Consider the following 56720-nt stretch of genomic DNA (forward strand, 5'->3'; position numbering starts at 1 on the left):
GGGCCGTCCAAATGGACGCCCATTTTGCCGTCTACTTCCAAAATCCAAACCCTCCGTCACGCGCATGCGCACAGAATGGCTGGATCAAGTCAGAAATGGCAGGAGGGGATCGGCGTCGCGCTTACCTTTCAACGGAATTATACTGAATTCGCAATTGCGCCCATCGTCGTCGCTATAATAGCCAGTGTAAAGCCAAATTGACGGGAACGGCGTCATATCAATCTCTACCTTTACTGCTTCAAGTGCATCAAAAAAATCGTCTGGCGATGCGTGGGTTGTTAAGTTGTCCAGAACCAGCACCGTTTCATCTTTAGCACGATGTTTTTTAGATGTTTTCTTTTGGATGGCTGAAACTAACGCTTCTTTCAAATCAATTCTTGGATTCATTGGCGGGCGCAAAAACATCTTCGGACCCATGTCCTCAGCTCCAATATGATAGTGTCGTCTTTTTCCTCTTTCCATCTTAACAGCATCAGCAATATCTTTTGGAATGGTGCCGGGAAAATGCTTCTCGATTTTATTGACCTCAAAGCCCCTCAACACACTCTTCCGCAGTAAAATCATACAGTCGTTTTCTGCTTTAATTGCTTTCAATAAGGCCCGGTCCGCTATGCGGCAGATCTCTAAGTTAAACGTATTACCATCATGCAAAACGTAATGCATATCCCAAGGATCGTCGCGCCTAACGACATAGAACTGCGGCTGCTCATCGCTATCTGCGTAGTAGATTTGCGCGTATTGTTGGCAAAAGTGAAAACCAATAATGTCTTCTCGTGCACGGTCATCCAATACGTTCAGCCTAACTACTTCATGCACTGAGCCGTCGGGTTCAATGAACACATGACGAGTGTAGTTATGTTTATCTTGCAGATCTTTCCTTGGCTCGAATTTGTACCCTGATCCCTGAAGAACATCTGGCTCATACATCCAACTCCTCCACAAATCTAGCATTCTCCGAGATATACTGGAACCGCAGTTCCGGCTTCTTGCCCATCAGCCGTTCCACCAGATCACCCGTCTGGCCCGGTTCATCCTCGTCTATCGTCACGCGGATGAGTTTGCGAGAGGCGGGGTCCATCGTGGTCTCTTTCAAATCCTTGGCGTCCATTTCGCCCAGGCCCTTGAAGCGCGAGACGTCGATCTTGCCCTTTCCGCCAAGGCCCTTTTCCAGCCACAGATCGCGCTCGGCCTCATCCAGGCAATAGACCCGTTTCGCGCCCTGCGTCAGCCGATACAAAGGCGGGCAGGCGAGGTAGAGATGGCCCGCATCGATCATCGGGCGCATTTGCGTGAAAAAGAACGTCATCAGAAGCGCCGCGATATGCGCGCCATCGACATCGGCGTCGGTCATGATGATGATCTTGTCGTACCGCAGGTCGTCGAGGTTGAACTTCGTCCCCAGCCCCACGCCAAGCGCCTGCGACAGATCGTTGATCTCCTGGTTGCTGCCGAGCTTCGATGACGCCGCGCCCAGCACATTCAGGATCTTGCCCCGAAGCGGCAAAAGCGCCTGCGTGCGCCGGTCTCGCGCCATCTTGGCCGAACCGCCCGCCGAATCGCCCTCGACGATGAAAAGCTCTGTCCCCTCGCGTGACGAGGCCGTGCAATCCACCAGCTTGCCGGGCAGGCGCAGTTTTTTCGTCGCGGTCTTGCGCGCGGTCTCTTTCTCCTGCCGCCGCCGCAGGCGTTCCTCGGCGCGCAGCACCAGGAAATCGAGGATCGCGCCCGCCGATCTGGTGTCCGCCGCCAGCCAGTTGTCGAAATGGTCGCGCACAGCGCCCTCGACCATACGCGCGGCCTCGGTCGTGGCCAGCCGGTCCTTGGTCTGACCGACGAATTCGGGCTCGCGGATAAAGCAGGAGACCAGCGCGCAGCCGCCCGAAATCAGGTCCTCGCGGGTGATCTGCGCAGCCTTGCGGTTATTGGCCAACTCGCCATAGGCCTTGATCCCCTTGAGGATCGCCGCCCAGAACCCGGCCTCGTGGGTGCCGCCTTCGGGCGTGGGCACGGTGTTGCAATAGGACTGGAGAAAGCCGTCGCGCGAGGGCGTCCAGTTGATCGCCCATTCCACCTTGCCCGGCACGCCGAATTTCTCGCGGAACTCCACCGTGCCGGTGAAGGGGCGTTCGGCATAGGTGGTGGCGCCGCCAAGCGTCTCGTTCAGGTAATCGGCAAGGCCGCCGGGGAATTTGAACACCCCCTCAAGCGGCGTCTCGCCATCCGCGATATCGGTTTTCCAGCGGATTTCCACGCCCGAAAACAGATAGGCCTTGGAGCGCGCCATCTTGAAAAGGCGCGCGGGCTTGAGCCGGAGCGAGCCGAATATCTCGGGGTCGGGGTGAAAGGTGACGGAGGTGCCGCGCCGGTTGGGCGCGCTGCCCACCCGCTCCAGCGGGCCTTGCGGCACGCCGCGCGAGAAATTCATGCGGTAAAGCTCTCGACCCCGCGCCACCTCCACGCTGAGGTGATCCGACAGCGCATTGACCACCGAGGAGCCGACGCCGTGCAGACCGCCCGAGGTCTGATAGCTGTCGCCGGAGAACTTTCCGCCCGCGTTGAGCGTGCAGAAGATGATTTCCAGCGCGCTCTTGTCAGGGCTTTTCGGATGCGGATCGACCGGGATGCCGCGCCCGTTGTCGCGCACGCTGACATGGCCGTTCTCGTGCAGTTCCACCTCGATCCATGTGGCGTGGCCCGCCACGGCCTCGTCCATCGAGTTGTCGATGATCTCGGCCACCATGTGATGCAGCGCCCGGTCATCCTTGCCGCCGATATACATGCCGGGGCGCAGGCGGACATGCTCCATGTCCTCGAGCACCTGAATGGCAGAGGCGTCATAGACGGAGGCTGTGGAAGGGCTAAGGAGATCATTCATGCCGCTGCTCTTTGCTTTTATGGGTTGGGGCACAGTATGTCAGAGCGGAGGGGTCGGGGGAAGTGGCCGGGCGCGCGCGCCTCAGTAACGCGCGCTCGTCCAGCCGATTACCAGCGCCACCGTGACCACCGCCGCCACGGTGGAAATAAGGATGGCCGAAGACACCCGGCGCGGCGCGACGCCATAGCTTTGCGCGATGATGAACACATTGCCTGCCACCGGCAGCGCCGCTGCCGCGATCACCACCGCCGCCGTGTAGGGCGGCACGTCGAAGAGCCAGAGCACCGAGACCGCCACCGCCGCCGGGTGCAGCACCAGTTTGCAGAGCGAAAGCCACGCAGCCACATGCGGCCGCTCGGCCGATTTGGCCGCCAGCGACGCGCCGATGGCAAAGAGTGCGCCGGGCGTCGCCGCACCGCCAAGAATGGCCAGAAAGGCGTTCATCGTTTCGGGAATCGGCAGGCGCAGCGCCGACCACGCGAACCCCGCCACAATCGCCACGATCATGGGATTGCGCAAGAGACCCATGCCGATACTGCCCAGAATGCGCACCGACATGCGGCCGTCGCGGGCCCCGGTAATGAGGATCACCACCAACGATCCGAAGACCAGCAGATCGACCGCCAGCACCAGCATCACCGGGCCGATGGCCGCCTCCCCCATCAGCATGGCCAACATCGGCACGCCGAGAAAACCGACATTGCCGATCACCGCGCATTGCGCTTCGATTGCCGCCTCCTCGATCCGCAGCCGCCGCAGATACGCCACCCCGGTCGCCAGCGCATAGACCACCGAGGTCGCCGCGAGATAGGCCAGCACCACCTGCCAGTCGAGCACCTCGCCCAGAGTGAGGTTGGCCGAGAACCGGAACAGCATGGCCGAAAGCGCAAAGTAGAACACGAATTTCGTCAGCCACGCCGTGCCTTCCTGCGAAAAGAACCCGGTCCGCCCGGCCCCGTATCCAAGGCCGATGATCAGAAAGAATGGCAGGGTTTGCAGGAACACGCTGAGCATGGTGCTTGGTAGCAGCCAATTCCTTCGCGTCAATCACCTCCTGTGCGGGTCTGCAACAGCATTTTCTGCCATGGATTGAATTTTCAGGTCACGGTTCCCCCTCCGGCAGAATATGCTATCGAAGGTGCAAGGCAGGGGTTATGCCCGCGGCCTTGACGCGGCACCGCAATCCGGTGTCGTAGGATCAATAACACGCTGGATCACGGGCCAGGACAGAGAAGCAAGAGCACATGAAACGGGCACTTATCACGGGCATCACGGGGCAGGACGGCAGCTATCTGGCGGAATTCCTGCTGGAAAAGGGCTATGAGGTTCATGGCATCAAGCGACGCGCCTCGCTGTTCAACACCCAGCGGATCGACCACATCTATCAGGATCCACATTCCAACCATCAGCGGCTCAAGCTGCATTACGGCGATCTCACCGACAGTTCGAACCTGACCCGCATCCTGAGCGAGGTACGCCCCGACGAGGTCTATAACCTCGGCGCACAAAGCCATGTGGCAGTCAGTTTCGAGGCCCCCGAATACACCGCCGATGTGGATGCCATCGGCACCCTGCGCCTGCTCGAGGCGATACGCTTTCTCGGGTTGGAGAAGGTCACGCGTTTCTACCAGGCCTCCACATCAGAGCTTTACGGGCTGGTGCAGGAAATCCCACAGCGCGAAACGACACCATTCCACCCACGCTCGCCCTATGCCGTGGCCAAGCTTTATGCCTACTGGATCTGCATCAATTACCGCGAGGCCTATGGGATCTATGCCTGCAACGGCATCCTCTTCAACCACGAGAGCCCGCGCCGCGGCGAGACGTTTGTGACCCGCAAGATCACCCGCGGGCTGGCCAATATCGCGCAGGGGCTGGAGCCGTGCCTTTATATGGGCAATATCGACAGCTTGCGCGACTGGGGCCATGCCAAGGATTATGTGCGCATGCAGTGGATGATGCTGCAACAGGACGCGCCACAGGATTATGTGATCGCCACCGGCCAGCAATATTCGGTGCGTGAGTTCATCCGCTGGACCGCCGAAGAACTGGGGATCAAGCTGGAATTCTCTGGCGCGGGCGTCGATGAGGTCGCCACCGTCGCCGCCGTCAGCGGCGACAAGGCCCCGGCGGTCCGCACGGGCGATATCATTATGCGCATAGACCCGCGCTATTTCCGCCCCGCCGAGGTCGAGACGCTTTTGGGCGATCCGTCGAAGGCCAAGGCCGAACTGGGCTGGGAGCCAGAGATCACCGCGCGGCAGATGTGCGCCGAGATGGTGGTCGAAGACCTGCGCACCGCGCGGCGCCACGCGCTGCTGAAGGAGCATGGCATGGACATGCCGGTAAGCTTCGAGGGATAAGCGCAATGAAAATATATGTGGCCGGTCATCGCGGCATGGTGGGAGGGGCGATCCTTCGGCGGCTGCGCGCACGGGGGGACGGCGCGACCCTGCTCACGCGCAGCCATGCAGAGCTTGACCTGACCGATCAGGCCGCTGTGCGCGGCTTCATGCAGGCCGAGCGTCCCGACGTGGTGATCCTTGCCGCCGCCAAGGTGGGCGGCATCCATGCCAACAACACCTATCCGGCCGACTTCATCTATGAAAACCTGATGATCGAATGCAACGTGATCCATCAGGCCCATGCGGCGGGGGTGCGGAGACTGTTGCAACTTGGCTCAAGCTGTATCTACCCGCGCGAGGCGGTGCAGCCGATGCGCGAGGACGCGCTCCTGACCGGCCCGCTGGAACCCACGAACGAACCCTATGCCATTGCCAAGATCGCCGGGATCAAGCTCTGCGAAAGCTACAACCGGCAGCATGGGACCGATTACCGCTCGGTCATGCCGACCAATCTCTACGGACCGGGTGACAATTTCCACCCCGAGAATTCCCATGTCCTGCCCGCGCTCATCCGCCGCTTTCACGAGGCGCGCGCGCAAACGCAGGACGAGGTGGTGATCTGGGGCACCGGGCGGCCAATGCGAGAGTTCCTGCATGTGGATGACATGGCCGAGGCCTCGCTTTTCGTGTTGGGTCTCGACCGCGCCACCTACGAGGCCAACACCGCCCCCATGCTGAGCCATATCAACGTGGGCACCGGTCAGGACGTGACGATACTGGATCTGGCGCAGATGGTGGCGCGCGTCACGGGCTTTGACGGGCGGATCACCACCGACCCGACCAAGCCCGACGGCACCCCGCGCAAGCTGATGGATGTCAGCCGCCTGGCAGAGATGGGCTGGCGCGCGCGGATCGGGCTGGAACAAGGGATCGCGGAGACCTATCGCTGGTTTCTGGAACACAGGGACACGTTTCGCGGCTGAGGCAGACAAGGAAGCGGCACATGGCAAAAGATATTCACCCGGTTCTGCTCTGTGGCGGATCGGGCACGCGGCTCTGGCCCTTGTCGCGCAAGAGCTATCCCAAGCAGTTCACACAACTGACCGGCAAGGAAAGCCTGTTCCAGGCATCGGCGCGGCGGCTGTCCGGTCCGGGTTTTGCCGCGCCCGCGGTCATCACGGCTTCGGATTATCGCTTTGTCGTGACCGAACAACTGGCTGCGGTCGAAATCGCCGCCGCCGCCACGTTGATCGAGCCGGACGGGCGCAACACCGCGCCCGCGATCCTTGCGGCGGCGCTGGAACTGGAGTCGCGCGCGCCCGGAGCGCTGATGCTGGTCGCCCCCTCCGATCACGTCATTCCCGACGCGGAGATGTTCCGCGCGGCGGTCAGGGCGGCGATACCGGCGGCGGAGACGGGCCAGCTTGTGACCTTCGGTATCCGCCCGGACCGGCCCGAGACCGGCTATGGCTGGCTGGCTCTGAGCTCGGCGCCGGAGGCAGGCTTTGCCCCGGTGCCTCAGTCCCTCCGGGGTTTTGTGGAAAAACCCGACGCGGCCACGGCAGCGCGGCTTCTGGACGGGGGGATGCATCTTTGGAACGCGGGGATTTTCCTGTTCTCCACCGTCACCATTCTTGAAGCGTTCAAGACCCATCAGCCCGCGCTCTTGGCCGCGGTCGCACGCGCGTTCACCGAGGCCGAGCGCGATCTGCATTTCCTGCGCCTTGCTGCCGGTCCCTGGGCCGATTGCGACGCGATTTCCATCGACTATGCGGTGATGGAAAAGGCCGACAACCTGTCCGTTGTTCCATATGGTGGCGCATGGTCAGACCTTGGTGGTTGGGATGCGGTCTGGCGCGAGAGCGGGCCGGATGAGGCTGGCGTCGTCACCTCCGGGCCTGCCACGGCCATCGACTGCACCGGTAGCCTGCTGCGGGCCGAGGAGGGGCAACAGGTGCTGGTGGCTATTGGCCTGAGCGATGTGATCGCCGTGGCCATGCCCGACGCCGTTCTGGTCGCCCACAAGGACCGCGCGCAGGATGTAAAACTGGCGGTGGCCGCGCTCCGGGCAGCGGGCGCATCGCAGGCCGAGACCCTACCTCGCGACTATCGCCCCTGGGGCTGGTTCGAGAGCCTTGCCACCGGCGGCCGGTTTCAGGTCAAGCGCATCCATGTGAACCCCGGCGCGGCGCTCAGCCTTCAGAGCCACCACCACCGCTCGGAACACTGGATCGTGGTCGAGGGCACAGCCACGGTCACCATCGACGACAAGGTGCAACTCGTGACCGAGAACCAGTCGGTCTATATCCCCCTGGGTGCGGTGCACCGGATGGAGAACCCCGGCAAGGTGCCGATGGTCCTGATCGAGGTCCAGACCGGCCCCTATCTGGGTGAGGATGACATCATACGATACCAGGATGTCTATGCGCGCAAGCAGGGCGCCAAGGGATAAGACCGCCGTAGACCGCTCTCAACCCTTGGCGCGGATGGCGGCGAACTTGCTCAACAGGTGCATCTTCATCAGGCTGCCCGCCCGGTTCGCATCGCGCGCCCGCAAGGCAGCGGCGATCGCCTCGTGTTCCTCGACCGCCGCGCGCCAGCGTGCGGATGTCAGATTTGCCTGATAGCGCGCGCGTTGCACGCGAAAGGCCAGCAATTCGTGCGACCGCAAAAGCGTATCGCTGCCCGTTGCCGCCAGAATCGCCTTGTGGATCGCCTGATTGATACGGAAATAGGTCGGCCTGTCCGATTTGTCGAAGCTCGTGCGCAGATCGCGGGTCAGTGCCTCGATCTCGTCCAGCGCCTCATCATCCGCGTTCTCGGTCGCCAGTTCCCCCGCCAGCCCCTCGAGCGCCGCGAGCACCCGGAACACCTCGGCCAGTTCCGCCTCGCTTTGGCGAGTGATCACAGCGCCGCGATGCGGGATAAGGTCCAGCAACCCCTCGGCGGCCAGCACCTTGAGCGCCTCCCGGAGTGGCGTACGCGAGACGCCGAACTGCTCGGTCAGCGCCTTTTCGTTGATCTTCTCGCCGGGCTGCAACAGGCCTTCCAGGATCATCTGGCGAAGGCGGTTCGTGATTTCGACGGCCAGCGCGGTGCGGCCGATGGGTTCAGATCTCAACTCGTTCATCGGGGCCTCGTTACCGGAACTGTCCATCTGTGCGCCCCTCCCTTACAGCATTTTCCGACGCCCTGTCGAAGATTTCCGCGATATGCAGCGCGCGGCGATCGGTGCCATCGGCGATCTGGTGGCGGCAAGAGGTGCCATTGGCGATCAAGAGATCATCGGGCGCGGCGGCACGCACCGCAGGCAACAGCGATAACTCCCCCATCTTGAGCGAGACATCAATGGTTTCCGCCTGATAGCCAAAGACCCCGGCCATGCCGCAACAACTGCTCTCGATGGTCCTGGGGTCAAGACCGGGGATCAGCGCCATAGCCGCGCCCATATCGCCCATCACCCCCGCCGCCTTTTGGTGGCAATGGCCGTGGACATGGGCGGTCTGCCCCAGATCGGCCAGCGGCAAATCAAGCCGTCCGGCGCGCGCCTCTCGGGCGATGAATTCCTCGAAGAGAAAGGCGTTTTCCGACAAGAGCCGCGCGTCGTCCCCCGGCAAGAGCGTGAGAAACTCATCCCGCAGGGTCAAAAGGCATGAAGGCTCCAGCCCCACCACCGGCACGCCCGCGCGCACATGCGGCAAGAGCGCCGCCAGCGTGCGCCGCGCCTCGGCGCGCGCCTGCTCGATCATGCCCGCCGCCAGATAGGTGCGCCCACAGCAGAGCGGGCGACCGGGCGCCTGGGCGGTGATCACCTCATATCCGGCGCGCGCCAACACGCGCAGCGCGGCGCGCGGGATCTCCGGCTCCATCCAGCGATTGAACGTGTCGGTAAAGAGAATGACCTTGCCCGCCTTGCGCGAAGTCCGGGCGCGTCTGATCTCTGAATCCCTGAAATAATCCCCCCGAAACAGCGGCAGCGACCGCCCCCGCGCCAGCCCGGTCAGCCGTTCGCTCAGCGCCGCCAGCATCGGCACCCGGTTGCGCAACGCGATGAGGGCGCGCAGCGCCACGGCCACGCGCGCATAGCGCGGCATCTCGGCAATGAGCCGCGCGCGCAGGCCGAAACCCAGCTTTTGCCCGCGCTGATACAGCACCTCGGTCTTCATCCGGGCCATATCGACGCCGGTCGGGCATTCGCGCTTGCAGGCCTTGCAGCCCACGCAAAGCCTCAAAGTCTCGGCCATTTCGTCGGAGAAAAGCGCGTCCTTGCCCAACCGCCCCGACAGCACCAACCGCAGCGTGTTGGCGCGGCCTCGCGTCACATCGCGCTCATTGCGGGTCACGCGGTAGCTGGGGCACATCGCCCCGCCCGAGAGCTTGCGGCACGCGCCGTTGTTGTTGCACATCTCGACCGCGCCCTGAAATCCAGCGCCCTTGCCGGTCCAGGCGGACCAGTCATGGCCGGTTTTCAGATCGGCGAAATCATAGCCCGGCGGATAGCGCATCAGGGTCCGGTCATCCATTTTCGGCGCATGGACGATCTTGCCGGGGTTGAGGCGGGCGTCGGGATCGAACGCCGCCTTGACCTCCTCAAAAGCCTTTAGGATGCGCGGCCCGAACATCGCGCCATGAAACTCCGAGCGCACGATGCCATCGCCATGCTCGCCGGAATGAGAGCCTTTGTATTCGCGCACCATCTCGAACGCGGCTTCCGCGATCTCGCGCATCTTGCGCACGTCCTGCTCCAGCCTGAGGTTGAGGACGGGCCGCACATGCAGGCACCCCTCCGAGGCATGGGCATACCATGTGCCGGTGGTGCCGTGGCTATGAAACACCTCTGTCAGCCGGTCGGTATAATCCGCCAGATGATCCAGCGGCACGGCACAATCCTCGACGAAGGACACAGGTTTGCCCGCGTCCTTCATCGACATCATGATATTCAGCCCTGCCTTGCGCAACTCGCCGATCTCGGCGGCAAGGGTCATGTCCCAGACCTCGACCACGCCGCCCTCATGCGCGCCGCCCGTGCCGAACCCATAGCCGAGGTCCGACATCGTGTCGGCCAGGCGCACCATGTTTTCCGCGTTCTCTGGCGGGGTATCGGCGAATTCCACCAACAGCATTGCCGCCGGTTGTCCGCGCACGAATTGCTCCAGCGTTCTGGCATAGATCGGGATGGCGCGGGCGAGGTCGATCATGGTGCTGTCCACCAGTTCGACCGAGGTGGGGCCAAGCGCCACAAGCGGTTTCGCGGCCTCCATCGCGGCGCGGAAGGTGGGGAAATGGCAGACCCCCAGCACGCGGGTTTTGGAGGGCAGCGGCGAGAGTTTGATCTCGATGGCGGTGGAAGTGGCCAGCGTCCCCTCGGACCCGATCAGCAGATGGGCAAGGTTGACGGGCGCGGCACCGGGCACCAGCGCGTCGATATTGTAGCCCCCCACGCGGCGCTGCACCTTGGGAAACCGCGCGGCGATCTCGCGCGCCTCGCGCGCGCCCAGATCCAGCATTTGGCGCAGGAGGGGTTCCGGCACGCGGCTGCCGGTGCCAGGGCCGAAATCGAACGGCGTGCCATCGGCAAGATAGCCCTTGATCCGCTCAACATTGTCGCGCGTCGTGCCATAGCGCAACGACCGCGAGCCGCAGGAATTGTTGCCCACCATGCCGCCGATCGTGGCGCGCGAGGCGGTCGAGACATCGACCGGAAACCACAGGCCATGCGGTTTCAATGCGCGGTTCAGATCGTCCAGAACGATCCCCGGCTCTACCACCGCGCGCCGCCCCGCGACATCCAGCTCCAGAATACGGGTGAGGTATTTCGAGCAATCGACGATCAGCCCCGAATTCACCGTCTGCCCGCATTGCGAGGTGCCGCCGCCGCGCATCGTCAGCGGCAGCCCCGCCCCGCGCGCCGCGTCCAGCGCCACGGCGATATCCCCGGCCACACGCGGCACGATCACGCCTGCGGGCATGATCTGATAGATCGAGGCATCGGTGGCATAGCGCCCGCGTGTGAAGGGATCGAACAGTGTCTCGCCCTGCACCTCGCGGCGAAGGTGGTCTTGAATGGTGCTGTCGAGCATGGTCCCCGCATCCGGTGAAGGGTTGAGATATGTCTTGACAGAATATTGAATGCATAATTCAATTCAACATAAATCGCCCCCAAGCCGAGTCTGTCGCACTCGGCGCCTTGCGGGGGGCGATGTCGTGGCATGGGGGGGACGATAATGGGTGCTGGCCGCCATTTTCTGCAAATTCCGGGGCCGTCCAACGTGCCTGACCGCATCCTGCGGGCGATGGATTATCCGACGATGGATCACCGTGGACCCGCCTTTGCCGAGGTCGGGCGCAAGGCGCTGGAAGGGATGAAGCGCATCTTCAGAACCGAGGCGCGTGTGGTGATCTACCCGTCCTCGGGCACCGGCGCCTGGGAGGCGGCGCTGGTCAACACGCTCTCGCCCGGTGACACGGTGCTGATGTATGAGACCGGCCATTTCGCGATGCTGTGGCAAAAGCTGGCGGGAAAACTGGGGCTGAACCCGGTTTTCATCGAAGGCGACTGGCGCAGCGGGGCCGATGCGGGCGCCATCGAGACGCGCTTGCGCGAGGATAGCGGCCACGAGATCAAGGCCGTCTGTGTCGTGCACAATGAGACCTCGACCGGCTCTGTTACCGACGTGGCCGCCGTGCGCCGCGCGATGGATGCCGCCAATCACCCCGCGCTCTTGATGGTGGATACGATTTCCTCGCTCGCCTCGATCGACTATCGCCATGACGACTGGGGCGTCGATGTCACCGTCTCCGGCTCGCAGAAGGGGCTGATGCTGCCGCCGGGCCTGTCGTTCAACGCGGTCAGCGACAAGGCGATGCAGGCGTCCGAAAGCGCCGGGCTGAAACGCTCCTACTGGAGCTGGGCGGAAATGGCCGGCCCGAACGACACCGGCTATTTCCCCTACACCCCCGCGACCAACCTGCTCTATGGCCTGAACGAGGCCATCGACATGCTGGAGGAGGAGGGGCTGGAGGCCGTTTTCGCCCGCCACCGGCGGCACGGGGCAGCGGCACGCGCGGCGGTTGATGCCTGGGGGCTTGACGTGCTCTGCAAGAACGCATCCGACCGCTCGCCGGTGCTGACCGCCGTTCTGATGCCCGAGGGGCATTCCGCCGACAATTTCCGTGCCGTCACCTTGCGCAACTATGACATGTCGCTTGGCAATGGCCTCTCGAAAGTGGCGGACCGGGTGTTCCGCATCGGGCATCTGGGCGATTTCAACGATCTGATGCTGATCGGCACCCTCGCAGGCGTGGAAATGGGCCTGCGCGATGCGGGCGTGCCGCACCGGGCGGGCGGGGTTCAGGCCGCAATGGCGGTTCTGGGCGAGAAGTTCTCACAGGATCGCGCCGCCGCCTGAAACGTCATGAAAACCGGTCGCGGGCAGGAAGGAGGAGCCTGCCCACAACCCAGGAAGAAGGACAAGACCACCGCGCGGCTCATGACTGCGCCATGTGACAACCAAGGGAGGAAGACAATGAAAAAGACAATCATCGCCGCGGTCGTGGCATCCTTTGCCGCGCTGCCCGTCACCGCCGCCGAGACCACGCTTCGGTTTGGCCATGTTGGCGCGCCCGGTTCGCTGTTCGAGGCGACCGTCAACCATTACGCCGCCTGCGTGGCCGAGAAATCCGGTGGCAAGGTCGAGGTGCAGACATTCGGCTCGTCGCAGCTTGGAACCGACAAGGAGCTTTTGCAGAAGCTCAAGCTGGGGCAGGTGGATTTCGCGCTGCCCTCTTCGATCATGTCCTCGGTCAGCGGCATATTCGGCGTGTTCGAAATGCCCTATATCATCAAGGATCGCGACCACATGCGCCGGGTGCAGGACGCGATGATGGACAAATTCCAAAGCGCGGCGCAGGGCAACGGCTATCACATCGTCGGGCTGGCCGAGAACGGCTTTCGCCACATCACCAACAACACACGGCCGATCAACACGCCCGAGGATCTCAAGGGTATCAAGCTGCGCACGCCCAATGGCGAATGGCGGGTGAAGATGTTCCAGCAATACGGGGCAAACCCGACGCCGATGGCCTTTTCCGATGTGTTCACTGCGCTCCAGACAGGGGTGATCGACGGGCAGGAGAACCCCTATGCCCAGATCGCCTCGGCCAAGTTCCAGGAGGTTCAGAAATACCTCTCGGTCACCGGGCATGTCTATACGCCGGCGTATATTCTCGCATCGAAGAAACAGTTCGACAGGCATCCCTCCGAGGTGCAGGCGGCCTTGGGCGCTTGCGCGGGTGAAACCCAGACCTTCACCTACGAGACGGCCGCGCAGATGGAAACCGATCTGCTCGACGTGATCAAGGCGGCGGGCGTTGCCGTGAACGAGGCGGACAAGGACGCCTTCATCGCTGCGTCCAAGCCGGTCTATGACGCCTTCGCCGCCGAAGTCGAGGGCGGCAAGGAACTGATCGACGCGGTCCTTGCGCTCGGACAATCCAGTTGAGCCATCGCCCGGCGACCCCGCATCCGGGTCGCCGGGCCCATCTCGAAACGATCCCCGACCGGCGCGGCACAACCCGCGCCCCGGCGCAATGACGCGGAACGCGGACCCAAATGAACGCTTTACTCCAACGCACCAACCGGATTGCCAGCCGCCTGCTGGAATGGCTCACGGTGTTCCTGATGATCGTGCTGACCTCGGTCGTTGTCGTCGCGGTGATCGCGCGGCTCGGGGGGCGCAGCTTTTCGTGGTATGACGAGGTGGCTGCGATCCTGCTGGCCTGGATCACCTATTATGGCGCGGCTCTGGCGGCGCTGCACCGGCGGCATATCGGCTTTGACACGGTGCTTCTGGCGTTGCCGCCACGCACGCGCATGGTGGCAGTGGTGGTGGGCGAGGCGCTGGTGCTGACCTTCTTCGTGCTGATGGCGCGGGCAGGGTTTCAGGTGCTTGAGGTTCTCGAGGGCGACCGGCTCGTGTCGCTCACCTGGGTGCCCGTGCAGTTCACCCAATCGGTGATTCCGGTCGGAGCAGTCCTGTTCGTGATCTGCCAACTCCTGAGTCTGCCGGATTACTGGGCCAAGACCGCGCGCGGCATCTCGCTCGAACATGCCGAGATCGAGGAAGAGGTCGAAACCGAGATGCAAAAGAACAAGGACCGCAGCTGATGCTGATGCTGGCAATTTTCCTGGCCCTTCTGGCGATGATCTGCATCAACGTGCCGATTGCCGTGGCGCTGGCCCTGGCCGGAGTGCTCGGGCTTCTGGTGACCGAGGGCGCGGGCAGTCTCGTGACCATCGCGCTCGACATGTATGGCGGATCGACCAAGTTCTCGCTCATTGCCATTCCGATGTTCGTGCTTGCGGGCGCGATCATGAACGCAGGCGGCATCACCGACCGGCTGATCAACTTCGTCTCGGCGCTGATCGGTTTCATTCGCGGCGGGCTTGCCATGGTCAATATCGGCGTGTCGCTGTTTTTCGCCGAAATCTCGGGCTCCGCGGTGGCGGATGTGGCGGCGATGGGATCGATTCTCATTCCGCAGATGAAGAAGCGCGGCTATTCCAAGGAACTCTCGGCCGCCGTCACCTCGTCCTCGGCCTCGCTGGCGATCATCATTCCGCCGTCGATCCCGATGATCCTCTATGCGGCATCGGCCAATACCTCGGTGGAGCAACTTTTCGTCGCGGGCGTGGTGCCGGGGTTACTGGGAGCGTCGGGGCTGATGCTGGTGGCCTATATTTTCGCGCGCCGCTACAACCTGCCCACGGAAGAGGCGTTCAACATCCCCCGCCTGCGCGAGACCTTCATGGACGCGTTGCCCGCTTTCGCCCTGCCGGTGATCATCCTCGGCGGCATCTTCGGCGGCTTTGTCACCGCGACCGAGGCGGCGGGGCTGGCCGTGCTGGCCGCAATCGCGGTGTCAGTCTGGTATCGCCAGATCGACCTCAAGCATCTGCGCCGCGCCATGCTCGATGGCGGGATGCAGACGGCGGTGGTCATGCTTCTGGTGGCGGCCTCGGTGCTCATGGGCGGGTTTCTCACCCGCGCGCAGATCCCGCAGCACCTGGCACAGGGCATTCTCAACATCACCGATCAGCAATGGATGATCCTGCTGATCCTCAACTTCTTCTTCCTGATCATCGGCTTTTTCCTGCATTCGGCTGCGGCGATCATCCTCGTGGTGCCCATCGTGATCCCGCTGATCACGGCGGCAGGAATCGACCCGGTGCATTTCGGCCTCGTGGTGACGCTGAACCTTGCCATCGGCCAACAGACCCCGCCGGTGGCCTCGGTGCTGATCACCGCCTGCGCGGTGGCGCGCGCGAATATCTGGGAAGTGTCCAAGGTCAATGTCTGGTTCATCCTCGTGTTGCTTCTGGTGCTGATCATTTGCACCTATGTGCCTGCGGTGCCATTGTTCCTCGTCGAATATTTCTACCGCTGAGGGGACCCATGAGCGAAATCCTGTCCGAAGTCCGGGGGCACACCCTCTGGATCACCTTCAACCGCCCCGAAGCGCGAAACGCGCTGACCTTCGGCATGTATGAGGGGCTGGCAAGCCTCTGCCGCGAGGTGCCCACCGATGGCAGCATCCGCGCCGTGGTGATCCATGGCGCGGGCGGCAAGTCGTTTGCCGCCGGCACCGACATGACACAGTTCCGCGCCTTTTCCTGCCCACAGGACGCGCTTGACTACGAAGAGCGGATGGAGCGGATCCTTGAGACGGTCGAACGTTGCCCCTTGCCCACGGTGGCCGCGATCACCGGCGCTTGCACCGGTGGCGGCGCGGCGATTGCCGGAGTCTGCGACATCCGCATCGCGACGGCCAACCTCAGGTTCGGCTTTCCCATCGCGCGGACACTGGGCAACTGCCTGTCGGCGGCCAATCTCGCGCGACTGGCCGCGCTCATGGGCACGGGCCGCGTGCGCGAAATGATCTTTGCCGCCCGTCTGATCGGTGCAGAGGAGGCGCAGGGCTGTGGCCTCATTTCCGAAGTGCTCGCGGATGAGGCGGCGTTGATGGCCCGTGCTGCGGAACTGGCAGAGACCCTTGGCGAGATGGCCCCCCTGACCCTGCGCGCCACCAAGGAAGCGATGCGCCGCGTCGGCGCCGCCACCCGCGTCGAGGACACCGACCTGATCGAGATGTGTTACATGAGCCGCGATTTCCGCGAGGGGATGGAAGCATTCCTCGCCAAGCGGCCCCCGGAATGGAGCGGCGAATGACGGCAACCGGCCCCCTCGCGGGAATGAAGGTGATCGAACTGGCCCATATCATGGCCGGGCCGGTCTGTGGTCTCATGCTGGCCGATATGGGCGCGGATGTGATCAAGGTGGAAAAGCCCGAGGGCGATGACAGCCGCCGCTTTGTCCCACCCGCGATCAAGGGCGAATCCGCGGCCTACATGATGATGAACCGCAACAAGCGGGGGCTGGCGCTCGACCTCAAGAATCCAGAAGCCGTGACCGTGCTGCACCGCCTGCTGGAAGAGGCCGATGTGGTGATCGAGAATTACCGCATGGGCACGATGGAAAGGCTGGGACTGGGGTATGACGAGTTGCGCGCGATCAACCCGCGCCTGATCTATTGCGAAATCTCCGGCTTTGGCCGCACCGGACCTTATGCCGAACGCGGCGGCTTTGACCTGATCGCGCAGGGCATGTCGGGCCTGATGTCGATCACCGGCGAGGGGCCGGGGCGTCCGCCGGTCAAGACCGGCGCGCCGGTCTCGGACATCACCGCCGGGATCGTCGCGGCGATGGGGGTTTCTGCCGCTTATGCCCGCATGCTGCAAACCGGACAGGGGCAGAAGGTCGATACCTCGCTGTTCGAGGCGGCGATCACGCAGACCTACTGGCAATCGGCGATCGCCTTTGCCACCGGCGTGGCCCCCGGACCGATGGGGTCCGCGCATCCGCTCAATGGCCCCTATCAGGCGTTCCAGACCGCCGATGGCTGGATCAATGTGGGTGCCGCCAACCAGCGCAACTGGCTGCGGTTTCTCGACGTGATCGGCGCACCCGCGTTGAACGACGACCCGCGCTTTGCCACCAACCACGACCGCATGCAGCATCTCAAGGCGTTAGAGGAAATCCTCAACGATTATCTGCGCCACGAAACTTCGGGGGTTTGGCTTGCGCGGATGGAACACGCCGGTTTACCCGCCGGTCCCGTGCTCGATATCCTGCAAATGCAGGCTGATCCACAGGCGCACGCGCGCGACATGATCGTCGAGGTGGATCACCCCGTTGCAGGCCCGGTCAAGACCCTTGGCCACCCGGTCAAGTTCAGCGAAACGCCCGCGCATATCCACCGCCCCGCGCCGGTCCTTGGCCAGCACAGCCGCGAGGTGCTGCAGGAGGCCGGGTATGTCCCGGACGAGATCGAGGCAATGATCGCCTCGGGTGCGGTGATCACGCCATGACCGACCCTCTTGTGGAGGCGCTGATTGCGGCGCGCAAGGGTGGTCCTAAACTACCGGAAACCGCGGGCGAAGGACTGACACGGGCGCGCATATTCGCAGTGCAGGAAGCAGTCGCCGCGCGGCTTGGCCCGGTTGGCGGCTTCAAGGTGGCCTGCCCGCCCGATGCCCCCATCGTGATCGCGCCAATCATGGCGCGCGACATCCACGACAGCCCTGCCGTGATCACCTGTGAGCGCGGCGCAGAGGTGGGCATCGAACTCGAATACGCCTTTCGCCTGACCGCGCCACCGCCTGCCCCCGACCTCCCCGATTTCGAGACCCGCCTCAAGGAGGCCGTCGAACTCCTGCCCGCGTTCGAACTGGTTCAAAGCCGCCTTGCCGATCCCAAGGGTGCGGGCGCGGCGCTCAAGATGCTCGACAATCAACTCAACGGCGCGGTCGTGCTCGGTGCGCCGCTGCGCGACTGGCAGGGCGTCGATGTGACCCGCGCCGGGGCGTGGCTCCGCCTTGGCTCCGAGACGCTGCTTGACGGTGCGGCGCAGGTGCCCGGTGGCGACGCCTTTGCCACCCTCTGCGCCCTCGCCCGCGTGATCGGCACGCATTGCGGCGGGCTCAAGGTGGGGCATGTTGTCATCACCGGCTCGCTCAACGGGCTGCCATGGGTGATGCCGCCCCTGACCGCCCAAGGCCGGATTGCAGGGCTTGGCGATGTGGCCCTGCGGTCAGAGACCGGCCAGGGCGTGTCGCATTGAACTGAAAGTGTCCGGGTCGGGAATGGTGGCCTTGAGCGCGGCCACAAGGGCCGGGAGCGACAGACCATCGCGCAAGTCATCGAGATCGGGCACAAAGGCTTTGATGTGACGGGCAACCTCCGCTGCATGGCGGGCCGGGATCACGCCGGCCGTGCCAAGGGCACGGGTAAAGGCCGCCTCGAAGGCCAGGTTGCCGCAACCATCCAGCACCTCGAGCGTGGCGAAGAACATGGCGGCTTTCTCCTGGTCTCAGGCCGCGACCGGGCGCAGGCCGAGTATCTCGCGCGCCTGCCGCCAGGTGGCGACAGGGCGCTCGTATTTCTCGCACAGGTCCGCCGCGCGACGGACCAAAGCGGCATTGGAGGGCGCAAGCGTATGACGATCCAGCCGCACGTTATCCTCAAGCCCGGTGCGCGTATGGCCCCCCGCCGCGATGGCCCATTCATTGACCACGACCTGATTGGGGCCGATCCCGGCGGCGCACCAGTTGGCATCGGGCGCACGCGTGCGCATGAGGGTGACGTAGAAATCGAACACCTCGCGGTCGGCGGGCATGGCGTTTGTCACCCCCATCACGAATTGCACATAGAGCGGGCCAAAAAGCAGCCCCGCCCCGTGCATCCGGATCGCGTGGAGGATATGGCTCAGATCGAACGCCTCGATCTCCGGCACCACTTCATGGGTCCGCATTTCGGCGGCAAGCCAGGCCACCAGATCGGGGCTGTTCTCGTAGACGCGGGTGGGGAAATTGTTCGATCCCACCGAGAGCGAGGCCATGTCGGGGCGTAAGGGCAGCATCCCGCCCCGCGCGCGCCCCGCGCCCGAGCGCCCGCCGGTGGACAATTGCATGATCATGCCGGGGCAATGCCGCTCCAGCCCCTCTTTCAGCCGCGCGAACCGTTCGGGGTCCGAGGTGGGGTGGCCGTCATCGTCGCGTACATGGCAATGCGCGATGCTGGCCCCCGCCTCGAACGCCGCGTGGGTGCTTTCGATCTGCTCGGAGATGGTGACCGGTACGGCGGGGTTGTCGGCCTTGGTGGGCACCGAGCCGGTGATCGCCACGCACAGGATGCAGGGGGTGGTCATGATAGGGCCTCACACGTTGAAGAACACGGTTTCGCCATCGCCCTGAAGGCGGATGCCGAAATGATAGCGGCTGCCGTCCGCTCGCATTCTGGCCGAGAACCCGGCCATGGACAATGATGCGCCTGCCGACGGGATCGCCGCCTGCCGACGGGATCGCCGCCCGTCGCCTGGTGGCGGATCTGGCCATCGTCGGGCGGATCGGGCCGGCATCGTGGAACGGGTGAGCCGCCGCGCGCGCGGTTGGGCTGGACCGTGCGGGTTTCTGGCGCTAGAGCGGGGCGCGTGATGCAAGGCGCGGGGGCGATGACGGTGACGGACAGAATGGACCACGACAGGATACGCGGCGTGGCAACGCGGGTGCTGCGCGCCGAGGCCGAGGCGCTGATGGCGATGGCCGACTGCCCGCCCGAGGGCTTTGCCCGCGCAACGCGGATAATCCTTGGCGCAAAGGGGCGTGTCGTCACCTCGGGCATGGGCAAATCGGGCCATATCGCGCGCAAGATCGCCGCCACGCTGGCCTCGACCGGCACGCCCGCGCTTTTCCTGCATCCCGGTGAGGCAAGCCATGGCGATCTGGGCATGGTCGCGCCGGGCGATGTCTGTATCCTGCTGTCCAATTCCGGCGAGACGCGGGAGTTGTCGGACCTCATTCAATACACCCGCCGCTTCGACATTCCGATGATCGCGATCACGCGGGTGGCGGGCAGCACGCTGGCGCGGCAGGCCGATGTGGCGCTGATCCTGCCGGACAAGCCCGAGGCCTGCGCCATCGGCATGGCGCCCACCACCTCGACCACCTGCACACTGGCGCTTGGCGATGCGCTGGCCGTCGCGCTGATGGAGGAGCGCGGATTCAAGGCTGACGCCTTTCACGTCTTTCACCCCGGCGGCAAGCTGGGGGCGCAGTTCCTGCGCGTGCGTGACGTGATGCACAGCGGCGCGGCGCTGCCGCAGGTCACGCCCGCGACGCCCATGGGCGAGACGCTGATCGAGATGAGCGCAAAGGGCTTCGGCATCGCGGCACTGGTCGAGGACGGCACCCTGCAAGGCGTCATCACCGATGGCGATCTGCGGCGTAACCTAGACGGACTGATGGGCCATAACGCCGGCGAGGTCGCCACCCGCGATCCACGCACCGCCAACCCCGACATGCTGCTGTCCGAGGCGCTCGGCCTGATGAACCGCCACAAGATCGGCGCTCTTTTCGTAGTGGAAGACGATAACCGGCTTTGCGGTCTGGTCCATATCCACGACTGTCTGCGCGCGGGCGTCGCCTGAGGGCGATCGTTCCTCGATCAGGATTTCGCGCTCGAAGCGGTGTTCCTCGAGGTTCAGCCCCGTGCCGATACGGTCGATGACGACGAACTGCGCCGGCACTCTCAGAAAGGCGCGCGGCTGGTCCGGTCTGCGGCTCATCCCATGGGGATGACGTGTCACGTCAGGCCCCTCCTGGTCCACCCCACGCATAAACCAGAAAATCGGGGACGTTTTTCAAGAAACATGCGAATCTGTCTTTCGGCAGAGCGGATTTGTCCCAGGCGGTGAAACCGGGTTAGAAAGTCGCGCGAGGGCCCGACTGCGGGTGGGCGCCCTGATCGTCGCACGTGGCACTTTATGGTGCAAAATACTCGAACGATTGTGCGGGTTGCATCGTTGCAACTCAAAATCCGGCCTCCCGACCGTCACCAGACCCACCCTAGCGCGCTGTCTCGGTGGCGCGGATCGTTGCGGCGATGCGTTCGACCATGAACTCCATGAAAAGGCGCGTTTTCGGGTCCTGCCAGCGACGATGGGTGAACAGGCACGCCATCTGGATTGGCTCTGGCGGGGTGCGCGTGGCCACCGGCACGAGGGTACCCGCCCGCAGGTGGTCTGCGATCTCGAAAACGGGTTTCAGCGCGACCCCCTGCCCCGCCAGCGCCCAATCGGTCAGCACATCGCCATCATCGGATTCGCAGCGCCCCGTGACGCGAAACCGCTTCGGCCCTTCGGGCGTGGAAAGCAGCCACTGAAACTCGGTCGCGCCGGGAAAGCGCAGGTTAAGGCAGTCATGCCCCTGGGCGATCAGGTCGTCGCCGCTCTCGGGCATCCCGCGCCGCACGACATATTCGGGCGAGGCGCAAAGGATGCGCGCCACATCGGCGATCTTGCGGATACGCAGGTTGCTGTCCTCGGGTTGACCAAGAAAGAACGCCAGATCAAGCCCCTCTGTGGTGAGGTCAACCCTGCGGTCGGTCAGCCGCAGCCGCACATTGACCTCGGGATAGGCTGCGAGAAACTCGGGCACTTTCGGCGCGATCAGGCGACGCCCGACTCCAAGCGGCGCAGCCACGTAAAGCGTGCCCCTGAGATTCTCGGTCATGTTGACGATCTGCGCCTCGGCACGCTCCACCGCCTCAAGGATCTCGCTCGCCCCGCGATAGAAGGATTGCCCCTGCTCGGTCGGCGTCAGGCTGCGGGTGGTGCGTTGAAACAGGCGCACCCCGAGATGCTCCTCAAGCTGCGAGATGCGCGAGGACGTCACCGCCGGCGAAATCCGCAAGTCGCGCCCGGCGGCGGACATGCTGCCCAATTCGTAGACGCGGACGAAGGTGCGGATATTGTCGAGATAGGACATTGTTCGGAATTTTTTGAGACTGCTTGGCTTTTCTCGGTCATACCAGAGGAATTCGATCTCGCCTAGAGTACACGGGAGTTCGACATTCGGGAGGATGGCCATGTATGACCTCGCAGTTCTCTGGGACTGGATCGCCTTTTCCGTGCGCTGGCTGCATGTGGTCACGGCGATGGCGTGGATCGGCGCGTCGTTCTACTTCATCGCGCTCGACCTGATGCTGAAACCCAACCCCGCCCTGCCCGAAGGCGCCTATGGCGAGGAATGGGAGGTGCATGGCGGCGGTTTTTACCACACCGTCAAGTATCTCGTGGCCCCGGCCCGGATGCCCGAGCACCTGACTTGGCACAAATGGCAGAGCTACGCGACCTGGCTCTCGGGTGTTGCGCTTCTGATGATGCTGTACTGGGTGGGGGGCGCGCTTTACCTGCTTGATCCCAGCAAGGCCGACCTTACGCTATGGCAGGGGATCGTGATTTCGGGCGGCTCTCTGACGCTTGGCTGGCTGGCCTATGACGCGCTCTGCAAATCGCCGCTCGGGGCGCGGCCCACGGTGCTCATGCTGCTGCTGTTTGTCATCCTCGTGGCGATGTCCTGGGGCTATCACCAGATCTTCACCGGGCGCGCCGCGCTTTTGCATCTGGGCGCGTTCACGGCGACGATCATGACCGCCAACGTGTTCTTTCAGATCATGCCGAACCAGCGCATTGTCGTGGCCGATCTCAAGGCGGGCCGGACACCGGACGCGAAATACGGCCAGATCGCCAAGCTGCGCTCGACCCACAACAATTATCTGACGCTGCCGGTCGTGTTCCTGATGCTGTCGAACCACTATCCGCTGGCCTTCGCCACCGAATACGCCTGGGTCATCGCGTCGTTGATCTTTCTCACCGGCGTGACCATCCGGCACTATTTCAACACGCTGCACAGGACCGGGACGGGGCCGCACTGGACCTGGGCCGTCACGGTCCTGATCATGGTGGCGATTGCATGGCTCTCGACATTTTCCGGCACCGAGAGTCTTGAAGACGCAGAGGCGCGCGCGCTGGCGCCCCATGAGGCGACATTCGCCGCCGCAGAGGGCTTCGAAGACGCCTATTTCGCCGTGGTCGGCAACTGCTCCATGTGCCATGCGCGAGAGCCGTCTTGGGACGGAATCAATCGGGCTCCCGGAAACGTGATTCTCGAAACCGAGGCCGATGTGGCCCGTCATGCCGACCAGATCTACCTCCAGGCCGGGCTCAGCCACGCCATGCCCCCGCCCAATGCAATAACCATGGAGGACAGCGCGCGCGCGATGATCGTCGCCTGGGTCCGCGCCGCGCGACGGGGCGACTGACACGCCTGCCGGGTGTCTACGGACGCCGGGCGAGCAACGGGCGCATATCCGCCAACTGTCCTGGATTGAGGCATTCCCGCCAAATCCGGCTGAAAAACCGGGCATTAAGGCATGTGCGGGTCGAGAAATGGCCCGATGTGATGGCGGCACGGCAAGGCGCACGCTTGAGTCGCGCTGTTCGCCAGTCCGGGCACTTCTTCAGACGGCTCCGGCCACCACCAATACTCCCGGACGCGACGCAACCGAGACGCTGCCGCGCAAGCCTGACAGCGGGCAAATCGCCCCTGCCGCCCGCGCAGCCCTGACAAGGGAGTCGCAAGACCATGAGAAAGACCCTGCTGGCCGGGCTGGCCACCTCTACCGCGCTCATCGCCGCCCCGGCGCTGGCGCAAGACTGCCCCATCAAGGTGGGCGTGCTGCATTCGCTGTCGGGCACGATGGCGATTTCCGAGACCACGCTCAAGGATACCGTGCTGATGCTTGTCGATCAGCAGAACGCCAAGGGCGGGCTTCTGGGCTGTCAGATCGAGGCGGTGGTGGTTGATCCTGCCTCTGACTGGCCGCTTTTTGCAGAAAAGGCGCGCGAATTGCTCACCGTGAGCAATGTTGACGTGATCTTTGGTTCCTGGACCTCGGTCAGCCGCAAATCGGCGCTTCCGGTGCTGGAGGAGTTGAACGGGCTGATGTTCTATCCGGTCCAGTATGAGGGCGAGGAATCGTCGAAAAATGTCTTCTACACCGGCGCCGCGCCCAATCAGCAGGCGATCCCGGCGGTGGATTACTTCCTCGAGGAACTGGGCGTCGAGAGCTTCGCGCTTCTGGGCACGGACTATGTCTATCCCCGCACCACCAACAACATTCTCGATTCCTATCTGAAATCCAAGGGCATCGCCGCCAAGGATATCTTTGTCAATTACACCCCCTTCGGCCATTCCGACTGGGCGACCATCGTGGGCGATGTGGTGGCGCTCGGCGCGGGCGGCAAGAAGGTCGGCGTAATCTCAACCATCAATGGCGACGCCAATATCGGCTTTTACAAGGAACTGGCCGCCGCCGGTGTCAGCGCCGATGATATTCCGGTCGTCGCCTTTTCCGTGGGCGAGGAGGAGCTGTCGGGCCTCGACACGACCGAACTGGTCGGCCATCTCGCGGCGTGGAACTATTTCATGTCCGCCGACACGCCGGAAAACGCCGCCTTCATCGAGGCGTGGCACGCCTTCATCGGCGATACCAAGCGCGTCACCAATGACCCGATGGAGGCGCATTACATCGGCTTCAACATGTGGGTGAATGCCGTGACAGAGGCGGGCAGCACCGATGTGGACGCGGTGCGCGCGGCGATGTGGGGGCAGGAATTTCCCAACCTGACCGGCGGCATGGCGGTGATGAACGCCAACCACCACCTGTCGAAACCCGTGCTGATCGGCGAGATCCGCGCCGATGGGCAGTTTGACATCATCAGTCAGACCGACGAGGTGCCGGGCGATGCCTGGACCGATTACCTGCCCGAAAGTGCCGTGTTGAAAAGCGACTGGAAAGATCTGAACTGCGGCATGTTCAACACAGAGACGAGCACCTGCATTCAGGTCACCTCGAACTACTGACGCCGCGCGCCGGGCGGCTCTGGTCGCCCGGCCCTCCCTTTCCCTGACATGACCGGATCGTCCCATGCGCCCTGACCCCCTGCGCGCCTGTTTCCATGCGCTTGCCCTTCTGCTGGTCCTGCTGCTGCCGGACGCGGGCCATGCCCAGGTGCCGTTGCAACCGCTCCTGCAAGAGCATCGCGCGGCGATTGCCGCCCCCTCGCGCGGCACCGCCGGTGCGATGGTCGCGGCGCTGCTGTCCTCCGGCCATCCCGAGGCGGCGGAATTTCTGCGCCGATGGCAGGATCGCGGCGTGGCCGAGCGGCGCGCGGACGGGGTGTTTCTTTACAGTGACGATGCGGGTGGGCTGACAGAGATCGACGGCGGCAGGACGGTGACGGGCCTGACAAGCCGGGATGTGGCCCCGATCCGGCCCAACGCGGGCGTGCGCGCCGTGGTTGCTGCCGCACTGGTGCCCTTCGCGCTGTCCGACCCGGACCCCGAACGCCGCCGCGCAGCACTCGACGCCATTGCCCGCAGCCCCGACGCAGGGCAGATCACGCCGCTGATGGCGTCGCTCGATGGCGAGGCGGATGCGGGCCTGCGCGCACGCAAGGCGCGGCTGCTGACGCTGCTGACCGCGCAGTTCGGCCCGGATCGCGGGGATCGGCTTGCCGCGATAGAGAGCCTTGCAGGCGACACCGCCATAGAGGCGCGCGCCGTGCTGAACCAGATTGCGGCCAGGGTGCCGGGCGCGGCGGCGGCACTGCCTGCGGGGGCCAATATCGCGCGGGTGCTGGAGGTGGGCGAGGATCTGACCGAGACCGAGGCGCATGACCGGCTTGTGGCCGCGCGCCTGGCACCCCCCCGCCCCACCGCGAAGGACCTGCGCGACGCGCTCTCCGCGCATATCGAGGGCGGCAGCGTGGGCGGCATCCCCTTGCACCGGCTCGACACGCAGGCGATGCGTCTGCGCGCCTATGAGGTGCTGGAGGCGGCGGGCCGCGTGCCGCCGCGCTCGGGCCCCGCAGAGGTGACGCAGGCCGTGGCCGCGCATGTGTTCTTCGAGGCCTATTCCGAACCCGATCCCGACATCACCGCCGCCGCAGAGCAGGCACTTTCGGCCACCACACGCAAGATCGCGCTCTTTCAGGGGGCTGACCTGATCCTTGACGGGCTGTCGCTGGCGTCGATCTTCTTTCTTGCCGCGATCGGGCTTGCCATCACCTTTGGCGTCATGGGCGTGATCAATATGGCCCATGGCGAATTCATCATGATGGGGGCCTATACCGGCTATGTGGTGCAGCTTTTCATCCCTGATTACACCGTCAGCCTGATTGTTGCCCTGCCGCTGGCCTTTGCCGTGACCTTCGGGGCTGGCGTGGCGATGGAGCGGCTGGTGATCCGCCACCTCTACACCCGCCCGCTGGAAACGCTGCTGGCGACCTTCGGCATCTCCATTGCGCTGCAACAACTGGCCAAGAACATCTTTGGCACGCAGGCCCGGCCCCTGACCGCGCCCGACTGGCTGAGCGGGGCGCTTACCTTCAACGACATTGTTGGCATTTCCTCGATCCGGGTGGCGATCTTTGTGCTGGCGCTGATCTTTCTTGCGCTGCTTCTCTATATCCTCAAGCGCACAAGGCTGGGGCTGGAGGTGCGGGCGGTCACGCAAAACCCCGGCATGGCGGCCTCGATGGGGATCAACCCCGACCGCATCAACATGCTGACCTTCGGCCTTGGCTCGGGCATCGCGGGCATCGCGGGCGTGGCGATTGGCCTCTATGCGCAGGTGACGTCCGAGATGGGGGCCAACTACATCGTGCAAAGTTTCATGACCGTGGTGGTGGGCGGTGTCGGCAATGTCTGGGGCACGCTGGCGGGGGCGTCGATGATCGGCTTCCTGCAAAAGGGCATCGAATGGTTCAACCCCTCCAACACGCTGGCGGCGCAGACCTACATGATCCTCTTCATCATCCTTTTCATACAATTCCGGCCCAAGGGCATCGTCGCCCTCAAGGGCCGCGCGGCGGGGGACTGAGCCATGAGCACACCCGAGATTGCCCCGCGCAGGCGGTTTCTGGCGGAAAATCCGTCGGTCCTGTGGTTCCTTGGCGGGCTTGGCCTCTTTACCCTTGGCGTGACGGTGCTGGCCGAGGGGTTCGGGCTTGGCACGCTCTCCACCTCGATGGTCAAGATCCTCGGCATGACGCTGTGTCTGTGCCTGATCGCCGTGGCGATGGATGTGGTCTGGGGCTATTGCGGCATCCTCAGCCTGGGCCATTTCGCCTTTTTCGGGATCGGCGGCTATGCCATCGGCATGTGGCTGATGTATGCCCGCACCGAGGGCATCGTGACCGAGGCGCTTTTGTCCGCCCCGATCCCGCCCACAAGGACCGAGATCACCGACGCCATCGCCGGCCAGATCTTTGGCGTGGTGGGCAGCAGCAAGTTGCCCGTGCTCTGGGGCTTTGCCCATTCGCTGCCCTTGCAACTGGCGATGGTGGTGCTGGTGCCGGGGCTTCTGGCGCTGGTGTTCGGCTGGCTGGCTTTTCGAAGCCGCGTCACCGGCGTTTACCTGTCGATCCTGACGCAGGCGATGACGCTGGCGCTGTCGCTCTACCTTTTCCAGAACGACAGCGGGCTGCGCGGCAATAACGGCCTTTCGGGGTTGCAGAACATTCCCGGTCTCGATCATCTGCCGCAGGCGACCCTTTCGCTGTGGTTCTTCTGGGCCTCGGCGGCGGCGCTCGGGCTTGGCTATCTGTTCTTCGCCTGGCTGGTCTCGGGCAAGTTCGGCTCGGTCATCCGCGCGATCCGCGACAATGAGGCGCGGGTGCGGTTTCTCGGCTACGAGGTGGAGCATTACAAGCTGGTGGTCTTTACCCTCACGGCCATCATCGCGGGGATCGCCGGGGCGCTCTATTATCCGCAGGCGGGCATCGTGAACCCGGCGGAAATTGCGCCTATCGCGTCCATTTACCTCGCCGTCTGGGTCGCCATCGGCGGGCGCGGGCGGCTTTATGGCGCGGTGATCGGCGCGGCGGTGGTCAGCCTTGCCTCAAGCTGGTTCACCGGCGGCGGCGCGCCCGCGATCGACCTTGGCTTTTACCGCATCAACTGGACCGACTGGTGGCTGGTGCTCTTGGGTTTTGGCTTTGTCGCGGTCACGCTTTTCCTGCCGCGCGGCATCGGCGGGCTGTTTGACCGGCTGGTGAGGAAATCATGAGCGCGATTCTGGAAGTCTCGGGCGTGTCCGTCACCTTCGACGGGTTCCGCGCCATCAACAACCTGTCCATTTCCATCCCCGAGACAGGGCTGCGCGCAATCATCGGACCCAACGGTGCGGGCAAGACGACCTTCATGGATATCGTCACGGGCAAGACGAAACCAGATGAGGGCCGGGTGATCTGGGGCGAGAAATCCGTCTCGCTTCTGGGGCTGAGCGAGAGCGCCATCGCGCAGGCGGGCATTGGGCGCAAGTTCCAGAAACCCACGGTGTTCGAGGCCCAAAGCGTGCGTGACAACCTTGCCATGGCCCTGCGTGCGCCGCGCGGGCCGTTCGACGTGCTGCGCGCCCGCCGATCGCGCAGAGCCGATGACCGCATCCGCGATCTGGCCGAGGAGATCGGCCTTGCCGATGCGCTGCCCCGCCCTGCCGGAGAGTTGAGCCACGGGCAGAAGCAATGGCTGGAAATCGGCATGTTGCTGGCGCAGGATCCGCGCCTCTTGCTGGTGGATGAGCCTGCCGCCGGCATGACCCCTGCCGAGCGCGAACACACCACCGATCTCTTGAAACGCGCGGCGCAGACCCGCGCCGTGGTGGTGATCGAGCATGACATGGAATTCGTGCGCCGCCTCGATTGCCGGGTGACGGTGCTGCACGAGGGCGCGGTTCTGGCCGAGGGCAGTCTGGATCACGTCACCCGCAACCAACAGGTGATTGATGTCTATCTGGGGAGATGATCCATGCTGAGTGTCGAGAACCTGACCCTGCATTACGGCGCGTCGCAGATCCTGCATGGCGTCAGCCTGAGCGCGCGGCCCGGTGCGGTGACGGCGGTGATGGGCACCAACGGGGTGGGCAAGACCAGCCTCCTGAAGGCCATCGCCGGGCGGCACCCCTATTCGGGCGGACGCATCACGCTCGATGGGGCAGAGTTGCACCATCTGAGCGCGGCGCAGGCGGCGAAGGCGGGCATCGCCTATGTGCCGCAGGGGCGCGAGGTGTTTCCGCTGCTGACCGTCACCGAGAACCTGCAAACCGGCTTTGCCTGCCTGCCGAAATCAGAGCATCGGATTCCGCCGCGTATCTATGATCTGTTCCCGGTGCTGGCGCAGATGAAGGACCGGCGCGGCGGCGATCTGTCGGGTGGTCAGCAACAGCAGCTTGCCATTGCCCGCGCGCTGATCGCGCGGCCCCGCGTGCTGTTGCTGGATGAGCCGACCGAAGGCATCCAGCCCAATATCATCAAGCAGATCGGCGAAGTGATCCGGCTTTTGCGCGACGAGGGCGAGATCGCCATCGTTCTGGTCGAGCAATATTTCGATTTCGCCTACGGGCTGGCGGATGATCTGGTGGTGTTGAACCGGGGCGAGGTGCGGTTGTCAGAGCCTGCGGCGATGGTCGAGCGGGCGCGGCTCTTGCGCGAAGTGTCTATTTGATGAGCGAACTGCCGGTTTTTCGGGCAATCAGGCCTATCAGCGCGCCCGTGAGCGGGGGGCAGGTCCGGCCCTGTCTGGCGGTCGGTCACGGCATGGCTAGGCTGATCGCAAAAGGAGCGCCCCGCCGATGACTGCCGTGCCTGCCCCCGTCCTTGAACGCTCTCACGGGCGCGTGCGTGTCACGATCGTGCCCGGTCCGGGGGCTGGACGGCTGGAACGGCTGGCGCAGGCAGGATCGGCCAAGGCTTTCGTGCATCCGGGGGCATCGGGGCCGGAGGTGGTGTTTCTCAACACATCCGGCGGGTTGGCGGGGGGCGACCGGCTGTCGCTGTCGCTCGATCTTGGGCAGGGATGCCGGGCCACGGCCACCACCCAGACAGCAGAGCGCGCCTATCGCAGCACCGGCGGTGCGGCGCGCGTCGAGGTACGGCATGTGGTGGGGGCGGGCGCGCATCTGGATTGGCTGCCGCAGGAAACGATCCTGTTCGATCAAAGCAGTCTTGACCGCGAGACGGTGATCGACCTTGGCCCCGGCGCGTCCTGCCTGATGCTGGAGGCGGTAATTCTGGGCCGTGCCGCCATGGGCGAGACGGTGACGCAGGTATGCCTGCGCGACATCCGCCGGATCACGCGCGACGCTCGCCCGGTGCTGGTCGAGCCGCTGCATCTGGGCACCGCTGCGTTGACGGCCGGTCCCGGCGTGCTGAACGGCGCGCGCGCCTTTGCCACGCTGGCGCTGGTGGCGCAGGGGGCCGAGGACGCGGTGGCGCGGGTGCGCTGCGTGCTGGATGAGCCGGGCGTCGCGGGCGGCGCCTCGGGCTTTGACGGGCGGCTGGTCGTGCGGCTGATGGCGGGCGATGGCTGGCCGCTGCGGCGGCAGATCCTGCGGTTGCTGGCGGTGCTGCGCCCCGGTCCGTGCCCCCGCGTCTGGCAGATCTAGGAGAGATATGCGATGAACCTGACCCCCCGCGAAAAGGACAAGCTGCTGATCAGTCTCGCCGCGATGGTGGCGCGTGGCAGGCTGGCGCGCGGTGTGTGTCTCAACCATCCCGAGGCGGTGGCGCTGATCACCGATTTCGTGGTCGAGGGCGCGCGCGAGGGCCGCACGGTGGCCGATCTGATGGAGGCGGGCGCGCATGTCGTCACCGCCGATCAGTGCATGTCGGGCATCGCGCAGATGATCCATTCCGTGCAGGTCGAGGCGACATTCCCCGACGGCACCAAGCTTGTCACCGTCCACAACCCGATCCGCTGAAAGGAGAGACCCATGCGTTACGTCCTCATCCCCCTTATCCTGCTGCCGACGCTGGCGCAGGCCGATTCCGGCCCGCATCTGCACCCGCACGGGATTGATGCCCTGTGGCTGATCGTGGTGGGTGCGCTGGCGCTGGCAGGCGGCTATGCGCTGGCCCGGTGGCGGAAATGATCCCCGGAGAAGTGTTCCCCGCCGAGGGCGAGATTACGCTGAACGCGGGCCGCCCCGTCACCGTGCTGATGGTGGCCAATACCGGCGACCGGCCCGTGCAGGTGGGCAGCCATTACCATTTCGCCGAGGCCAATCCGGGGCTGTCCTTTGACCGCGCCACAGCGCGCGGGCAACGGTTGGACATTCCCGCAGGCACCGCGATCCGCTTCGAGCCGGGGCAAAGCCGCGAGGTGCGGCTTGTTCCCTATGGCGGCGCGCGGCGGGTGTTCGGATTCAATCAACAGGTGATGGGGGATTTGTAGATGTGCGGGATTGATAAAATGTGCCTCTTGCCCGGAATCGAGGCGCGAAGCGCCGCCGGGCAGCGCCCGACCGCCCCCCGGGCGGGCGCTTTTGCAGCCTCGCACACGCGTGCAATCGTCGCAGTATTCGGCACCATAAATCGCCCCGCCTCAGCGGTTGCTGCGCCCCCCCGCGGTCGGGCCCAGCCCGACGGCGCGCCACGGGTTATCGGAGACCTCTAGATGCCCTACGCGATCCCCCGCGCCGCCTATGCCGCCATGTATGGCCCCACCACGGGCGACCGGCTGCGGCTGGGCGATACTGACCTCATCATCGAGGTAGAGCGTGATCTGACCACCTATGGCGAAGAGGTGAAATTCGGCGGCGGCAAAGTCATCCGCGACGGCATGGGCCAATCCCAGACCACGCGGGCGGGCGGGGCGATGGACACGGTCATCACCAACGCGCTGATCGTCGATCATCAGGGGATCACCAAGGCCGATGTGGGGCTGCGGGACGGGCTGATTGCCGCCATCGGCAAGGCGGGCAACCCCGACACGCAACCCGGCGTGGACATCATCATCGGGCCGGGAACCGAGATCATCGCCGGAGAGGGCCGCATCCTCACCCCCGGCGGGTTTGACGCGCATATCCATTTCATCTGCCCGCAGCAGATCGACGACGCGCTCCATTCCGGCATCACCACCATGCTGGGCGGCGGCACCGGGCCTGCCCATGGCACGCTTGCCACCACCTGCACGCCGGGGGCGTTTCATATCGGGCGGATGTTGCAGGCGGCGGATGCCTTTCCGATGAACCTCGGGTTCGCGGGCAAGGGCAACGCCAGCCTGCCCGCCGCGCTGATCGAGCAGGTCCATGCCGGGGCCTGCGCGCTGAAATTGCACGAGGATTGGGGCACCACGCCCGGTGCCATCGACTGTTGCCTGAGTGTCGCCGATGACATGGACGTGCAGGTGATGATCCACACCGATACGCTCAACGAAAGCGGGTTCGTGGAAAACACCCTCGCCGCCATCAAGGGCCGCACCATCCACGCCTATCACACCGAGGGCGCAGGCGGCGGGCACGCCCCCGACATCATGAAGGTGGTGTCCTCGCAGAATGTGCTGCCCTCCTCGACCAACCCGACCATGCCCTACACCGTCAACACCATTGAGGAACATCTCGACATGCTGATGGTCTGTCATCACCTTGACCGGACCATCCCCGAGGACGTGGCCTTTGCTGAGAGCCGCATACGGCGCGAGACCATCGCCGCCGAGGACATCCTGCACGACATGGGCGCGTTTTCGGTCATGGCGTCCGACAGTCAGGCCATGGGCCGCGTGGGAGAGGTGATCATCCGCACATGGCAGACCGCCGACAAGATGCGCAAGCAGCGCGGGCGCCTGACGGAGGAAACCGGCGAAAACGACAATTTCCGGGTGCGCCGCTATATCGCCAAATACACCATCAACCCCGCCATCGCGCATGGCATTTCCGCCCATATCGGCAGCATCACGCCCGGCAAGCGCGCCGATCTGGTGCTGTGGGATCCGGCGTTCTTTGGCGCGAAACCGGAAATGGTGCTGATGGGCGGGACCATCGTGCTGGCGCAGATGGGTGATCCCAACGGCTCGATCCCGGCGCAGCCGGTGCATTCGCGCCCCATGTTCGGGGCCTTCGGGCGGGCGCTGGAACGGTCCTCGGTGCTCTTTGTCAGCGCGGCGGCGCAGGCGGACGGGATCGGTGCGACGCTGGGGCTGGCCAAGACCACGCTGCCGGTGGCGAACACGCGGCACACGGGCAAATCCGACATGATCCTGAACGCCGCCACGCCAAGGATCGAGGTGGACCCGGAAACCTATGAGGTGCGCGCCGATGGCGAATTGCTCACCTGCGCGCCCGCCACGGAATTGCCGCTGGCGCAACGCTATTTCCTGTATTGAGAGGCAGAGACATGACCGACTTGCCCGTTGCCCGCCGCCTTCTGTCGCATGCGCCTGACCAAAGCGCGGATACCGTCGCGCTTGGCTATGACGCGCGGCTCTTGCGGCGCAAGCGGCTGGTGGGGCGGGGCGGGCTCGCCTTTCTGGTCGATCTGGCCGAGGTGACCAACCTTGACGATCACTGGGGTTTTGCGCTTGACGATGGCCGCGCGGTGGGGGTCGAGGCCGCGCCAGAGGATCTCATCGAGGTGCGCGGCGATCTGGCGCGTCTGGCGTGGCATATCGGCAACCGGCACACGCCCTGTGAGATGGGTGCCGATCACCTGACGATCCGGCGGGATCATGTGATCGAGGCGATGCTGGCGCAGCTTGGTGCGGCGTTGACGCCCGTCACCGGCCCCTTTCGACCCGAGGGCGGGGCCTATGGCAAGGGGCGCACCATGGGGCATGATCACGGCCACACGCATCACGCCCACGCCTGATGCTCACGCCCGCGCATCTCACCCTCGTGCACTGGCTCTCGCCCGCCTTTCCGACGGGGGCTTTTGCCTATTCGCACGGGCTGGAGGCCGAGATCGCAGCGGGTGTCGTGCAGGATGCGCCAAGCCTTGAGGTCTGGTTGCGCAATATCCTGCGCTTCGGCGCGGGCTGGCAGGATGCGGTGCTGCTGTGCCGTGCGCTGCAAGGGGAGTGCGATGCGCTGGACGATCTGGCGCGCGCGCTGCAACCCTCGGCCGAGCGATGGCGTGAGAGCGCCGGGCAGGGCGCGGCCTTTGCCCGCACCGTGGCCGGGATGACGGGGCGCGCGATGGTCCCGCGCCTTCTGCCGGTCGCGGTGGCAGAGGCGGCGGCCCCGCTCGCCCTGCCCGCGCGCGACGTGGCGGCGCTTTATCTTCAGGGCTTTGCCGGCAACCTCGTCACAATCGCCATCCGCCATGTGCCGCTGGGTCAGACAGAGGGGCAGGCGGTGCTGTCGCGGCTCCTGCCGGTGATCGAGGACCTGGCCACACGCGCGGCGGGGGCCAGTCTGGACGATATCGGCACCTGCGCACTGGCGGGCGATCTGGCGGCGCTGCGCCACGAAACCATGGACGTGAGGATATTTCGCACATGACAGGCAAGAGCATGAACGGCCCGCTGCGGGTGGGCATCGGCGGCCCGGTGGGCGCGGGCAAGACCACGCTGACGGCGGCGCTGGCGCGGGCGCTGGCCCCGCGCTGTTCCATGGCGGTGATCACCAATGACATCTACACGCGCGAGGATGCGGAGTTTCTCATGCGCGCGCAGGTGCTGCCCGCGAACCGCATCCGGGGCGTGGAAACCGGCGGCTGCCCGCATACCGCGATCCGCGAGGATGCCAGCATCAATCTGGCGGCGGTGGATGACCTGACCGCCGCCTTTCCCGATCTCGACCTGATCCTGATCGAATCGGGCGGTGACAATCTGGCGGCCACGTTCAGCCCGGAACTGGCGGATCTGACGATCTACGTCATCGACACCGCCGCCGGACAGGACATCCCGCGCAAACGCGGGCCGGGATTGACGAAATCCGACCTTCTGGTGGTCAACAAGACCGATCTTGCGCCGCATGTGGGGGTCGATCTGGCGAGGCTCGAGGCCGATACGATCCGCGCGCGGGGGTGGCGGCCCTATGTGCTGGCCGGATTGCGCGAGGGGCGCGGAGTGGGTGCGATCACCGAATTCCTCATGCGCGAGGGTGGGTTGATGCCTGGGCAAACCGTCTGAGGCAGCAAAAGCTGTCAGGCCTGCCTGACAAGGCATTACATTCTTCGCACAATCCATGTGTGGCACCCGGTGCCGGGGTCCACCAGGGTTCGTCCAGGATCGCTGCGACCTGTGATGCAGGTCATCTGCGCACCCTGATGACTGTCAGCGACCGCCTTGCTCCCAGTCAATGACACACGCCGCGGCAATCAATGGATTGCCGCGGCGTGCCTTGCTGTTACCTGGCCGCGAGGGACTTGATCACATACATGCCGTGGGCATCTTTCACCAGCATCATGATGACCTGATCGCCGGCGGCAAGATCGGCCATCACATTGGCATCTTCCGCCAATGGCATGTCCATGGTCATCGCGGGCCAACCGATCTCGGGGATGGGACCATGGCTGACGTTCACTGTATCTGCGTCGAGTCTGTTGACCGTGGCCTCGGCATGAACCGCGCCGTCAACAGATGTCTTGCTCATGGCCATGGCAGCGTGATCCATTCCTGTCGAGCCGCTCATCTGGGCCATGGCCAGCGGGGCGCTCAGGATGAGGGCGGTGAAGGTCAGTAGGGTCTTGCGCATGGGGATCTCCTTTTTGACTGCGCCAGAGGGTGCCGGACGCTCATTCGCCAGGCACCGTAGAGGGGTGGGATGGGGGTATTGGCCGTGACGCACCCGCCAGATCGCGGTTCACGCGCGGCAAGGCGAGGCGTTTCCAGATCACGTAGATCGCAGGGATCACCAGCAGGGTCAGCAGGGTTGCCGTCGCCATGCCGCCGATCATCGGGGCGGCGATACGCTTCATGATCTCGGAGCCGGTCCCATGACCATACATGATCGGCACAAGCCCGGCAAAGATCGTGGCCACGGTCATCACCTTGGGCCGCGCCCGCAGCAAGGCCCCCTCAAAAACAACTTCCTCGATATCCAGCGATGTCAGGGGGCGGCCCTGATCCTGGGCGAGGTTGCGGCGTTTCTGCCATGCCAGATTGAGATAGAGCAGCATGACGATGGCCGTTTCAACCGCGACACCGGCCAGCGCGATAAAGCCCACCAGAACCGCGACGGAAATATCGAAGGCGAGATACCAGACCAGCCAGACGCCGCCGGCCAATGCCACCGGCAAGGCCGCGAGGATGATGGCAACCTCTGTCACGCGCGAAAACGCCATGAACAGCATCAGCGTGATGATCAGCAATGTCGCGGGTGCCACGAGGGTCAGGCGTGCCTGCATCCGCTGGATATACTCATACTGCCCGGCCCAGGTGATGGAATAGCCCGGCGGCAGGGTGACGGTGTCGGCCACGACCTGACGGGCCTCCTGGACATATCCCCCCAGATCGCGCCCGGCGATGTCGATAAAGACAAATCCCGTGCGCCGGGCATTCTCGGATCGGATCATGCCGGGGCCATCGACCACAGAGATATCGGCCATCGCCCCAAGCGGCACATGCGCACCCGAGGGTGTCACGACCGGCAGGTTGCGCAACTTGTCCGGGCTGTCGCGCCAGCTCTGCGGATAGCGCAGGTTGATCGGGAACCGTTCCAATCCCTCGACGCTTTCCGAAACATTCAGACCGCCGATTGCGGATTGCACCACATCCTGAAGCTCGCGCACGCTCATCATGTAGCGGGCAGCGGCGTTTCGATTGACGTTGATCTCGATGAAACGCCCGCCGACGGGACGTTCGGCAAAGGCGGATGCCGTGCCGTCGATGCCCACCACGGCCTTTTCGACCTCGACGCCGATGCGTTCGATCACAGAGAGATCCGCGCCGGAAATCTTGACCCCGACAGGGGTCTTGATGCCGGTGGCCAGCATGTCGATGCGATTCTTGATCGGTTGGATCCAGACATTGGTCACGCCTGGAAGCTGCACGATGCGGTCCAGTTCCTCGCGGATACGCTCCATGGTCATGCCCTCGCGCCACTCCGCCTCGGGCTTGAGCTGGATTGTCGTTTCGACCATCGTCAGCGGCGCCGGGTCCGTGGCCGTATCGGCACGCCCCAGTTTGCCATGCACCGTTTGCACTTCGGGAAGGGTGGCAATCAGACGGTCAGTTTGTTGCAGCACTTCGCGCGCCTTGCCGATGGACACGCCGGGATGGAGCGAGGGCATATAGAGCAGATCGCCCTCATTCAGCTCTGGCATGAACTCGGTTCCCAGCCGTTGCAGCGGCCACGCCATCGAGAAAACCACCGCGATGGCAAGCACCGATGTCGCCCAGGGCCAGGCCACGGCCGCATCCAGGAAAGGCCGGTAAAGCCAGATCACCAGCCTGTTCAACGGGTTCTTGTGTTCGGGCAGGATCCGTCCGCGCACGAAATAACCCATCAGCACGGGCACCAATGTGATCGACAGGATCGCAGCCGCCGCCATGGCATAGGTTTTGGTAAAGGCCAGCGGCTTGAACAAACGCCCTTCCTGGCTCTCAAGAACAAAGACAGGCAGAAAGCTGACCGCGATGATGGCCAGCGAGAAGAAAAGCGCCGGGCCCACCTCGGACGAGCATTCCGACACGATCCGCCACCGATTCTCCTTGGTCAGGGGTTCCTTTTCGATCCGCCTGTGCATTGCTTCGATCATCACGATGGCCGCGTCAACCATCGCCCCGATGGCGATTGCGATGCCCCCGAGCGACATGATGTTGGCGTTTACACCTTGCAGCTTCATGATGAAAAAGGCCGCGAAGATGCCCAGGGGCAGCGAGAGAACGATCACCAGAGAAGACCGCAGATGCAGCAGAAACACGCCACAAACGAGGACCACGACGATGAATTCCTCGGTCAACTTGTCCGTCAGGGTTTCAATCGCCCGCTCTATGACACCGGAACGATTGTAGGTTGTGACGATCTCCACGCCCTCGGGCAGACTGCCGCGCAACTCTTCGATCCGCGCCTCGACGGCCTTGATCGTGGCCAGCGCATTCCCGCCCCACCGCAGGATGACAACACCGCCGACAGCATCGCCCTCGCCACCGAACTCGCCAACCCCTCGGCGCATTTCAGGCCCGAGACGGATATCGGCGATGTCACCCAGGGTGACCGCGGCGCCGCGCGCGTTCACCATCAAGGGGGCGGCTGCCAGATCGGCCAGTTCGTTCACATAGCCGGTGGAGCGGATCATGTATTCCGCCTCACCCATTTCGATGACGCTGCCCCCGGTTTCCCGGTTTGCGGCCTCGATCGCCGCCTGGATGCGCGCCAGTGAAAGATCATAGGCGCGCAGCTTGTTGGGATCAACGACCACCTGATACTGTTTGACCATGCCGCCGATGGTGGCCACCTCGGACACGCCCTCAACACTCTGAAGTTCGAACTTCAGGAACCAGTCCTGCAGCGTTCTCAACTGTGCCAGATCATGGCCGCCCGTGCGATCGATCAAGGCGTATTGATAGATCCAGCCGACGCCGGTTGCATCAGGGCCCAATTCCGGGGTGACGCCTTCGGGCAGATCCGCAGCGATCTGCTGCAAGTATTCCAGAACGCGGCTGCGCGCCCAATAGAGGTCGGTCCCATCCTCGAAAACGATGTAGACGAAACTGTCGCCGAAAAAGGAAAAGCCGCGCACATCGGTTGCACCCGGCACGGCAAGCATCGCCGTGGTGATGGGAAAGGTCACCTGATCCTCGACCACCTGCGGGGCCTGTCCCGGATATGGCGTCTTGATGATGACCTGCACATCGGACAGATCGGGAATGGCATCGACCGGAGTGGAGCGGAGCGCCCAGATCCCGGCACCAGCCAGCAGCATGGCGAATGCAAGCACCAACAGCCGATTGGTGATCGACGCCCTGATGATCATCGGGATCATTGCAGCAACTCCGGCGCGGGCGCGACCCCGACAAGGGTCAGCGACAGGTTGGGATTGCGCGCAAGAAGCAGCCCGATTTCCCGGCCAACCGGCAAACTTTCCGTATCAAGCTCTGGTGCGATGGCGAAATCCATCGTCATCCCCGGCATGCCGATATCAGCGATCGGACCGTGGCTGATATTGGCGCGCGCCGCATCCCGATCGATTGCATTGATCGTTCCAGGGACATGCATTGGTGGCCACGCCGGTTCGGCCGCGGTCAAGACCATGGTCACACCGTCCGGGCGCGCGAATGTCAGGATCAGGTCGGTGTCGAGGCCAAGCGTTGCCGGATCAAGCGTCTCGGCAAGCCCGAACCGCATCGTCATCCCCGGCATGCCTGTTTCCGGGATCGGTCCATGGGCAATTGTTGCCGTCCGATCCTCTGCGTGGATTTCTTCGATGCGGCCGGGGACGGTGATGGGTGATACCGCCACTGACACGGCAAGCTCTGGCCCGGTCGCGTCCTGCTCCCCGGTGCCCGCTGCACGGACAGCCACGATGACAAAGCCGCCATCCTCACCCTTCGCCAGATCGAATTCGATCCTTTCACCCAAGGGCACCGTTGCCGGGTCAAGCCCTGCCACCGACATATCCATCTGCATGGCCGGCCAGCCAATAGCGGGAATCGCGTCATGGCGCATGGTCAGCTTGCCATCGTGTGTCACGGCCGCAACCAAACCCGTCGCGGTCGCCGCAATCCCGTCATCCCCCCCGAGATCAATCAGGCCAAGCTGCCCATCGGCCCCGCGCGCGAGGTGGAACACCACCATCTGACCAGGCTTGAAGCGGTCGATCGCAATATCCGCGCGCACCGGGAACCGCGAGGTCATCGCCGGCCAGTCGAGGGCTTCCAATGCATCGTGGCGAAGCGTCGCCATGCGTGTGTCGGGGTCAAGAGCGACAAGCGTGCCTCGCCCCCGCGCAGGCGCCACATCGGTCGGAGCCATGCGCATCAGCCCCGCAGAAAGCGCGCTTTCGCTGTCGATCAGGAATTGTGCAGAGGCCACGACCTCTTCGCCGGGGGCAAGCCCCTGCAAGACCTCCGTGCGCCCGCCTTCACCAAAGGCATCGCGCAGCCCGGTGGTGATCAGCCGGGGCTTGAACGTGCCCTCCCCGATTTTGAGAATGATCCGCTCGGCCTGCCCCGTGCGAATGATCGCTTCGCTTGGGACCGTCACCCCCTCGCGAGTCTGGTCCGGAACAAGGACGACAGTCCCGAACATGTTGGTCCTGAGCAGGCGGTCGCGATTGTCAAATCGCAATCGCACCGGCAGGGTCCGCGTGCGGGCATCAAGCTCTGGATAGATGTAGTCGATCCGTCCTTCGAAACGTGAACCCGGCAGGTGGTCGAACTCTGCCACTGCCGTCATGTTCTCGGACAGGCGCCCGATATCGCGCTCGAAGACATCCGCAATCAGCCAGACCCTTGATGGATCGGTCAGCGACAGCGCCCTCGTGTTGGGTTGCAGAAACATTCCGTCCGCCGCCTCGAGCGAGATAACAACCCCGTCTTGCGGTGCATAGACATGCAGGTTGCGGGCAAACCGGCCGGAACTGGCGATCTCGTCAATCTGCCGATCCGACATGCCTTGACTGCGCAGGCTGCTGCGCGCCAGTTCGACAATCCTCTGATCGCCCGCCTCGATGGCCCGGATCAGATCCGCGCTAGACGATCCGATCACAGGTGAAAACATCTCGAAAAGAACATCGCCCTTGGCGACTTGATCGCCCACGGCACGCACATTGAGTGTCTCGACCCAGCCCTCGACGCGCGTGTGGACATGGCTTGTCAGGTGGTCGTCGTACCCAACGTAGCCCACGGTCTCGATCCGCTCCGAGACGGTTTCCATCCGGGCAATGGCCGTTCGGACACCGATTGCGTTGATCTCGGGCGCGGAAAGCCTGACCTCGGAAGGATCGCCCGAGGGCTCTTGACCCGCGTAAACGGGAACCAGGTTCATCCCCATGGGGGATTTGCCCGGCCCGTCCCGGCGATAGTTCGCATCCATCGGCGCGACCCAGTACAGCACCTCGGGCCCGGTGGCCTGTGACCCCACGACAGGGTTCCACAAATATCGTTCACCAGCAACTCCGGCCAAAGTGCTCACGCCAATGGCCAGTATGCTCAACGCGGCATAGCGTCCTCGCATGACATTCTCCGTTCGGACGTGTTATCGCCCGCATCCATGATCTGAACATCGGACAGGCGCGCGAACGCCCTGCCCAGTTTCAATTCGCGATCAGAGGTGTCTTGGAGGTCTGTCCTGGGAACCAGGCTTGAATTCGACAAGAACAGCTTGCCTGGTCTTGTCGAAACTCTGGGATGAAAGATACTGCCATGATTGCAGGAACATCGGCTTGTCACGCGTGATCAGGCAACAGGAAATCGACACGCAATCGTCCATAGGTTCGTCTGGATTCGATGGATGATCGGCCGTTTGGGCCGGTTTCCGGGGCGTGGCCTGCACAGCGTGATTAACGTGATCAACGTGATCGGATGCACCGGATTGATCCATCGTCAACATCGTTGCAGAATTTATCGTATGGGAACCTGCCATCACCGAGGACATCGTATTCAGAAACAGCCAAGCCACGGTCATGAGCAAAAGCCCCGACGCCTTCAGGATGCTGCAACGCGTGCTCTGGCTTTTTCTCACCATGACTTGTTACTAACGGGCTGCGGGCCAAACGCAAGTCACATTGTCGAAACGCGGCTTGATGTCCACTGACCTTGCCCACAGCGCCAGTGAAAACAACGCTTCGACAACGCCTGGGCCCGGCCCGAACGCCGCAAGGTTCAAGAACTGGCTCTGCACAGATCTTCGGCAGCTTCGGGCCAGTCGGGCCTTATCACAATGATGTAGGATGCCCTACCGCGGCATTGATCTTTGCTATAGAACCAGACGGCATTGGCCGGTTGACCTGACCTGCGCCGAATGTCCTCGGCGCACGGTGTCGGACAGATAAGGAACTCAGCCATGTCGCGTCATCGCCTCGCCCTTGCAAGACATCGCCGGGTCTTTCTGGTGGTTCGGGGCCCTTTTACTCTCTTCGCGGCACGCCCCCCTCAATGATCAGAAGATCGGGTTATGCCGCGTTAGCGGCTATCGTGCTGTCCTTACTGCTGCACGCCCTGGGGTTGGGTTTCACGTCCAGCGAAGATCGGTCTCCCTCGACCGAAGACACAGCCTCTGATCTGGCAGATGTCGGAGACGCATTCGAGGATTTCGCCGAGGCCATTTCCGGCTCCGCAGAGCCGGAGCCTGCCTCGGTTCCCGATCCACCAGACGTGACATCGCCAGAACAGGTGATCCTGGACACCCCGACGACGCAAGCACTGGTGGCGTCGGACAATCCCCAGAACGTCCTGGTGCCTGATACCGGCGTGGTCGATGTGGTTCAGCCGGACCCCGTTGAGCCGTCCGGCGTCGATGCCCCCGCGCCCGAAACCGCACCCGACAGCGCAGCGCCATCAGGCAGCCAAGATGACAGGATCGCGGACGCGCCGGTCTTGACGCCGCTCGAACCTGATACGGAGGCTGACGCACCGGAAGGGGCACAGGTTGAGAATCCCGTTCCGGCAGAGCCGATGGCCGGCGAGGTGGCCCCCGTATCATCCGCCGAAACCGTCTTGCCAGTTGCACCCGCCCCGTCACCAGACGTCGCGATCATCCCGGCACCCGAGGTGCAACAGGCGGACGTGCCGGATATCGCGCTTGCGCCCGAACCTGATGAGCCCGAAACCCTGACGGCCATGGACAGCGAGGAGCAATCAAGCCCGGCTGTCACAACTTCGCTGCGCCCCCCGAAAGAGCGGCCATCGGTGGCGGTTTCGGGCCTGAGCGACGGCGCGCGACCCGGGCGCGCAACCAGAACCATTGAATCGCCGCTGACCACCTACAAACGCACCGGTATAGATCCGTTTGCCGCCGGCAGCGGCGCGGCCCGGTCCGGGACGACCGGCTTTAGCGGGTCCCGTAATCCCGGCAATGCGAGCACGACCAATTACGCCGGACAGGTTCTGGTTCAACTCAATCGCTTCCCCGCGGTCGACCCCTCGGTGCGCGGGGCGGCGCAGGTGTCTTTCGGGATCAATCCCGACGGCTCGGTGGCCTGGGTCAATATCCTGAGCAGCACCGGCCCCCCCGCCATCAGACGTGCCGCCGCCGCCCAGGTCAGACGCGCGGCACCGTTCCCGCCGCCACCGGAAGGCACCAGCCAAAGAATGGTATTCACGTATCAAAGAAGGTGATCTCATGGACCGATCCACATCCGCCGGCGGCGACCGGCACGAAATCCTCGCCAATCGCAAGCCGCAGGCCCGGTCGCGCGGCGCACCGATCGCGGACCCGAATTGCGAATGCACAACGCAGCGCATCTCAGTCAAGCAGGCGCGCTGCTCTCACATGAGGAAGATGCAGATGACGACAATACGAATGATGACCGCGGCGATTGCTGCCTGCCTCGGCTTTGCCACCGGAGCGGTGGCACAGGACGAGAAACCGGGCGGGGCCGTCCAGATCGAACTGAATGCGGTAAAATCCAATGAGGGAAGCTGCACCTTGACGTTTCTGGTAACGAACGGACATGCCGGCCCGATCGAGAAGGTGGTGTATGAAACCGTGCTGTTCGACAGCGCGGGGCAGGTGGACAGGCTGACCCTTTTCGACTTCGGCACCCTGCCATCTGGCCGACCTCGGGTGCGTCAGTTTTCCATTCCGGGTATCACCTGCGATGACCTGAGCCGGGTCCTGATCAACGGGGCCAGCACCTGCCAGGCCCCGGATCTGGCCGAGAGCGCCTGCGAAGCTGGCCTGATCCTCGAAACACGCACCGGGATCGAGGTGATCGGATGACACAGGTTCTTGAAAGCCTGCGCCAGATGGCCGATCTCGGCGGGCCGGTCGTGATGATCCTGCTGGCCGTCTCGGTCGTCACCCTGGCGACCATCCTCTACAAGCTGTGGCAGTTTTTCGCGGTCGGGGTGGGCCGGCACCGGGCCTTGAAAGAGGCCGTCATCGCCTGGGACCGGGGCGATCGCAGCGCCGCGTTGCACGCGCTCAATCAGTCCCGAAGCTACCTCGCGCCGGTGATTGAAATGGCGTTTTCCGCAGGACTGCAAGACGCCAAACGGCTGGAGGCAGAAGCCGAGGTGAGGTTTGCCCGCCTAGAAGGCGGGTTTCGCCTGCTTGACAGCGTCGCACAGCTTGCCCCGCTTCTGGGGCTTTTCGGCACGGTGCTGGGGATGATCAATGCGTTCCAATCACTACAGGATGCAGGGGCGCAGGTCGATCCTTCGCTTCTGGCGGGGGGCATCTGGGTGGCGCTGCTGACCACGGCCGCGGGCCTTGCCGTGGCGATGCCCACGGCCATGGTGCTCAGTTGGTTCGAGGGGCGGATGGATGCCGAGCGCGTGACTGCGGAACGGGCGATTGCTGCGGTCCTGCACCCGCAAGGTCATCGTGGCTCCGCCCAACAAACCGGGATGGAACCCGCCCATGCGTAGGCAGATCCGGCGGCGGCGCCTGTCGATGACATCGCTGATTGATGTCATCTTCCTCTTGCTGCTGTTTTTCATGCTCTCGTCTACCTTCTCGCGCTTTGCCGAGGTTGACTTGTCCTCCGCCAATGCGGGCGGGGCCGACAGGAGCGATATCAAGAGGAGCTTTCTTCAACTGGGGGAGGATACCCTGCGCGTGAACGGTCAGGATGTCGTGCTTGGGGCGCTAAAGGACCAGTTCGCCGACTTGCCCCCCGAGGCAGACGGCCTGCATGTGATCGTCAGCCTGCGGGATGATGTGACGGCGCAAAGACTGACCGATGTGCTTGTCATCCTGCGCGGCATTGACCGGCTCAGTATCAGCGTGTTGGGGTCGTGATGCGCAAACCAAGACATCGCACCCGGATCGAACCCACGATCGCCTTGATCAATATCGTCTTTCTGATGCTTGTTTTCTTCATGGTCGCAAGCACCATTGCGCCGCCGATGGACCGGGACCTGCGACTTGTAAGCACATCCGATCTCGACGGCCGCGCGCCGCCCGACACGCTTGTCGTGCATCCGGACGGCAGGCTGACATACCGGGGCGAGGCCGTCGCCTCGGCACAGGCCTTCTATGCCGCGCGCCCCGAGGACGAACGCGAGGTGGTGCGGATCGTGCCAGACAAGGCGCTGGCTGCGATCACTTTGGTCAATCTGGCACGGGACCTCCGCGCGTCTGGGGCTTCCCGAGTCGTGATCGTCACGCAGCGCGGGCTGGAATGATCACCATGATAGGGCCGATGCCCGGCAGGCGGCAGTGCGCCGCCATCACCCGGGCATCCGATCTCGATGGAAGACCGTAGCGTTGCCCTTGGCATATCCGTCTTGATCGAGCGGTTTTCGCGGGCTCAGGGCCACCATCTCGGTGGCTTGGCGGTTCGCGGCATACTTGTCCTCATGCCATCAACCTCTACCGCTTACGGATCAGGTGACCGGGCGCTAACAGCGTGCAGAATTGGGTGCAGTGCACGGCGAGGCCGCATGGCCTTTCCGGCCGGAGTCGCAGTCATGCCCTCCACGCAAGGCTGACCTGCATCGGCCGGCATGGAAAAATGCTGCACTGCGGTATATTTATTTTGCAACGCGGCAACTCCCCGGAGCGTGAGCACATGACCTATTCGACCCATAACAGCCCCCGCGCACCACTATACACAGGTGTTGGCCGCCTTGCACTCGGCCCGCTGCGCGTGATCGAATGGTTCCTTCAGTCGATCATCGACGCAAACCGCATGGCGCGTGACATCGAGAGACTGCTGCGCCTGAGCGATGCCCGGCTGGCCGAAATGGGCCTCAAGCGCGAAGACGTAATCAGCCATGCCGCGCAGGCCTCGGGCCTTCGACGCGCCGTCTGACGAGACAGGGCCGGTCAGGGCCCATTACCTGACATCGGAACCCCGGCACGCGCCGGGGTTTTGCTGTTTCAGACCCCGCCGCAGGACAGGCGGCCCCCATGGGTCACGCCGCGTCGGGGCGGTTGGCGGCAAGACGGGCATCCACGGTCTCGACTATCCGCGCGAATTCCGCGCAATCCACACCCTGCTGTTCAGCGATAAGCCTGACCAGCATGTCGACCCGCTCGATGCGTTCAGCGCCGCTTTCGATGGCGCGCGCGGCCGAGGATGGCTTGAGCAGGCCATTGGCGGCATTGGCGTATTTCTCGAACGGGACCGCGTCCGCCGCATCCGCCCCAAGGCGGCGCACGACCTCGTCCACGGCGGCATAGATCCGCTCGGACAGGGCAGGATCGCCGTGCACGGCCTCCTTGATCGGGCGGGCGCCCTCGGCAAGGACGCAGCGATAGTTCCCGGTCAGCAACATGCTCCACTTGGCGAAAGGCACGAACAGCGAGTCGAAGACACGCAGCTTTACCGGCACGTCCTTGCCATCGACCGTAACCGCATCAATGGCGCTTTCGAGATCGCGCAGGATACGATTATGGGCCTCGTCCTCAAAGGGGGCGGCCTTGAAATTGGTGGGCAGGCCGACATGCAGTGTATTCGGCCCCTCATCGGGCACGCGGTAGGCTTGCGGATCAGGGCTGCACAGGGTGACCGTGCCGGGAGCAAAGGCGGACCAGGCACGGGGACAGGTATAGGCAGCCTCGAGCCGCGAGGTATCAAGCCCCGCGATCCGGCGCAGATAGGGCAGCGGCGGCATGTTCATGATTGACAGGCAGGGCATGCCAGCTGCGGCGATCCGGCCGAGAAGATCAACGATATTCTCGGCGCAGTATTGCGGTTCTGACATGGCAAGCGCCACAAGATCATAATCCTGCGGGTTCACCTCTTCGGGCGTCAACGCATTGAGGCGACCCGGCAGATCCGCCGAGCGGAACGCCCGGTGCTCATCCTCGTCGCGCAGCTTGATACGCACCTCGGTGCCTTCGGCATTGATGAGATCGGCGGTGGCCTGACGGCAAACGAGCGTCACATCCTGCCCCGCCATGAGCAGCTTGGTGCCAAGAAGCGAGCCATAGGAGGCCCCAAGGATAACGATGCGATACGCCATATCAGCCCTTTCCGGATTTAGGTGCGTGATCCCAGTGTGGATGAGCGCAATTATAGGTGACAAGCGCGATTCCACTACGAAATGAATGTAAATGTGTATATCGTAAATATTACATATCTTATTTTTGTAATGTTGTAGGAATCGTTCATGGGAAAGACACTGATCGGCCCCCAACTGCGCCAGCTGCGCCGGGATCGGGGTGACACCCAGGCCGAGATGGCCCGCAAACTGGGCGTGAGCGCGTCCTACATCACCCTTCTGGAGACTAACCAGCGCAGCCTGTCGGTGCAGCTTCTGATGCGCATCGCCGAGGTCTACGCCGTGAACTGGCAAGAGCTTGCCCGCGATGACAGCGCGCGCCGGGTGGTCGATTTGCGCCACGCGGTGCGCGATCCGGTATTCTCTGGCGATGAGCCTGACATTCAGGAATTACGCGGCGCGGTTGATCACGCGCCTCGCCTCGTCGACCGCTTTCTGGCGTTGCACGGTGCCTATCGCACCGCGCTCGAGAAGATCCTGAGTCTTGCGGGAGAGAACATCTCTGAAGAGTTGCTGCGCAGCTCGCCCGAAACGGTGATCCACGATTTCTTTCGCGACCACCGCAATCACTTTCAAGAGCTGGAACAGGCCGCCGACGCGGCGCGGCCGGACAGAGGCGCTTCGCCCGAGGACCGCTTCTTTGGCCTGCGGCGGCGTCTGGAGGAAGACCACGGCATCACAACTTGCATCCGGCGCATTGGCGATCTCGGGGATGCGCTGCGCTATTACGACGAGGCCGCGGGCATGGTGCACCTGTCGCAGGCGCTCAACACCGAGAACCGCGCCTTTCAATTGGCCCATGTTCTGTGTCTGGTCGAGTATCCCGATGTCCTGTCGGGGCTTGTCCGGCGCAGCGGGCTGGCCTCGCAACACGCATTGGCACGGCTTCGGGTGGAGTTGGCCAATTACTTCGCGGCGGCGCTGCTGATGCCCTATGACGCCTTTCTGCACGAGGCCGAGGAAGCGCAATACGATATAGACCGGATCGCAGCGGCGTTCGGCACCTCTTTCGAGCAGGTCTGCCAGCGCCTCACCACCCTGCAGCGCGAGGGGGCACGCGGCGTGCCGTTCTTCTTTCTGCGCATGGACAAGGCCGGGAACGTCACGAAACGATTCAACTCAACCTCGTTCCAGCTGGCAGAGTATGGCGGGTCGTGCCCGGTCTGGAACATTCACACCGCCTTCTACACCCCCGGCGTGATCATGCCGCAATTCGTCGAGATGCCGGACGGGTCGCGCTATTTTACCATCAGCCGAACCGTGCACCGCCCGGTTTTCAGCGAGGAAACACAGGACCGGCGCCTGACGCTCGCGCTTGGTTGCGAGGCCCGCCACGCGCATCGGCTGCGTTATGCCTCAAGCTACAATTTCGACGATCCCAAGCTCTATGCGCCAATTGGGCTCAACTGCAATCTCTGCCCCCGGCAGGCGTGCTCGCAGCGCGCCCATCAGCCCCTCCTGATGGAACTGCCCATCGACGAGCACCGGCGCGGCAGCACCCGATACGAAAGCTGAGAGGGGGCCGACTGGCCCCCCCTCCACCTTGCCTGCGGGTCTGTTCCGCCAGCCTCAGCGCGCCGCCCGTTTGCGCCGTGGGCGCAGATACTTGAAGGCCGGCATCACGATCAGGATTATGGCCACCACCATGATCGGCGCCGAGATCGGTCGCGAGAAAAAGATCATCGGATCCCCCGAGGACAGCAGCAGCGACTGCCGCAGGGTCGGCTCGGCGATCGGGCCAAGCACGATGGCAAGAACCGCCGGCGCCAGCGGATAGTCGAACTTGCGCAGAAAGAACGCGCCAAAGCCGAAGACCAGCAGAAGCCAGATATCGAACATGTCCTGCATGGCCGCATAGCCCCCCACCACCGACAGCACGAATATCAGCGGCGCGAGCGTGGTGAACGGCATCCGCAGCACCCAGATGAACAGCGGAATGAAGGACAGATTCACCAGCAGCGCAAAGGCGTTCGACACATAGAACGATCCGATCAGCCCCCAGACGAAATCCGCCTGGTCCACAAACAGGCGCGGGCCGGGTGTCAGGCCCCAGATCACCATCCCGCCCAGCAGGATCGCCGTGGTCGGAGAACCGGGAATACCCAGCGTCAGCATCGGCAGCATCGAGCCGGTGGAAGCCGAGTTGTTACCCGCTTCCGGCGCGGCCACGCCGCCCACATGGCCCTTGCCGAATTCCTCGGGTCGCCGCGACGACATCTTGGTGATCGCATAGGACATCAGCGAGGCCGGGGTCGCGCCCGCAGCCGGCAGAACGCCGACGAAAAAGCCGAGGAACGAGCCGATCGACATACCCTTCCAGCCCTTCCGGGCCGACTCTCCGACATCCTCTAGAATGCCCCTTGCCGAAATATCCGCGTCCGTCTTGGTGATCTCGCCCCGCGTGCTTTCGATGGTCCAGAGCATCTCGCCGATACCATAGACGCCGATGGCCAGAACCAGAAAGCTGATCCCGCCGAGAAAGCCGTTCAGATCGAACAGCACGAGCCTGGGCGCGCCCGAGATCTGGTCAAAACCGACTGTGGCCAGAACCAGCCCGAAGCAGATAGAGAACACCGTCTTGGCGATGTCGTCGCCGCCAAGCCCCACGAAGGTCGCAAAGGCCAGAAGCATCAGCGCGAAGATTTCGGGCGGACCAAAGCTGAGCGCGACGGTCGCAAGCAGCGGCGCGAACCCGGTGAACAGGATGTTCGACACCGTGCCACCAACGAACGAGCCGACCGCCGCCGCGACCAGCGCAAGACGCGCCTTGCCCATCATCGCAAGCGGTCGCCCGTCAAAGGTCGTGGCCACGGCCGTTGACGCACCCGGAATGCCCAGGGTGATCGACGATATGGCCCCGCCATACATCGCCCCGTAATAGATCGCGGCCAGAAAGATGATGGCCGAGCCGGGCGGCACAAGGAAGGTGACCGGCAAGAGGATCGCGACCCCGTTAACCGAGCCAAGCCCCGGCATCGCGCCGATGAAAAGGCCGAGCGTCACTCCGACAAGGATCAGCATCAGGTTCAGAGGTTGGATGGCGACCAGCATGCCGTCGCCCAGTAGGGATAGAATTTCCATGGCTTGGTGTCGCCCCTGTGTCAGCTAGGCCGTGACTGTTTCAGTAGATGATGTCGTAGAGGACATTGTAGACCGGGTCGGTAAAGCTCAGCCCTGTCGGCATGGTGATCTGCATCAGTCCCTCGAAGAAGAAGAACAGGACGAGCGGAAACAGAAAGACCATGGGCAGGGTCAACCGCCAGCTGTGCCGACCCAGAAGTTTCAGATAGTAGAGTAGAAAGATCGCGACGGCGCCATACATCGACACGATGTCGATCAGCGCGACAAAACCGATGATCCCGCCGCCCACGAACACCATCGTCTTGATGCCGTGACTGTCGAGCACCGGCTCGTCCGAGCGCGATGCCGCCGAGGCCCGCCGCACCCAGTTGAACGCGATCACACCCGTCGAGGCCAGCATTCCGCACGCCAGCCAGAACGGCCAGAACCCGCCCTGTGGCCCGGTCCCGACGGCATAGCCGATCCCGTTCGCGGATGCCTTGTACATGAAGTAGATGGAAAGGAGGGCAAGCACGCCCGCCGTCACTATTTCGCCAACACGCATGGCCTGCCCTCCTTCATCTCAGGTTAGGTCCTCGGATCAGTTGATTCTGGCAAGCAGGTCCGAATGCGTCTGCACCTGAACCTCCCAGTAGGCGCGCTGCTCGTCGGGCTCCATCCACAGCGGCGACATGGCCTCTGTCTCGAGATAGCCCTGCCATTCCTCGGAATTGTAGATTTCCTCGAACAGCTTCTGGTAATAGGCCGCCGCCTCGTCCGACATGCCCGGCGCGCCGACGATGGCCCGCTGGTTGTAGTAGCTGAAATCCTTGCCCTTTTCCTTGAGCGTCGGAATGCCCGGATAGACATCCATCTGCTCATCGGAGAAGACCAGAAGCGGGCGCAGATCCCCCGAGTCGTAGAATCCGCGCGCCTCGGACGGGTTGTTCACCGTGGCCATGATCTGCTGTCCCGCAAGCGCCGCCGCGACCGCGCCACCGCCGTCGAAGGGGATATACTTGGTCTTGAGCTCGAAGGCATTGTCGAGATAGGCGAACACGATACTGTCCTCCTGGCCCGTGCCGGTGCCGCCGGTGACGTATTCGCCGTCGGCCGCGCGCACCGCCTCAAGCCACTGCTCGAAGGTCTCGATGCCGCTGTCGCTGTGCACCCAGAGTGCGAAGGGATCGACGCCCATCATCGCGATCGGCGTGAAGGTCTGGATGTCAATGCCCAGATCCGGCTGGCGGATCGGCGTGGTGAAGAACGAGTTCAGCGTCACAAGGATGGTATGATCGGGATCGTTGGTGCTGTTGAGCCAGATCAGCGACTCGGCCCCCGAACCGCCGCCCTTGTTGTTGGGGATGAGCGGACGGCGCGTCAGCTTCTTCTTCTCGGCGACTGACTGGATGAAACGGGCGATCCGGTCGGCGCCGCCGCCCGGCCCCGCCATAATCACGAAATCGATCGGCTTGCGCGGTTGCCATTCCGCCATTGCAGCGGGTGCCGAGATCGTCAGCGCAGCTATGCCAAGCGCCATGCTTTTCAGAATATTCATGTCTTCCTCCCATTGCAGACCGCTATCCGGTCTGGTTCAGTCATGGCCCTCTTGCGCCTGCGATCCTCCCCGATCGCTTGTGCCGCGCCGTCGAGCCTGTCTTTGGTTTGCTTCCTCTCCTCCTTTCTGCTTCCTTGATTTCCGAGGCGTGCGTCCGTCCGCTCAGTGCACCATCACGACCGGGATTGTGGCCTCGGCCACGATGGTCGCCGAGTTTCCGCCGAGCAGGGACTCGCGCTCATAGCTGTCATGATAGGCGCCCATGATCAGCATGTTCGCGCCGATCCCGGCGCATTTCTGCAACAGCGCCCGCCCGACATTTCCCTTGCGCTCGAAGGTGTGGATATCCGAAGCAATCCCGCGCTGCGCGAGATAGATCTGGAATTCCTCGGGGGTGGCCGTGTGCTCGATCCGTCCGGCTGTCAGGATCGACACCTTCTGCGCGCCCTCGATCAGCGCCATCGACAACGCCACCGCGCGTGACGCCTCAAGCGAGCCGTTCCAGCCGATCGCCACATGGCTGCCGATATCGGGCGCCACCTCATCCGTGTCCGGACAGACCAGCACCGGCCGCCCCGACGTGAACAACGCCGATTTCAGCGTGTTGTAGCCAAGGTTCTCCTCGTGGTTCGGCTTAGCCACGCAGATCAGATCGGCCAGGCGCCCGTAATGGCGCACCACCTCGACCTGCCTGCCCTCATATTCGCGAAAGGCCGCCGTCGGCTTGCCGGCAGAGCGCGGCTCGACGCTGATGCCGTAGCGGCTGGCCTCGGCGGTGAATTTTTCGCGCAGATGGCCCTGCTCGTAATCCGCGCGCTTGCGCGTGGCCTCGGCCAGTTGCTTGCGCAGGAATGTCGGAATCACCACCCCGTAAGGCATCATGTCCTCGGGTTTGGGGTGGCAATGCACCACACGGATATGGGCATCGAACCGCTTGGCAAGGGCGGCGGCATGGGCAAACAGCCGCGGCCCCAGCCCATCGTCGCGCATCGGCATCATGATGGTGTGAAGCGATGACTGGCCCATGGTCAGAACAACCCGTCGATAAGACCATCGCCATTGATGCAGATCGATTCTGCCGACGGTATCCTGGGAAGGCCCGGCATGGTCATGATCTCGCCGCAGATCACCACCACAAACCCCGCCCCGGCCGAAAGCCGCACCTCGCGCACCGGCAGGCTGTGCCCGTCGGGCGCGCCGCGCCGGTTGGGATCGGTGGTAAAGCTGTATTGCGTCTTGGCCATGCAGACCGGCAGGTTGCCATAGCCCTGCGCCTCCCATTCCTTGAGCTGGTTGCGGATCTTGGCGTCCGCCACCACCTCGTCGGCGCGGTAGATTTCCCTGGCGATGGTCTCGATCTTCTGAAAGAGCGGCATGTCGTCGGGATAGAGCGGCGCGTAGCTGGCCGATCCGTCCTCGACGAGCGCGACCACTTTTCTGGCAAGTTCCTCGGTGCCTTTCGAGCCTTCGGCCCAATGTTTGCACAGCACCGCCTCTGCCCCTTGGCTCGCCACATAGTCCTTGACGGCCTGCACCTCGGCCTCGGTATCGGTGACGAAATGGTTGATCGCCACCACCGTCGGCACGCCGAATTTCGCGAGGTTCTCGATGTGACGTCCAAGGTTCGGACAGCCCGCCTTGACCGCCTCGACATTCTCGGCGCCCAGATCACCCTTGGCCACGCCGCCGTTCATTTTCATGGCGCGCACGGTCGCCACGATCACCACCGCCTCGGGGGCAAGCCCCGCCTTGCGGCACTTGATGTTCATGAATTTCTCGGCCCCGAGATCGGCACCGAAACCCGCCTCCGTGACCACGTAATCCGCCAGCTTGAGCGCCGTGGTGGTCGCCACGACAGAGTTGCAGCCATGCGCGATATTGGCGAAAGGCCCGCCATGGACAAAGGCCGGGTTGTTTTCCAGCGTCTGCACAAGGTTCGGCTGCATCGCCTGCTGAAGCAGCACGGTCATGGCCCCGTCGGCCTTGATGTCGCGACAATAGACCGGGGTCTTGTCGCGGCGATAGGCCACGATGATATCGCCCAGGCGGCGCTCCAGATCGGCCAGATCGGTGGCGAGGCACAGGATCGCCATGACCTCCGACGCCACGGTGATGTCGAACCCCGCCTCGCGCGGAAAGCCGTTGGCGACCCCGCCAAGACTGCACACGATCTCGCGCAGGGCGCGGTCGTTCATGTCCATCACCCGGCGATAGACCACGCGGCGGATGTCGATTTCCTGCTCGTTACCCCAGTAGATATGGTTGTCGAGCATGGCCGCCAGCAGGTTGTGCGCCGATGTGATCGCATGAAAATCGCCGGTGAAATGAAGGTTCATCTCCTCCATCGGCACGACCTGTGCGTAACCGCCGCCCGCCGCCCCGCCCTTCATTCCGAAACACGGGCCAAGGCTGGCCTCGCGGATGCAAACGGCGGCCTTCTTGCCGATGGCGTTGAGACCGTCGCCCAGACCCACGGTGGTGGTGGTCTTGCCTTCGCCCGCCGGTGTCGGGTTGATCGCCGTCACAAGCACAAGATGGCCGTTCTTGCGCCCGGAGAGCGATTTTATGAAGGCCTCCGAAACCTTGGCCTTGTCATGGCCGAAGGGCAGCAGATGCTCGCTCGGGATGCCAAGCTTGGCGCCGATTTCCTGAATGGGCTTCTTGGTTGCGGCGCGTGCAATTTCGATGTCAGACATGTGGTGTTTCCATCCGATTTCTATGGATTTCAGGTTCCAAGGGTGGCCCCGGCTTCTAGCCCTGCGGCACCCGCCCATTCGGACGCGGGCATCTTTGCCCCGCCTGTGGGGCGCACCCGCTTGATCAGGATACGCCCGCCCACGCATTGCACCGCCACGCCCTCATCGGTGATCTCGCGCACGCGGCCCGAGATACCGTCGCCGGGGACGAGGGCACAGTCGAACACATCCACCTCGGCCCCGTTCAGCGTGGTCCAGGCCCCCGGCGCGGGATTGGTGCCGCGAATGAGGTCATAGACCTGACGCACCGGGCGGTGCCATTCGATGCGCGAATGATTGCGGGTGCAGCGCCGCTCATAGGTGGCAAGCGCCTCATCCGGCACGATGCGCGGCGGATTGCCCGTGCGGTAGAGGTCGCAGACCGTCAGCACGCTATCGACCGCGTGCGGGTATATCTTCTTGAAATAGAGGTCGATCACCGTGTCGTCGGGGCCGATCTCGCATTCCCACTGCAACAGGCTGTCGCCCTCATCCAGCCCGTCCGAGGGGTAAAACCACGAATAGCCCGATTTGGTGGCCCCGATGATGATCGGCCAGTTGACCGCCGAGGGCCCGCGATGCAGCGGCAGAAGCGAGGGGTGAAAGCAGATAGAGCCATGGGTCGGCGTGTCGCGTGCGGCCTCGGGCACAAAGACGTTGACGAAGGCCATGATCATCAGATCGGCCTTGTGCCCCGCCAGCACCGCAAGCGTGGCGGGATCGTCGAAATTCGCGGGCTGGTGCACAGGCAGCCCCTTCTCCATCGCCAGTTCCTTGATCGGATCAACCGGCTTGCCGTCGCGGTCCGGCTCGCAATAGACCGCGACCACCTCATCGGTTCCGGTGTCGAGCAGCTTCGCCAGCACATCCTTGCCGAACGCCTGCTGTCCCATGACGATTAATCGCATTCTTCCCTCCCTTCATGAGAACGGCCGGACTGTGCCGGCCGCTTCATCCCCTGCCCGTTATTGCGCCGCCTGCTTGACGGAGCCGACCGCCCCCGACTCAAGGATCCTGGCCAATTCCTCCCCGTCATAGGCAAGCACGTCGCGCAGGATTTCCACGGTATGCTCGCCCAGAAGCGGCGAGCGCGTCACCTCTACGGGACTGTCGCTGAGCTTGATCGGGCAGCCGACCGAGGTGTAGCGACCGCGCGTCGGATGATCGACATCGACGATCGTGCCAGTCGCGCGCAGGCCGTCGTCCTCCATGATCTCCTTGGTGGACAGGATCGGTCCCACCGGAATATCCAGCGGATTGCAGATATCCATCACCTCGAACTTGGTCTTGGTCATGGTCCATTCTTCGATTCGCGCGAAAATCGCATCGAGCTTGTCCAATCGCTCGGCCGGGCTGGAATAGCCGGGGGCATCCTTCCATTCGGGTGCGCCGATCACGTCGCAGACCTTTTCCCAGACGGCGGCCTGCGTGATGAAATAGGTATAGGCGTTGGGGTCGGTCTCCCAGCCCTTGCACTTGAGGATGCGGCCCGGCTGCCCCCCGCCTGAATCGTTGCCCGCGCGCGGCGTGGCATCGCCAAAGGGAATGCCCGCGCCATATTGCGAATATTCGGTCAGCGGCCCGGCGGCCAGGCGCTGCTGATCGCGCAGCTTGACCCGGCAGAGGTTGATCACCCCGTCCTGCATGGGCGCCAGCACCTTCTGGCCACGCCCCGACCGCTCGCGCTGATAGAGTGCGGTCACGATGCCAAGCGCCAGATGCAGACCCGTGCCGCTGTCGCCGATCTGCGCGCCGGTGACCAGCGGCGGACCGTCCAGAAAGCCGGTGGTCGAGGCCGCCCCGCCCGCGCATTGCGCGACGTTCTCATAGACCTTGCAATCCTCGTATTTGCCGGGGCCGAAGCCCTTGACCGAGGCCATGATGATGCGCGGATTGATCTCCTGAATCCGCTCCCAGCCAAAGCCCATCCGGTCAAGCGCACCGGGCGCAAAATTCTCGACCAGCACGTCGCAGGTCTCGATCAGGCGCGTCAGCACCTCCTTGCCCGCTTCGGTCTTGGGGTTAAGCTCGATCGAGCGTTTGTTGTGGTTGAGCATGGTAAAATACAGGCTGTCCGCCCCCGGCACATCCACCAACTGCTTGCGGGTGGCGTCCCCAACACCGGGACGCTCCACCTTGATCACATCCGCGCCGAACCACGCCAATAACTGCGTGCAGGTCGGGCCCGATTGCACATGGGTGAAGTCGAGGATCTTGACGCCTTCAAGGGCTTTCATGTGTCTCTCCGTCTCTTGGCCGCGCGGGCGCGTGTGCCGCGCCCCGGTTGGTTGAAATCAGTCTTTGCGCGCTTGCGGATAAAGCCGCTGCGCCACCACGGATTGCGGGTTGA

The 56720-nt window shown here is 63.8% G+C and carries 52 protein-coding genes (1 of these 52 running past the window's edge); 32 read left to right on the forward strand and 20 right to left on the reverse strand.

Annotated features, from left to right (window positions below; genetic code table 11):
* Nucleotides 1-84: 84 nt before the first annotated feature.
* The 3 genes from KAK09_RS14375 to KAK09_RS14385 all read right to left on the reverse strand — a co-directional run bounded on the left by KAK09_RS14375 (nt 85) and on the right by KAK09_RS14385 (nt 3889).
* Nucleotides 85-927, reverse strand: a complete 843-nt coding sequence (locus tag KAK09_RS14375; protein WP_210879634.1) for a hypothetical protein — start codon at nt 925-927, stop codon at nt 85-87.
* Nucleotides 920-2875, reverse strand: coding sequence for a DNA topoisomerase IV subunit B (gene parE, locus KAK09_RS14380; protein WP_210879635.1), 1956 nt, complete (start codon nt 2873-2875; stop codon nt 920-922). The genes KAK09_RS14375 and parE overlap by 8 nt, the downstream gene beginning before the upstream one ends.
* Nucleotides 2876-2956: 81 nt before the next feature.
* Nucleotides 2957-3889 (reverse strand): AEC family transporter, encoded by a 933-nt coding sequence (locus KAK09_RS14385; RefSeq protein ID WP_210879683.1) that lies wholly within the window; start codon nt 3887-3889, stop codon nt 2957-2959.
* 230 nt (nt 3890-4119) lie between these two features.
* Here KAK09_RS14385 and gmd point away from each other — a divergent pair, with 230 nt between their 5' ends.
* From gmd to KAK09_RS14400, 3 genes are read left to right on the forward strand one after another with little or no spacing between them, the layout of a single operon-like run.
* Nucleotides 4120-5238: a GDP-mannose 4,6-dehydratase gene (gene gmd / locus KAK09_RS14390; RefSeq protein ID WP_210879636.1), complete on the forward strand. Its 1119-nt coding sequence runs from the start codon at nt 4120-4122 to the stop codon at nt 5236-5238.
* Between the two features lie 5 nt (nt 5239-5243).
* Nucleotides 5244-6203 (forward strand): GDP-L-fucose synthase, encoded by a 960-nt coding sequence (gene fcl / locus KAK09_RS14395; RefSeq protein ID WP_247651300.1) that lies wholly within the window; start codon nt 5244-5246, stop codon nt 6201-6203.
* A 20-nt stretch (nt 6204-6223) separates the two neighbouring features.
* On the forward strand, nt 6224-7672 hold the full coding sequence (locus tag KAK09_RS14400; protein WP_210879637.1) for a mannose-1-phosphate guanylyltransferase/mannose-6-phosphate isomerase: 1449 nt from the start codon (nt 6224-6226) through the stop codon (nt 7670-7672).
* Between the two features lie 18 nt (nt 7673-7690).
* Here the strand turns inward: KAK09_RS14400 and KAK09_RS14405 are convergent, their stop codons facing one another.
* Together KAK09_RS14405 and KAK09_RS14410 are read right to left on the reverse strand one after the other, a co-directional pair.
* Nucleotides 7691-8377, reverse strand: a complete 687-nt coding sequence (locus tag KAK09_RS14405; protein ID WP_210879638.1) for a GntR family transcriptional regulator — start codon at nt 8375-8377, stop codon at nt 7691-7693.
* Nucleotides 8361-11300, reverse strand: coding sequence for an FAD-binding and (Fe-S)-binding domain-containing protein (locus KAK09_RS14410; protein WP_210879639.1), 2940 nt, complete (start codon nt 11298-11300; stop codon nt 8361-8363). Before KAK09_RS14410 ends, KAK09_RS14405 begins: the two co-directional genes overlap by 17 nt.
* 144 nt (nt 11301-11444) lie before the next feature.
* Between KAK09_RS14410 and KAK09_RS14415 the strand changes: the two genes are divergently transcribed.
* The 7 genes from KAK09_RS14415 (at nt 11445) to KAK09_RS14445 (ending at nt 18399) form a co-directional block, all read left to right on the forward strand.
* A complete protein-coding gene (locus tag KAK09_RS14415) occupies nt 11445-12629 on the forward strand; it encodes a pyridoxal-phosphate-dependent aminotransferase family protein (RefSeq protein WP_210879640.1) in 1185 nt (394 codons plus the stop codon).
* A 117-nt stretch (nt 12630-12746) separates the two neighbouring features.
* Complete coding sequence (locus tag KAK09_RS14420; protein WP_210879641.1) at nt 12747-13721, forward strand: TRAP transporter substrate-binding protein; 975 nt, start codon at nt 12747-12749, stop codon at nt 13719-13721.
* Between the two features lie 110 nt (nt 13722-13831).
* Nucleotides 13832-14386: a TRAP transporter small permease gene (locus KAK09_RS14425; protein WP_210879642.1), complete on the forward strand. Its 555-nt coding sequence runs from the start codon at nt 13832-13834 to the stop codon at nt 14384-14386.
* Nucleotides 14386-15666, forward strand: a complete 1281-nt coding sequence (locus KAK09_RS14430; protein ID WP_210879643.1) for a TRAP transporter large permease — start codon at nt 14386-14388, stop codon at nt 15664-15666. The genes KAK09_RS14425 and KAK09_RS14430 overlap by 1 nt, the downstream gene beginning before the upstream one ends.
* An 8-nt stretch (nt 15667-15674) precedes the next feature.
* Nucleotides 15675-16448 carry an enoyl-CoA hydratase/isomerase family protein gene (locus KAK09_RS14435; protein ID WP_210879644.1) on the forward strand — a complete coding sequence of 258 codons (774 nt, stop codon included), beginning with the start codon at nt 15675-15677 and terminating at the stop codon, nt 16446-16448.
* Entirely contained in the window at nt 16445-17647 is a 1203-nt protein-coding gene (locus KAK09_RS14440; RefSeq protein ID WP_210879645.1) for a CaiB/BaiF CoA transferase family protein, read from the forward strand. Before KAK09_RS14435 ends, KAK09_RS14440 begins: the two co-directional genes overlap by 4 nt.
* The gene (locus KAK09_RS14445; RefSeq protein ID WP_210879646.1) at nt 17644-18399 is read left to right on the forward strand and encodes a 2-keto-4-pentenoate hydratase; all 756 of its coding nucleotides are present in this window, start codon (nt 17644-17646) and stop codon (nt 18397-18399) included. The genes KAK09_RS14440 and KAK09_RS14445 overlap by 4 nt, the downstream gene beginning before the upstream one ends.
* On the opposite strand, the gene KAK09_RS14450 is transcribed toward KAK09_RS14445, so the two are convergent.
* Both KAK09_RS14450 and KAK09_RS14455 read right to left on the reverse strand, forming a co-directional pair.
* On the reverse strand, nt 18370-18630 hold the full coding sequence (locus KAK09_RS14450) for a hypothetical protein (RefSeq protein WP_210879647.1): 261 nt from the start codon (nt 18628-18630) through the stop codon (nt 18370-18372). The two genes, KAK09_RS14445 and KAK09_RS14450, sit on opposite strands and share 30 nt — an antisense overlap.
* A gap of 18 nt (nt 18631-18648) precedes the next feature.
* Nucleotides 18649-19485, reverse strand: a complete 837-nt coding sequence (locus KAK09_RS14455) for a 3-oxoadipate:acetyl-CoA acetyltransferase (protein ID WP_210879648.1) — start codon at nt 19483-19485, stop codon at nt 18649-18651.
* Between the two features lie 303 nt (nt 19486-19788).
* Between KAK09_RS14455 and KAK09_RS14460 the strand changes: the two genes are divergently transcribed.
* The gene (locus KAK09_RS14460; protein WP_418895537.1) at nt 19789-20763 is read left to right on the forward strand and encodes a KpsF/GutQ family sugar-phosphate isomerase; all 975 of its coding nucleotides are present in this window, start codon (nt 19789-19791) and stop codon (nt 20761-20763) included.
* Between the two features lie 418 nt (nt 20764-21181).
* Here the strand turns inward: KAK09_RS14460 and KAK09_RS14465 are convergent, their stop codons facing one another.
* Nucleotides 21182-22102, reverse strand: a complete 921-nt coding sequence (locus tag KAK09_RS14465) for a LysR family transcriptional regulator (protein ID WP_210879649.1) — start codon at nt 22100-22102, stop codon at nt 21182-21184.
* Between the two features lie 100 nt (nt 22103-22202).
* Between KAK09_RS14465 and KAK09_RS14470 the strand changes: the two genes are divergently transcribed.
* The 14 genes from KAK09_RS14470 to ureG all read left to right on the forward strand — a co-directional run bounded on the left by KAK09_RS14470 (nt 22203) and on the right by ureG (nt 35089).
* The gene (locus KAK09_RS14470; protein WP_210879650.1) at nt 22203-23438 is read left to right on the forward strand and encodes a urate hydroxylase PuuD; all 1236 of its coding nucleotides are present in this window, start codon (nt 22203-22205) and stop codon (nt 23436-23438) included.
* A 323-nt stretch (nt 23439-23761) separates the two neighbouring features.
* Complete coding sequence (gene urtA, locus KAK09_RS14475) at nt 23762-25042, forward strand: urea ABC transporter substrate-binding protein (protein ID WP_210879651.1); 1281 nt, start codon at nt 23762-23764, stop codon at nt 25040-25042.
* A 64-nt stretch (nt 25043-25106) separates the two neighbouring features.
* On the forward strand, nt 25107-27062 hold the full coding sequence (urtB, locus tag KAK09_RS14480) for an urea ABC transporter permease subunit UrtB (protein ID WP_210879652.1): 1956 nt from the start codon (nt 25107-25109) through the stop codon (nt 27060-27062).
* Nucleotides 27063-27065: 3 nt separating this feature from the next.
* The gene (gene urtC, locus KAK09_RS14485) at nt 27066-28250 is read left to right on the forward strand and encodes an urea ABC transporter permease subunit UrtC (protein ID WP_210879653.1); all 1185 of its coding nucleotides are present in this window, start codon (nt 27066-27068) and stop codon (nt 28248-28250) included.
* Nucleotides 28247-28987 carry an urea ABC transporter ATP-binding protein UrtD gene (urtD, locus tag KAK09_RS14490; protein ID WP_210879654.1) on the forward strand — a complete coding sequence of 247 codons (741 nt, stop codon included), beginning with the start codon at nt 28247-28249 and terminating at the stop codon, nt 28985-28987. The genes urtC and urtD overlap by 4 nt, the downstream gene beginning before the upstream one ends.
* Nucleotides 28988-28990: 3 nt before the next feature.
* Nucleotides 28991-29686: an urea ABC transporter ATP-binding subunit UrtE gene (gene urtE, locus KAK09_RS14495; protein WP_210879655.1), complete on the forward strand. Its 696-nt coding sequence runs from the start codon at nt 28991-28993 to the stop codon at nt 29684-29686.
* Nucleotides 29687-29813: 127 nt separating this feature from the next.
* Complete coding sequence (locus tag KAK09_RS14500; protein WP_210879656.1) at nt 29814-30626, forward strand: urease accessory protein UreD; 813 nt, start codon at nt 29814-29816, stop codon at nt 30624-30626.
* A gap of 12 nt (nt 30627-30638) precedes the next feature.
* Nucleotides 30639-30941 carry an urease subunit gamma gene (locus KAK09_RS14505; protein ID WP_210879657.1) on the forward strand — a complete coding sequence of 101 codons (303 nt, stop codon included), beginning with the start codon at nt 30639-30641 and terminating at the stop codon, nt 30939-30941.
* A 12-nt stretch (nt 30942-30953) separates the two neighbouring features.
* On the forward strand, nt 30954-31112 hold the full coding sequence (locus tag KAK09_RS14510; protein ID WP_210879658.1) for a hypothetical protein: 159 nt from the start codon (nt 30954-30956) through the stop codon (nt 31110-31112).
* Complete coding sequence (locus KAK09_RS14515) at nt 31109-31414, forward strand: urease subunit beta (RefSeq protein ID WP_210879659.1); 306 nt, start codon at nt 31109-31111, stop codon at nt 31412-31414. The genes KAK09_RS14510 and KAK09_RS14515 overlap by 4 nt, the downstream gene beginning before the upstream one ends.
* Before the next feature lie 222 nt (nt 31415-31636).
* Nucleotides 31637-33343, forward strand: a complete 1707-nt coding sequence (ureC, locus tag KAK09_RS14520) for an urease subunit alpha (RefSeq protein WP_210879660.1) — start codon at nt 31637-31639, stop codon at nt 33341-33343.
* 11 nt (nt 33344-33354) lie between these two features.
* Nucleotides 33355-33825, forward strand: a complete 471-nt coding sequence (locus KAK09_RS14525; protein WP_210879661.1) for an urease accessory protein UreE — start codon at nt 33355-33357, stop codon at nt 33823-33825.
* A complete protein-coding gene (locus KAK09_RS14530; RefSeq protein ID WP_210879662.1) occupies nt 33825-34457 on the forward strand; it encodes an urease accessory protein UreF in 633 nt (210 codons plus the stop codon). Before KAK09_RS14525 ends, KAK09_RS14530 begins: the two co-directional genes overlap by 1 nt.
* A complete protein-coding gene (gene ureG, locus KAK09_RS14535) occupies nt 34454-35089 on the forward strand; it encodes an urease accessory protein UreG (protein ID WP_210879663.1) in 636 nt (211 codons plus the stop codon). The genes KAK09_RS14530 and ureG overlap by 4 nt, the downstream gene beginning before the upstream one ends.
* Before the next feature lie 217 nt (nt 35090-35306).
* Here the strand turns inward: ureG and KAK09_RS14540 are convergent, their stop codons facing one another.
* The 3 genes from KAK09_RS14540 to KAK09_RS14550 are packed head-to-tail and all read right to left on the reverse strand — an operon-like array spanning nt 35307 to nt 40937.
* Nucleotides 35307-35654 (reverse strand): copper-binding protein, encoded by a 348-nt coding sequence (locus tag KAK09_RS14540; protein WP_210879664.1) that lies wholly within the window; start codon nt 35652-35654, stop codon nt 35307-35309.
* Between the two features lie 40 nt (nt 35655-35694).
* Nucleotides 35695-38886 (reverse strand): efflux RND transporter permease subunit, encoded by a 3192-nt coding sequence (locus KAK09_RS14545; RefSeq protein ID WP_210879665.1) that lies wholly within the window; start codon nt 38884-38886, stop codon nt 35695-35697.
* Nucleotides 38883-40937 (reverse strand): efflux RND transporter periplasmic adaptor subunit, encoded by a 2055-nt coding sequence (locus KAK09_RS14550; protein WP_247651305.1) that lies wholly within the window; start codon nt 40935-40937, stop codon nt 38883-38885. The genes KAK09_RS14545 and KAK09_RS14550 overlap by 4 nt, the downstream gene beginning before the upstream one ends.
* A gap of 1061 nt (nt 40938-41998) precedes the next feature.
* Here KAK09_RS14550 and KAK09_RS14555 point away from each other — a divergent pair.
* The 6 genes from KAK09_RS14555 to KAK09_RS14580 all read left to right on the forward strand — a co-directional run bounded on the left by KAK09_RS14555 (nt 41999) and on the right by KAK09_RS14580 (nt 45822).
* Complete coding sequence (locus KAK09_RS14555) at nt 41999-43180, forward strand: TonB family protein (protein WP_210879667.1); 1182 nt, start codon at nt 41999-42001, stop codon at nt 43178-43180.
* A gap of 169 nt (nt 43181-43349) precedes the next feature.
* Nucleotides 43350-43784, forward strand: coding sequence for a hypothetical protein (locus KAK09_RS14560; RefSeq protein WP_247651301.1), 435 nt, complete (start codon nt 43350-43352; stop codon nt 43782-43784).
* A complete protein-coding gene (locus KAK09_RS14565) occupies nt 43781-44434 on the forward strand; it encodes a MotA/TolQ/ExbB proton channel family protein (protein ID WP_210879669.1) in 654 nt (217 codons plus the stop codon). Before KAK09_RS14560 ends, KAK09_RS14565 begins: the two co-directional genes overlap by 4 nt.
* A complete protein-coding gene (locus KAK09_RS14570; protein WP_247651302.1) occupies nt 44427-44807 on the forward strand; it encodes a biopolymer transporter ExbD in 381 nt (126 codons plus the stop codon). The genes KAK09_RS14565 and KAK09_RS14570 overlap by 8 nt, the downstream gene beginning before the upstream one ends.
* On the forward strand, nt 44807-45193 hold the full coding sequence (locus tag KAK09_RS14575; RefSeq protein WP_210879670.1) for an ExbD/TolR family protein: 387 nt from the start codon (nt 44807-44809) through the stop codon (nt 45191-45193). The genes KAK09_RS14570 and KAK09_RS14575 overlap by 1 nt, the downstream gene beginning before the upstream one ends.
* 386 nt (nt 45194-45579) lie before the next feature.
* The gene (locus KAK09_RS14580) at nt 45580-45822 is read left to right on the forward strand and encodes a hypothetical protein (protein WP_210879671.1); all 243 of its coding nucleotides are present in this window, start codon (nt 45580-45582) and stop codon (nt 45820-45822) included.
* A gap of 103 nt (nt 45823-45925) precedes the next feature.
* Here KAK09_RS14580 and KAK09_RS14585 read toward each other — a convergent pair whose 3' ends face one another.
* Complete coding sequence (locus KAK09_RS14585; RefSeq protein WP_210879672.1) at nt 45926-46978, reverse strand: ketopantoate reductase family protein; 1053 nt, start codon at nt 46976-46978, stop codon at nt 45926-45928.
* A gap of 147 nt (nt 46979-47125) precedes the next feature.
* Between KAK09_RS14585 and KAK09_RS14590 the strand changes: the two genes are divergently transcribed.
* Entirely contained in the window at nt 47126-48532 is a 1407-nt protein-coding gene (locus KAK09_RS14590; protein WP_210879673.1) for a helix-turn-helix domain-containing protein, read from the forward strand.
* Between the two features lie 54 nt (nt 48533-48586).
* Here KAK09_RS14590 and KAK09_RS14595 read toward each other — a convergent pair whose 3' ends face one another.
* The 8 genes from KAK09_RS14595 to oxc form a co-directional block, all read right to left on the reverse strand.
* Nucleotides 48587-50098: a tripartite tricarboxylate transporter permease gene (locus KAK09_RS14595; protein WP_210879674.1), complete on the reverse strand. Its 1512-nt coding sequence runs from the start codon at nt 50096-50098 to the stop codon at nt 48587-48589.
* 40 nt (nt 50099-50138) lie between these two features.
* Nucleotides 50139-50642 (reverse strand): tripartite tricarboxylate transporter TctB family protein, encoded by a 504-nt coding sequence (locus KAK09_RS14600; RefSeq protein WP_210879675.1) that lies wholly within the window; start codon nt 50640-50642, stop codon nt 50139-50141.
* A gap of 36 nt (nt 50643-50678) precedes the next feature.
* Entirely contained in the window at nt 50679-51635 is a 957-nt protein-coding gene (locus KAK09_RS14605; RefSeq protein WP_210879676.1) for a Bug family tripartite tricarboxylate transporter substrate binding protein, read from the reverse strand.
* 162 nt (nt 51636-51797) lie between these two features.
* On the reverse strand, nt 51798-52661 hold the full coding sequence (locus KAK09_RS14610; protein WP_210879677.1) for a universal stress protein: 864 nt from the start codon (nt 52659-52661) through the stop codon (nt 51798-51800).
* Nucleotides 52662-52663: 2 nt separating this feature from the next.
* Nucleotides 52664-54331 (reverse strand): formate--tetrahydrofolate ligase, encoded by a 1668-nt coding sequence (locus tag KAK09_RS14615; protein ID WP_210879678.1) that lies wholly within the window; start codon nt 54329-54331, stop codon nt 52664-52666.
* A 29-nt stretch (nt 54332-54360) separates the two neighbouring features.
* Complete coding sequence (locus KAK09_RS14620) at nt 54361-55278, reverse strand: methionyl-tRNA formyltransferase (protein ID WP_247651304.1); 918 nt, start codon at nt 55276-55278, stop codon at nt 54361-54363.
* A gap of 57 nt (nt 55279-55335) precedes the next feature.
* Nucleotides 55336-56607, reverse strand: coding sequence for a formyl-CoA transferase (frc, locus tag KAK09_RS14625; protein WP_210879679.1), 1272 nt, complete (start codon nt 56605-56607; stop codon nt 55336-55338).
* Nucleotides 56608-56664: 57 nt separating this feature from the next.
* Nucleotides 56665-56720, reverse strand: the 3' portion of a protein-coding gene (oxc, locus tag KAK09_RS14630; protein ID WP_210879680.1) for an oxalyl-CoA decarboxylase. The gene runs 1717 nt beyond the window's last position; 56 of the gene's 1773 nt are visible here — the last part of the coding sequence; the start codon falls outside the window, past its right edge — the gene reads right to left on this strand; it ends in the stop codon at nt 56665-56667.

The sequence above is a fragment of the Roseovarius autotrophicus genome, from assembly GCF_018069895.1.
Lineage (GTDB): Bacteria > Pseudomonadota > Alphaproteobacteria > Rhodobacterales > Rhodobacteraceae > Roseovarius > Roseovarius autotrophicus.

Excerpts from the sequence above, each read along its gene's own strand:
- KAK09_RS14375 (WP_210879634.1), bottom strand. The coding sequence starts at position 927 with ATGTATGAGCCAGATGTTCTTCAGGGATCAGGGTACAAATTCGAGCCA.
- parE (WP_210879635.1), bottom strand. The coding sequence starts at position 2,875 with ATGAATGATCTCCTTAGCCCTTCCACAGCCTCCGTCTATGACGCCTCT.
- KAK09_RS14385 (WP_210879683.1), bottom strand. The coding sequence starts at position 3,889 with ATGCTCAGCGTGTTCCTGCAAACCCTGCCATTCTTTCTGATCATCGGC.
- gmd (WP_210879636.1), top strand. The coding sequence starts at position 4,120 with ATGAAACGGGCACTTATCACGGGCATCACGGGGCAGGACGGCAGCTAT.
- fcl (WP_247651300.1), top strand. The coding sequence starts at position 5,244 with ATGAAAATATATGTGGCCGGTCATCGCGGCATGGTGGGAGGGGCGATC.
- KAK09_RS14400 (WP_210879637.1), top strand. The coding sequence starts at position 6,224 with ATGGCAAAAGATATTCACCCGGTTCTGCTCTGTGGCGGATCGGGCACG.
- KAK09_RS14405 (WP_210879638.1), bottom strand. The coding sequence starts at position 8,377 with ATGGACAGTTCCGGTAACGAGGCCCCGATGAACGAGTTGAGATCTGAA.
- KAK09_RS14410 (WP_210879639.1), bottom strand. The coding sequence starts at position 11,300 with ATGCTCGACAGCACCATTCAAGACCACCTTCGCCGCGAGGTGCAGGGC.
- KAK09_RS14415 (WP_210879640.1), top strand. The coding sequence starts at position 11,445 with ATGGGTGCTGGCCGCCATTTTCTGCAAATTCCGGGGCCGTCCAACGTG.
- KAK09_RS14420 (WP_210879641.1), top strand. The coding sequence starts at position 12,747 with ATGAAAAAGACAATCATCGCCGCGGTCGTGGCATCCTTTGCCGCGCTG.
- KAK09_RS14425 (WP_210879642.1), top strand. The coding sequence starts at position 13,832 with ATGAACGCTTTACTCCAACGCACCAACCGGATTGCCAGCCGCCTGCTG.
- KAK09_RS14430 (WP_210879643.1), top strand. The coding sequence starts at position 14,386 with ATGCTGATGCTGGCAATTTTCCTGGCCCTTCTGGCGATGATCTGCATC.
- KAK09_RS14435 (WP_210879644.1), top strand. The coding sequence starts at position 15,675 with ATGAGCGAAATCCTGTCCGAAGTCCGGGGGCACACCCTCTGGATCACC.
- KAK09_RS14440 (WP_210879645.1), top strand. The coding sequence starts at position 16,445 with ATGACGGCAACCGGCCCCCTCGCGGGAATGAAGGTGATCGAACTGGCC.
- KAK09_RS14445 (WP_210879646.1), top strand. The coding sequence starts at position 17,644 with ATGACCGACCCTCTTGTGGAGGCGCTGATTGCGGCGCGCAAGGGTGGT.
- KAK09_RS14450 (WP_210879647.1), bottom strand. The coding sequence starts at position 18,630 with ATGTTCTTCGCCACGCTCGAGGTGCTGGATGGTTGCGGCAACCTGGCC.
- KAK09_RS14455 (WP_210879648.1), bottom strand. The coding sequence starts at position 19,485 with ATGACCACCCCCTGCATCCTGTGCGTGGCGATCACCGGCTCGGTGCCC.
- KAK09_RS14460 (WP_418895537.1), top strand. The coding sequence starts at position 19,789 with ATGACGGTGACGGACAGAATGGACCACGACAGGATACGCGGCGTGGCA.
- KAK09_RS14465 (WP_210879649.1), bottom strand. The coding sequence starts at position 22,102 with ATGTCCTATCTCGACAATATCCGCACCTTCGTCCGCGTCTACGAATTG.
- KAK09_RS14470 (WP_210879650.1), top strand. The coding sequence starts at position 22,203 with ATGTATGACCTCGCAGTTCTCTGGGACTGGATCGCCTTTTCCGTGCGC.
- urtA (WP_210879651.1), top strand. The coding sequence starts at position 23,762 with ATGAGAAAGACCCTGCTGGCCGGGCTGGCCACCTCTACCGCGCTCATC.
- urtB (WP_210879652.1), top strand. The coding sequence starts at position 25,107 with ATGCGCCCTGACCCCCTGCGCGCCTGTTTCCATGCGCTTGCCCTTCTG.
- urtC (WP_210879653.1), top strand. The coding sequence starts at position 27,066 with ATGAGCACACCCGAGATTGCCCCGCGCAGGCGGTTTCTGGCGGAAAAT.
- urtD (WP_210879654.1), top strand. The coding sequence starts at position 28,247 with ATGAGCGCGATTCTGGAAGTCTCGGGCGTGTCCGTCACCTTCGACGGG.
- urtE (WP_210879655.1), top strand. The coding sequence starts at position 28,991 with ATGCTGAGTGTCGAGAACCTGACCCTGCATTACGGCGCGTCGCAGATC.
- KAK09_RS14500 (WP_210879656.1), top strand. The coding sequence starts at position 29,814 with ATGACTGCCGTGCCTGCCCCCGTCCTTGAACGCTCTCACGGGCGCGTG.
- KAK09_RS14505 (WP_210879657.1), top strand. The coding sequence starts at position 30,639 with ATGAACCTGACCCCCCGCGAAAAGGACAAGCTGCTGATCAGTCTCGCC.
- KAK09_RS14510 (WP_210879658.1), top strand. The coding sequence starts at position 30,954 with ATGCGTTACGTCCTCATCCCCCTTATCCTGCTGCCGACGCTGGCGCAG.
- KAK09_RS14515 (WP_210879659.1), top strand. The coding sequence starts at position 31,109 with ATGATCCCCGGAGAAGTGTTCCCCGCCGAGGGCGAGATTACGCTGAAC.
- ureC (WP_210879660.1), top strand. The coding sequence starts at position 31,637 with ATGCCCTACGCGATCCCCCGCGCCGCCTATGCCGCCATGTATGGCCCC.
- KAK09_RS14525 (WP_210879661.1), top strand. The coding sequence starts at position 33,355 with ATGACCGACTTGCCCGTTGCCCGCCGCCTTCTGTCGCATGCGCCTGAC.
- KAK09_RS14530 (WP_210879662.1), top strand. The coding sequence starts at position 33,825 with ATGCTCACGCCCGCGCATCTCACCCTCGTGCACTGGCTCTCGCCCGCC.
- ureG (WP_210879663.1), top strand. The coding sequence starts at position 34,454 with ATGACAGGCAAGAGCATGAACGGCCCGCTGCGGGTGGGCATCGGCGGC.
- KAK09_RS14540 (WP_210879664.1), bottom strand. The coding sequence starts at position 35,654 with ATGCGCAAGACCCTACTGACCTTCACCGCCCTCATCCTGAGCGCCCCG.
- KAK09_RS14545 (WP_210879665.1), bottom strand. The coding sequence starts at position 38,886 with ATGATCCCGATGATCATCAGGGCGTCGATCACCAATCGGCTGTTGGTG.
- KAK09_RS14550 (WP_247651305.1), bottom strand. The coding sequence starts at position 40,937 with ATGGATGCGAACTATCGCCGGGACGGGCCGGGCAAATCCCCCATGGGG.
- KAK09_RS14555 (WP_210879667.1), top strand. The coding sequence starts at position 41,999 with ATGATCAGAAGATCGGGTTATGCCGCGTTAGCGGCTATCGTGCTGTCC.
- KAK09_RS14560 (WP_247651301.1), top strand. The coding sequence starts at position 43,350 with ATGACGACAATACGAATGATGACCGCGGCGATTGCTGCCTGCCTCGGC.
- KAK09_RS14565 (WP_210879669.1), top strand. The coding sequence starts at position 43,781 with ATGACACAGGTTCTTGAAAGCCTGCGCCAGATGGCCGATCTCGGCGGG.
- KAK09_RS14570 (WP_247651302.1), top strand. The coding sequence starts at position 44,427 with ATGCGTAGGCAGATCCGGCGGCGGCGCCTGTCGATGACATCGCTGATT.
- KAK09_RS14575 (WP_210879670.1), top strand. The coding sequence starts at position 44,807 with ATGCGCAAACCAAGACATCGCACCCGGATCGAACCCACGATCGCCTTG.
- KAK09_RS14580 (WP_210879671.1), top strand. The coding sequence starts at position 45,580 with ATGACCTATTCGACCCATAACAGCCCCCGCGCACCACTATACACAGGT.
- KAK09_RS14585 (WP_210879672.1), bottom strand. The coding sequence starts at position 46,978 with ATGGCGTATCGCATCGTTATCCTTGGGGCCTCCTATGGCTCGCTTCTT.
- KAK09_RS14590 (WP_210879673.1), top strand. The coding sequence starts at position 47,126 with ATGGGAAAGACACTGATCGGCCCCCAACTGCGCCAGCTGCGCCGGGAT.
- KAK09_RS14595 (WP_210879674.1), bottom strand. The coding sequence starts at position 50,098 with ATGGAAATTCTATCCCTACTGGGCGACGGCATGCTGGTCGCCATCCAA.
- KAK09_RS14600 (WP_210879675.1), bottom strand. The coding sequence starts at position 50,642 with ATGCGTGTTGGCGAAATAGTGACGGCGGGCGTGCTTGCCCTCCTTTCC.
- KAK09_RS14605 (WP_210879676.1), bottom strand. The coding sequence starts at position 51,635 with ATGAATATTCTGAAAAGCATGGCGCTTGGCATAGCTGCGCTGACGATC.
- KAK09_RS14610 (WP_210879677.1), bottom strand. The coding sequence starts at position 52,661 with ATGGGCCAGTCATCGCTTCACACCATCATGATGCCGATGCGCGACGAT.
- KAK09_RS14615 (WP_210879678.1), bottom strand. The coding sequence starts at position 54,331 with ATGTCTGACATCGAAATTGCACGCGCCGCAACCAAGAAGCCCATTCAG.
- KAK09_RS14620 (WP_247651304.1), bottom strand. The coding sequence starts at position 55,278 with ATGCGATTAATCGTCATGGGACAGCAGGCGTTCGGCAAGGATGTGCTG.
- frc (WP_210879679.1), bottom strand. The coding sequence starts at position 56,607 with ATGAAAGCCCTTGAAGGCGTCAAGATCCTCGACTTCACCCATGTGCAA.